The sequence below is a fragment of the Acidimicrobiales bacterium genome, from assembly GCA_035630295.1.
Classification (GTDB): Bacteria; Actinomycetota; Acidimicrobiia; order Acidimicrobiales; family Iamiaceae; genus Iamia.
On the sequence record DASQKY010000044.1, the window covers coordinates 1 to 57341 of the forward strand.

Here is a 57341-nt window from a genome sequence, read left to right on the forward strand (position 1 = left end):
GCGGCCACCGCGAACACGCCGTAGCCGAAGACCAGGACGCGGCCCCAGCCCGAGGACAGGCTCCCCGTGTGGTCAGGCACCGGCGCCAGCCCAGATCGCGTCGAGCCGGAGCTCGAGGCCGATCACCGTGAACACGGCGACCGCCAGCACCGCCGTGCCGGCGCGAGAGCGTTCGGCGAGCGACCAGAAGGCGCCCACGGGCAGCGCGAGCGCGATCCCGACCAGATAGCTCACGAACAGCACCCCGGAGACCTCTCGTGAGGTCTGGGCGAGGGCCACCGAGCCGACCACCAGCTGGACCACCAGGAGCAGCTCGACCACGGCGAGGACCACGAACATCGGGTCCCCGGCCACCTCGTCCTTGGCCAGCAGCACCAAGGTGCCGACCAGTGCGATGCCGGCGGCGGCGTACACCAGCACCTCCAGCCAGACGTTCACGCCCCGAACCCTAGACTCACGCCGTGCCCGAGCCCGCCACCGACTGCGCTGTCGAAGTCGACGGCCTGGTCATGCGGTACGGCGAGAAGCTGGCCGTCGACGACCTCAGCCTCACCGTGGAGCGGCACACGATCACCGCGGTGCTCGGCCCCAACGGGGCGGGCAAGACGACCACGCTGCGCATGCTGGCCACCCTGTCGGTCCCCGACGGGGGCACGGCCCGGCTCCTGGGCCACGACGTGGTGGCCGAGCCCGACGCGGTGCGCAGCCGGGTCAGCCTCACCGGCCAGTTCGCCTCCCTCGACGAGGACCTGACCGGCCGGGAGAACATGGTGCTCCTCGGCCTGCTGCTGGGCCTGGGGCGGCGCCGGGCCCGGGCCCGGGCCGTCGAGCTGGTCGACGCCTTCGGCCTGACCGAGGCGGCCGACCGCCAGGTCAAGACGTACTCGGGGGGCATGCGCCGCCGGCTCGACATCGCCGCCAGCCTGGTCGTCACCCCCGACGTGCTGTTCCTGGACGAGCCCACCACCGGCCTCGACCCCCGCAGCCGCAACCAGGTGTGGGACATCATCCGGGCCCTGGTCACGGCGGGCACCACCGTCCTGCTCACCACCCAGTACCTCGACGAGGCCGACCAGCTGGCCGACCGCATCGCCGTCATCGACCGGGGCCGGGTCATCGCCGAGGGCACGCCCGGCCAGCTCAAGGCATCGGTGGGCGGCGGCTCGCTCCACCTCCGGGTGGCCGACCCCGACGAGCGCTTCGCCGCCGTCCGCATCCTCAGCGAGGCCCTGGGCACCGAGGTGGCCATCGAGGCCGACCCGGCCGCCGTCTCGGCCCGCCTGGAGGACGCCGAGCGGGTGGCCCACGGCCTGGTCGAGCTGTCCCGGGCCGGCATCTCGGTGAGCGAGATGAGCCTGGGCCAGCCCAGCCTGGACGAGGTCTTCCTGGCCCTCACCGACCACCCCGCGACCACCCCTGACGACACCGAGGAGGCGGCATGACCGCGACCACCACCCCCCCGTCCCCCACCGCCACGGCGCCGGCCGAGGCCCCCGTGGCCGCGGCGTCGGTGCTGGCCGTGCTGGCCAGCGGCGACCGGCCGGCCCGCCCCGGGCCCCTGTCGTCCTCGCTCACCCACGGGTGGCGGGCCCTGCTCAAGATCAAGCACGTCCCCGAGCAGCTCTTCGACGTGACCATGTTCCCGGTGATGATGCTGCTGCTGTTCACCTACCTCTTCGGCGGGGCCCTGGGCGGCTCCACCCAGGAGTACGTGCAGACCTTCGTGCCCGGGATCCTGGTGTCCACCGTGGTGATGATCACCATGTACACCGGCGTGGGCCTGAACAACGACATGCAGAAGGGCGTGTCGGACCGCTTCCGGTCCCTGCCGTCGTGGCGCCCGGCGGCCATCGTGGGCGCCCTGCTGGGCGACGCCGTCCGCTACACCATCGCCTCGGTGGTCATCCTGGGCCTGGGCGTGGCCATCGGCTTCCGGCCCGAGGGCGGGGTGCCGGGCCTGGTCGCCGGGGTGGCCGTGCTGCTGGTGTTCGCCTTCAGCCTGTCGTGGGTGTGGACCCTGCTGGGCCTGGTGCTGGAGACCGAGAAGGCGGTCATGGGCACCAGTATGATGATCCTGTTCCCGCTGACCTTCGCCAGCAACATCTACGTCGACCCGGAGACCATGCCGTCCTGGCTCCAGGGCGTGGTCGAGGTCAACCCCATCAGCCGGGTGGTGGACGCCGTCCGCAGCCTCATGGCCGGCTCGTTCGAGGCCAGCCAGCTGGGCTGGGTGACGGTGGCCGCGGTGGCCTTCGTGGCCGTCTTCGCCCCCCTGACCATGCGCCGCTACCGCCTCCAGGACTGATCCCGCCCCCACCCCGGCCCCTGCACCCCGCCCGCCTTGCGGGAGGGGTACAGGTGTTCGATACTCGAGGTCATGACGTTCGGGTCCGGGGCTGCTGCGGTGCGGGAGGGGCGGCTGGCCACGCTGGGGGAGCGGGCCCGGCCCCTCACCCTGGCCGAGCAGCGGGTGCTGCCGGTGCTGTCGGCCCTGGCCCCCCTGCTGCCCGGCGGGGCCCTGGCCCGGGGCACCTCGGTGGCGGTGGCCGGGCCCGGGGCCACGTCGCTGGCCCTGGGTTTGGCCGCCGCGGCCTCGGCCGCCGGATCGTGGACGGCGGTGGTGGGGGTCGGTGACCTGGGCGTGGCGGCGGCGGCCGAGGCCGGGCTGGCCCTGGAGCGCACGGTGCTGGTGGCCACCCCGCCGCCCGAGCGGTGGGGCACGGTGGTGGCGGCGGTGGCCGAGACGGTCGAGCTGGTGCTGGCGCGCCCGCCGGCCCGGGTGCGGGTGGCCGACACCAGGCGCCTGGCCGCCCACCTCCGCACCCGGGGCGGGGTCCTCGTCCGCCTGCCCGGCCCGGGGACCTGGCCCGAGGCGCCCGACGTCACCCTCCGGGCCCTGGCCCCCGACTGGAAGGGCGCAGTGGCCGCCGAGCGCCTCGACGGGGCCGGCCGCCTGCGGGCCCGCCGCCTGGTGGTGGAGGCCAGCGGTCGACGCCGGGCGGCCCGGCCCACGCGGGTGGAGCTGTGGCTGCCGGGGGCCGACGGCGCCCCCGCCCCCGTCGTGCCCGTCCCAGTGGGATCCGCCCCCACGGTGCCGGCCCCGGCTTCAGCCCCGGCTCCGGCGCCCGCTCCCGCCGTCGCCCGGGGCCCGGCTCCGGCCGGCTGGGCCGAGGCGGGGTAGGGGCGTGGCCCGCGACCTCGACCGTGGCCGGCCCGACCGCGACCGGCCCGACCGGGTGTTGGTGGCCCGGGTGCCCGACTGGTCGGTGCTGGCCGCCGGGTACGACCGGTCCGAGCCGGTGCTGGTGGTCCGGGCCAACCGGGTGCTGGCGGCCTCCCCGGCGGCCCGGTCGGTGGGCGTGACCGTGGGCCTGCGCCGGCGCGAGGCCCAGCGCCGGTGCCCGGAGGCGGTGGTGGTGGCGACCGACCCCGACCGCGACGCCCGGGCCTTCGAGCCGCTGGTGGGGGCCCTGGCCGCTCTCACCCCCGCCGTCGAGGTCACCCGGCCCGGGACGGTGGCCCTGGCCACCCGGGGCCCGTCCCGCTACCACGGGGGCGACGAGGCCCTGGGGGAGCAGGTGGTCGAGCTGCTGGCCCCCCTGCTGCCCCGCCCGGCCCCGGTGCGGGTAGGGGTGGCCGACGGCACCTTCGCCGCCACCCTGGCCAGCCGGCCCGGCCCGCCCGAGCGGGCCCTCGGCCCGGGCGACGTCGTCGACCGGCCCGACGACCCGGGTCCGGGCCAGAGCCCCGTCCGGGTGGTGGCCCCGGGGGCCTCCCTGCCCCTGCTGGCCCACTGGCCGGTGACCGAGGCCGCCGCCCACCTGGACACGCCCGAGGCCGATGCCGCGGCCGACGTGCTGGGCCGCCTGGGGCTGCGCACCCTGGGGGCTCTGGCCGGGGTGCCGGCCGGCGACGTGCTGGCCCGGTTCGGGCCCGACGGCGCCCTGCTGCACCGCCTGGCCCGGGGCCTCGACCCCCGGCCCCTGGCGGCCCGGCGCCCGGCCCCGGAGCGGGCGGTGGGCACCGAGCTCGACCCGCCGGTCGAGCGGGTCGACACGCTGGCTTTCCGGGCCGTGGGCCTGGCCTCGGACCTGCACCAGCGGTTGGCCGCCGACGGGTTGGTGTGCCTGCGCCTGGGCATCGAGGTCGAGACCGAGCACGGCGAGGTGCGCCGCCGGTCGTGGCGCCACGAGGGGGGCCTGTCGGCGGCCGCGGTGGCCGACCGGGCCCGCTGGCAGCTCGACGGCTGGCTCAACGGCCCGTCGGTCGACCGGCCCACCGCCGGGATCACCCGCCTGCTGCTGGACCCCGAGGAGGTCACCGCGGCCCGGGGTCGCCAGCTGGGCTTCTGGGGGGGCGAGACCCGCCTGGACGAGGGGGCGGCCCGGGCCCTGGCCCGGGTGGCGGCCCTGCTCGGGGCCGACGCCGTGGCCGTGCCCACCCTGGGCGGGGGCCGGGGCCCGGGCGATCGGGTGGAGGCGGTGCCGGCCGGCCTGGTCGACCTGGTCGGCGACCGGCCCCCGGCCGGGCCCGGGGCCGAGGGCCCGTGGCCGGGCCGGCTGCCGCCCCCGTCACCGGCCCTGGTGTTCGCCGAGCCGCCGGAGGTCGACCTGCGGGCCGCCGACGGCGCCCCGGTGGGGGTCGACGGCCGGGGCCAGGTCAGCGCCCCCCCCGCCCACCTGGGCCGGGAGCCGGTGGTGGGTTGGGCCGGGCCGTGGCCGGCGGAGGAGCGCTGGTGGGACCCGGACCGGGCCCGCCGCCGGGCCCGGGTCCAGGTGGTGCTGGCCGACGGCACCGCCCACCTGCTGGCCCTGGAGCACGGCCGGTGGCACCGCGAGGGCACCTACGACTGACGGACGGGTCAGTCCCCGTTGGCCAGGGCCTCGTAGGGGCGACAGGCCTGGCCTCGCAGGCTGGGGCACTCCGGGTCGCCGGCGGGGACCTCGATGCCCTCGACCATGGACAGCACCAGCGACGAGGCCCGCTCGCCGCCCAGGCCCACTTGGCGCTCGTCGCCCTCCTCGCCGATGGTGGCGAACTTCCAGGTGCCCCGGTCGCGGCCGGGCGAGGAGACGACCACCCGCAGGCGGGTGCCGGCCCGGAAGGCCTGGGCGAAGGACGGGATGCCGACCTGGGCCTGCACCCACTCCCCGGGCTCCAACGGCTGGCGGCTCTCCGCGTCCCAGGCGTGGTGGACCTCCAGGTCGTCGCCGATCTCACCCTCCAGGGCCCGGTGCGACAGGCGGAGCTGGCCCGACTGCACCAGGAACTCGGTGCCGTCGGCCTGGACCGCGGTGATGGTCACCTGGACGTCGGCGTCGGTCGAGTCGGCCTGGACCCACAGGTCGGCGTAGCCGGTCCCGGCCAGCACCGTGTCGTCCTCGAAGGGCTCGGTGACGTAGCTGAGGGACGTGCCCTCGCCGGGCTGCTCCCAGTCGAAGTCCCAGGTGGGGGCGAGCAGGTCGTAGCCGCCCTCCACCTCCTCGCCCTCCTCGGGGTCCTCGGCCTCCTCGTTGAAGAAGGTGAGCTGGCCGGCCTCGGGGTCGTTGGTGAAGGTGTCGGCCCCCTCCTGGCCCGGGGCCTCGTCGACCAGGGTGCCGTCGGGGCCGAGGTACCAGGTGACCGGGGTGACGGCCGGCGGCGGCCACTCCTCGAAGGTGGCCTCGAAGCGGGCCGCCGGGGAGCCGGGCACGTCGCCCCCGGCCCCGTTCTCGAACAGCACCCGCACCTTGGGCTCGGCCTCGTAGGCGGCCAGGACGCCCTCCAGGTCGTCGTCGGCGAACTCGGGGAACCGGTCCTCCTCGAAGGTGAGGCCGGGGACGCCGAAGATGTCCTCGAACAGGACGGCACCCCCGGCCCGCAGGCCGTCGTCCAGGCGCGGGACCTGCTGGTGGACGTACAGCTCCAGGAACTCGTACCACCGGTAGAGGACCAGGGGGGTGTAGCCGTCGGGGTGGCGCCCGTTGAACAGGTTGAAGCGCTCCTGCTCGGTGCCGGTGAAGTTGTCGAGCATGTCGGCGAACAGCGGGCCGGTCTGCTCGTCCTGCCAGGCCCCGGTGAGGTACACGGGGACCTCGATGTCGCTCACCAGCTGGTAGAGGTCGCGGCTGTCCGCGTCGGGGGGGCGGTTCTCCAGGGCCCGGGTGAACTCGCCGAAGTCGGGGTTCTGGTCCCGGATGGCCAGGTTGGCCTCGCAGGCCTCGTCGCCCTCCTCCTCGACCCGCTTGGTCACCCAGTCGGTGCCCCCGCCCTCGGACTGGCGGTTGCGCTCGGCCAGCCACTGCTCGGTGAAGCCGTTGTTGTTGATGCCCCCGGGCCAGGACATCTGCCAGGCGTCGCCGATGACCGACAGGGGGGTGATGGCGGCCAGGCTCGGGGGCCGGGTGGCGGCCACGTAGAGCTGGGTGATGCCGGAGTAGGACAGGCCGACCATGCCCACCTTGTTGTGCAGCACCCAGGGCTGGCGGGCGATGGTCTCGACCATGTCGTAGCCGTCGGCCTGCTGGGCCGGGTTGAACACGTCGAACACGCCGCCCGAGCACCCGGTGCCCCGCATGTTGACGCCGACGGTGGCGTACCCGAGCAGGCGGGCGATCATCGACCCCGGCTCCTCGGCGTCGGGGTTGGACGGGCCGTAGCCCGAGTACTCGACGACGGTGGGGTAGGGGCCGTCCTCGATGGGGCCGGGGAGGCGGACGTTGACGCTGAGCTCCACCCCGTCGCGGGTGGTGACGTAGCCGAAGCCCTCGCCGACCTCCTGGTCGTAGGCGCTCTCCTCGGGGTGGTCGTCGCGGGCCAGGACCGTGACCTCGTCGGTGACGGCCACCGGCTCCGCGCTCTCGTCCCGCACCGTGTAGGCGCCGGGGCGGAGCTGCTGCCCCGCGGCGCTGGGCAGGGTGCCGCCCTCGCCGGTCTGGAAGGTGAGGTACTCGTCGGGCACGTAGGCGAAGTGGGCCTGGCCGGCCTCGTCGGTGGTGAGGGTGAGCAGCTTCTCGTCCTCGGTGTTGACCAGGGTCAGGTCGTGGCCGGGCTCGGCCCCGGTGACGGTGAGGGTCTCCACGCCGGGGGTGGCCTCGAAAGCGGCCGCCGTGGTCTCCTCCGACGGGTCGATCTTGGGCCGGGTGGAGCCCGGCTTGGCGTCGTCGCCGTCCCCGCCGTCGTCGCTGCTGCACGCTCCGGCCAGGAGGGCCAGCACGGCCAGGAGGGCGAGGGCGGATCGACCGGCCCGTCGGGGACGGCCCGCCGGTCGGGCGCGCGGGGCGGAGCTGGCCATGTGTCCCCCTGGACGTGTCACGGGCCGCCGGGTGCGGCCGGGACACCGTACCGGAGGGGCCTCTCCGGCCCGAGGACGACCACCGCCGCGGGTTCAGGTGGTGGTCGCGGCCCGCCCCGGGCTCGAGCGGCTCCGCCTGCCCCGCCGTGCGACCCCCTCCGCCTGTTCGCCTGTTCCCCCGTTCGGCCTGGGGGGACGTGGGAGACTCCGGCCGTGTCCGGTCCGGGGGGCGACGACGTCGCGGTGCGGCGGGCCACCGAGCGGTGGCTGCTGCGTCGGGGCCTGCCCCACCTGATCGAGGGTTACCGGGCCCGCGAGGACGTGTTCACCCGCAGCGTCGGGGTCCTGACCCTGATCGCCCTGGTCGAGGTGGTCAACGCCGTGCGCCTGGAGTGGCGGTGGTGGCAGAACGCCCTGGCCCTGGTGGGTGGGGCGACGTTGCTGGTGGGGTCGTTCGTGGTCGTGAACCTGGTGCGGGAGCGGGCGCCCCTCCAGCGCCCCGACACCGTGGGGCCGGTCGAGCTGGGCCTGTTCGTGGTGCTGCCGGCGCTGGTGTCGCTGGCCTTCGGTGAGCCGGGGTCGGCCGCCCTCACCGCGGCGGCCAACCTGGGCCTGCTGGTGCTGGTGTACGTGGTGACCAGCTACGGCCTGGTGCCCATGACCCGGTGGGCGCTGGGCCGGGCCGTGGGGGCGGTGGGCAGCGTGGCCGCCCTGGTGGGCCGGGCCCTGCCCCTGCTCCTGGCCCTCACCATCCTGGTCTTCGTCAACACCGAGGCGTGGCAGGTGGCCGCCGCCCTGCCCGGGTCGCTGTTCGCCCTCACCGGGGCCATGTTCGTGGTCGTGGGGCTCCTGTTCCTGCTCACCCGGCTGCCCGGTGAGGTGGCCCGCCTGGACGACGAGCTGGGGGCCGGGGGGCTGGTCGCGGCGTGCGCCGGCACGCCGGTGGAGGACTGCGTCGACCGGGTGCCGTCGGAGGCCCGGTCGCCGGGCACGGCCGGCTTCACCCTCCGGCAGCGGGTCAACGTCTACCTGGTGCTGCTGTTCGCCCAGGCCGTCCAGGTGGTGCTGGTGTCGCTGGCCGTCTTCGCCTTCTTCACCGCCTTCGGGGTCGTGGCCATCCGGCCCGAGGTGATCGACGCCTGGCTGGGCGACATCCCCAACGACGTCGTGGCGCAGGCCACCCTGTTCGGCCACCGGGTGGAGGTCACCGCGGCCCTGCTGCACGTGGCCGGGTTCGTGGCCTTCGTGGCCGGCTTCTCCTTCACCGTGTCGATGGTGACCGACTCGGCCTACCGCCAGGACTTCTTCGACGAGGTCGTGGGCCAGGTCCGCCAGGCCCTCGCCGTCCGCACCGTCTACCTGGTGGTCGTGTCGGCACCGACGGCCGACGCTCCGGCCCCCACCGACCAACGCCCCGCCGGCAAGACCGCCGCCGTGGAGAAGCCGCCCGTCGGTGGCGAGCGTCCCGGGCGGTGAGCGCACTGCCATAGGGGAGTGGCCTGTCGGTGGTTCGGGCGGTGGGGCGTTGTCGTGAAGGGACGCCCGTCGGCGGCGGGTGTGGTCCTGGGCGGTGAGTGTTGCCGTGAGAGCGGCCGTTGGTGGGCGCGTGGCTCGGCGATGAGCGCGCCGCTGTGGTTGACCTCCCTGCTGAGCTGACTGGCCGCCTCGCCTCCGGGCCTGCCGGGGCCAATCGCGGCTTGCCGTCGGGATCCCGCTGACGGCGGGCTGTCGTACCCTGGGCGTACACTTGTTCCCATGATCGAAGTGGTCGCAGGGGCATCTGAGCGGGCGGGTTCGTGTGGTCCGTCGGTGGCGGGTGACGCGGTCGAGCGGTTGGAGCGTGAGGTGGCGCGGGTGGCGGGGGTGCGCAACGCCGCGGATGCGCAGCTCGTTGCGTTGGTGGCGGAGGCGTTGGGGGGTGGTCTGTGGCAGGGCGATGGTGTGCACACGCCGGTGCAGTGGTTGATGTGGCGGGCGGGGTTGGAGCGGTCGACGGCGCAGCGGATCGTGGGGCTGGCCCGACGTGCGGCGGAGCTGCCGGTGACCATGGGTGCGTTCTCGGAGGGCCGGTTGTCGTTGGATCAGGCGGCGAAGGTGGCGCGGTTCACGCCGGCGCCGTTCGAGGCGTCGGTGTGCGAGCTGGCCGAGAGCGCGACGGTGGCGCAGATCACCAGGGCGACGTGTCGGTATGACTTCGATGCGGCGGTGGCGGGTGTGGTGCCGGTGACGGCGGCCGAGCCGATCCCCGAGGCGCCGGACCCTGCGTCGGAGGACGAGGTGGAGCGGTCGGTCACCTTCGGTACCGATGAGGCCGCGTGGTGGGCTCGTGTGCGGTTGCCGGTGGAGCAGAGCCTGGTGGTCCAGGCCGCGCTGGGCACCGCCCGCGAGCGCCTGCACCGTGAGGACGTCGAGGCCCGGGTGTCGTGGGCCGATGCGTTGGTGGGCATGGCCAACACGACCTTGGCCTGTGACGCGGCGGGGGCGGAGCGGGCGGCTCGGACCCACGTGCTGATCCACCTGGAGACCGGGATGGCCCTCGGGTCAGTACCGGAGGATGGGGGTGGAGCGGTCCCCACTTCGATCCCCGGTTCGGTCACGGGGTCGGCCGCCGGCTCGTGTCGGCCCCGATGTGCGCCGGGTGATTGGGCGTCGGGTCCGGCTGCGGGCCCGGCACCGGGGTCCGGGGCGAGGGCTGTCGGGTCCCGGGACGGCCCGGCACCGGCGGGCGGGGCGGCGGCGCCTGGTCCTCGCGAGGCCGAGACGGAGGCCGAGACGGAGGCCGGAACCGAGAGCGGGTCGCTGGCCGGGTTGGTCATGGCGCGGTCTGGGCCGCCGGGCTCTGGGGTCGGAGCTGTTGGTGGTTGGGTGGCGAGTGTGCATGGGGGGCCGGTGGTGCCGGCGGGGGTGCGGCGGTTCGTGACCTGTGATGCGGATGTGCAGGTGGTGCGCCTGGTCGACGGGCGGCCGGTGGAGGTGGGGCGGGTGCATCGGACGCCGTCGGTGCGGCTGCGGCGGTTGGTGGAGCACCGCGATCAGGGGTGTCGGGTGCCGGGGTGTGATCGGAGGTTGTGGTTGCACGTGCATCACATCAAGCACTGGGAGGACGGCGGTCCGACCAGCAGCGCCAACTTGTGTTGCTTGTGCCCGTTCCATCACCGCTTGCATCACAAGGGTCGCCTGGGCATCGGTGGTGATGCTGATGGTGAGCTGACCTTCACCGATCACCAGGGGCGACGGCTGGCTCCTGCCGGGCGGCCCCGGCCGCCGGGTCCCGGGGACGCGCCTCGGGTGTCGCCGTACCGGGGGCCGACCGGCGAACGCCTCGATCCCCGCGCCGTCCACTTCGCCCCCACCCGCACCGGCCCCACCGCCGCCTGACGGCGGGGCCTCAGTCCTGGTCGGCGGAGTCGAGGCGGGTCAGCCCGCCGACCGTGGCCCGGAGCTGGCGGAGCTCGAGGCGGTGCCGCTCGCTGAGCGAGGCCAGCACGGTCTCCCCGGCGGGGGTGAGCGTGCAGAGCGTGCGGCGGCGGTCGGCCGGGTCGGTGCTGCGTCGGAGCAGGCCGGCCGCCTCGGTGCGAGCCAGCAGCTCGGTGGCCGAGTGCAACTGGAGCTGCAACGCCTCGGCCACCGACGAGACCGAGGCCGGTCCCGGCCCGGGGTGGCCCCGCACGGCGAGGAGGGCCTGGTGCTGTTGGGGCGTGAGCCCCGCCTTGCGCGCCGCGTCCTTGGAGAAGCGCAGGAACCGGCGCAGCTCGGCCCGGAAGGAGGCCAGCGCCTGGTAGTCTTCGTCGCACAGCGGTGGCGCGTCCGGACGCGCCGGGGGCTGCGGGCTCACGGGGCCCCCAGAGGGCCGGGGGCGATGTCCGGGGCCGGTTCGGGTCCGAGCTGGGCATCGGCGTCACCCCGGTCCGCGGTCTCGTCCCGGCGGCGCTGCGACTCGATGAGCCGGATGGGGCCGGTGAGGGCCAGGGCCACCAGGGCGGCGATGAGGGCGGTGGGGAGCAGCCGCACGCCGGCCATCTCGGTGACCACCAGCGTCGAGCCGAGCGGCGTCTTGGTCACCGCGGCGTTGCAGCCGACCATCATCGTGGTCACCAGCACCCACTTGTTGGTGCCGGGCAGCTGGACGTGGGCGGCGGCCCCCAGCGTGGCCCCCACGAAGAACAGCGGGATGATGAAGCCGCCCCGCCACTCGCCGGCCACGGCCACCACCGCCCCGGCCAGCTTGACCCCGGCCGCCACCAGCAGCGTGCCCGCCGCCACCTTGGCCACGAGCAGGTCGTGGAGCGCGGCCTCGCCGTTGGTCAGGGCGTGGCGGTCGACCAGCGCCAGCAGGCCCAGCCCCAGACCGCCGAGCACGGGCCGGGCCGCGGTCGGCAGCCGCGTCGTGACCCAGCGCAGGGCCCGGACCCCGGCGGTGAAGGCGTACGCGACCACGGCCGAGGCCACGCCGGCGGCCACGCTCCAGCCCAGGTCGGCCAGTGTGATCGAGTCGATGCCGGGCAGGTCGAAGATGGGTTCGAGGCCGCTCCCGGTGGCCACCACGTAGACGGCGTAGCCGGCGATGGAGCCCACGAAGGCGGGCATGAGGGCATCGGCGTACTCGAGGCCCCGGCGGTGGGGGATCTCCAGGGCGAACACCGCGGCCCCGATCGGGGAGCCGAACAGGGCGGTGAAGCCGGCCGCCATGCCCGTGATGGTCAGGACGCGCAGGTGGCGGCGGTCGAGTCCCCAACGGGTGGCCAGCCAGCCCCCCACCGCCCCGGTGGCCTGCACCAGGGGGGCCTCGGGGCCGAGGGTCCCGCCCGAGCCGACGCACAGCAACGAGATGGGCAGCAGCGACCGGAGCGACCGGACCTCCCGCGTGCCCCCCATGACGTGGATGTCATCCACCAGCAGCTCCACGTTGCGGGTGGGGCCGAGGACCCGGACGATCAGGGCCACCGTCGCGCCCACGGCGGCGAGCACCACGATGTGCGGGACCGGGGACCAGGCCTCGGGGCCGAGCAGGTGCTCGATGACCATCAGCGCCGCCAGGTAGGCGGCCCCGATCACCCCGCCGACCACGCCGGCGGCCGCCACCTTCCAGGCGAAGGGCGACGGCAGCTGGGCCCGGGCGGCCGGAGGGAGGGTGGGAGCCCACATCGGGGATGGATCGTAGGACGATCCTTCTGGTCGGACGCAACGACGCCGCCGAACCCCCCGGTCCGCTGCGTCCCTTCCGGCTGGAGCCGGCGGTCAGCCGGCGGTGGCGGTGCGGGTGGCGGTGGTGAAGTCGAGCTCGATGCTGGCGCCGCCGGCCTCGGCCCGGTAGCGCTGGCTGTCCCACGCCGAGGTGGCCCACGGGCTGTCCCACCGGGCCTGGTCGTCGGGGTGGAGGTCGACCTCGTCCCCGTCGACGGTCAGCGTGTCCAGCGAGGCGTCGTCGGCCTTGGGGGCCCAGCCGAAGGTGATCTCCCCCTGGGAGGGCGATCCGTAGCGCACCAGGAACCCGTCGGCCGGGGTGCGGGGGCACTGGGCGGGCACGGCCCCGTCCGGGGCCGGGGGGCACGGCGTGTCGCCGGCCATGGGCGTCACCTCGAAGGGGGCCGAGGTGACGGTTTCGACGAAGGCGGCGAACGGGTCCTCGGCGCCGGCGTGGTCGGCGGCCCGGCCCACCTCGGTGATCCACACGTTGTCGGGGCCGCCCTCGGCCACCAGGTCGAACCGCTCGGTCAGGCCCCGGGTGAACTCCTCGGGCCCGTACTCCCGCCAGCGGGTGGGGCGCCACGAGCGCAGGGCGACGTAGCCGTCGCCCTTGCGGCCGATGACCCAGCCGTCCCGCTCGACCACCTCGTCGAAGTGCTCGGTGGGGAACCAGGCGTGGGTCAGGTCCCCGTAGCGGAAGGAGTAGCCGCCGCTGCCCGGCCCGGCGGCGGCCTCGTACTGGGGGGCGTAGATGCTCATCGACACGGTGCCCACCTGGGCCGACCGGGGGGTGGCCCCGTCGCCGGTCCAGTAGCCCTCCCGGTCGTTGGGGTCGTCGACCAGGGGCACCTCCTCGCGGGGGTGGGTGGTGAACACCAGCGTGTCGGGGTCGATGGTGGCCTGCCAGATGTGGCTCTGCTCGGTGCGCTGCCCGGCCCGCCAGTCCACCGCGGTGGAGAGCATGACCTCGGGGCTGCGCCAGGTGTAGGTGTCGACCTCCGATAGCAGGCCCGGGTTGATGGGGATGGCCAGGGAGCGGGCCAGCTCGCGGATCTCGTCGTCGGAGGCGGTGGCCACGATGGGCTCCAGGGCCGCGGCCTGGCGGAAGTTGGTGCTCTCCCACAGGTCGAGCTCCTGCACCAACCGGGCCGAGGTGGGGGCCACCTGCCACGGGAACTGGGCCCCGATGCCCCACCACACCATCAGCCCGTCCTCGCCCTCGTAGCTGAGGCCCTCGGGGGCGGGGGCGTCGGCGTCGACGGGGGCGTTGGGGTCGATGGGCAGGCTCTGGTGCTGGCGGATGATCGCCTCCTCCTCGGAGGCGGCGATGCGGCGGGCCACCTCGGGCGGGCGGTACCGGGTGGCGGTGGCCAGGAGGGTGGCGGCATCGGCGTGCTCGTAGGGCACGGGCGTGAGGTCGAAGACCATCTTGGCCACGCTGAAGGTGTCCTCGTCGCGGCCGTTGAGCTTGTCCTTCTGGTAGCTGCGGCCCTTGGTCGCGCCGAACACGCCCTTCTGGAGGTGGGAGGCCATCTCCACGAACAGCACGTCCAGGGTCATGGTGGCCAGGCGGGCGATCTCCGGGTCCTCGGCGTGGTCGGCCAGCAGCAGCAGGCCCATCATGTCCTCGGTCCAGTACACGTTGGACAGCCACTCGCTGAACCCGAACCGGGCCCGCAGCTCGACCCAGCGGCGGATGCGGGGCTCGGCGTGCTCCATGTGCTGGCGGCCGCTCTTGCCGTCGTTGGTGAAGGTGGCGTCGGGGAAGGTCTGCCCGGCGATGTACTCGTCGGCCAGGAAGATGATCTGGTGGTTCTCGGTCCAGTAGAACTGGTCGTCGATCACGCCCTCGGGGGTGGGCTCGGTCCACCAGTACTTGAAGGCCAGGACCCGCTCCTCGACCGCGGCCCGCAGATCGGGGTCCAGGTCGTCGCCGGCCCGCAGCAGCAGGGTGATGAGGCGGTTGACGTCGAAGTCGCTGGTGTCCTCGAAGGTGCGCAGCTTGGCGAAGATGGGCTCGAACGTCTCGGGCGTGGCCTCGGCCAGGTCCGGTTCCTCCCCGGCCCGGCGGGCGGCCTCGGCGTGGGCCAGCACCGACAGCGCGTCGGCCGGGTCGAGGCCCTCGGCGGTGGCGAAGGCCAGGTAGTCGTCCTGGCGGGCCGTCCACTCCTCGGCGGGAACGGTCCCGGCCAGCAGGGTCGGATCGTCGGCCACGGTGGCTCCTGAGCTCGGGGTCGGGCTGGCGCCGTCGTCGTCGTCGCCCCCGCTGCAGGCGGGAGCGATGACGGCCAGGGCGAGCAGGATGGCGATCGTTCGGCGCACGGGTGCACCCCCTTTTCGGCCGCGCACCCTACCCGGGGGGCCGAGCCCACTGTTGCCCGGCTCACCGCGCCGGCCAGACTCGGGGCCGATGGCCGCACCTCCCACCGACGCCTCCGATCCCCCCGTCCCGGCCCCGCCCGCTCCGGGGCCCGACGACGGTCGCACCCGGGTGGCCGTGGTCGGCCTAGGCATCGGCCGGATGCACGTGCTGGCCTTCGCCGAGGTGCGGGACCGGTTCCGGGTGGTGGCCGTGTGCGACGTCGACGCCGAGCGGGCCACCGAGGTGGCGGGCTGGCTCCGCGACGTGCGGGCCGAGACCGACCTGGCCGCGGTGCTGGCCGCCGCCGACGTCGACGTGGTGGCCCTGTGCACCCCGCCGGCCCAGCACCGGGCCCAGATCGAGGCCTGCCTGCGGGCCGGCAAGGACGTCATCTGCGAGAAGCCGCTGGTCGGCTCGGTGCGGGAGGTGGACGAGGTGGCGGCCCTGGTCGCCGAGACCGGCCGCACCGTCATGCCCATCCTCCAGTACCGCTTCGGCCGTGGGCTCCAGCGCCTCCGCCACCTGGTGGACACGGGCGTGGCCGGCCGGCCCTACGTGGCCAACATCGACGTGGCCTGGCTCAGGGGTGCCGACTACTACGCCACGCCGTGGCGGGGCCGGTGGGAGACCGAGCTGGGCGGCGTGCTCCTGACCCACGCCGAGCACGCCCTGGACATGGCCCTCTTCGTCCTGGGCCCGCCGGTGGGGGTGTGGGCCCGCACCGCCACCCTGGTCAACGACATCGAGGTCGAGGACTGCGCGGCGGTGACCCTCCGCTTCGCATCGGGCGCCCTGGCCACCCTGTCGGCCACGCTGGGCTCGGCGGTGGAGATCTCCCGCCACCGCTTCACCTTCGAGCACCTGTCGGCCGAGTCGGGCACCGCGCCCTACACCAACGGCGAGGAGCCGTGGGCCATCACCGCCGCCGACCCCGAGCTCCAGGCCACCGTGGACGCCGCCGCCGAGCAGTTCGCGGGCCGGGGCGAGGACTACATCGGCCAGTTCCAGCGCTACGCCGAGGCCCGGGCCGCCGGCGCCCCCCCGCCGGTCACCCTGGCCGATGCCCGCACCCTCCTGGAGGTCGTGACCGCCATGTACGTCTCGTCCCGCACCGGCCGCGAGGTGGCCCTGCCCCTCGCCCCCGACGACCCCGCCCTCGACGGGTGGCGGCCGTGACCGCCCCCGGCGACCCGCCCCCCACGCCGGTGGCCCAGGGCGAGGGCACCACCACCGTGGCCGGGCGCTGGACCTACCACTGGGGGGCCCGGCGCCGCCCCTTCGTCCACCCCGTCACCACCCCGGCCGGCCACGTCCTGACCCGCGAGGCCCCCGACGACCACCCCTGGCACCACGCCCTGTGGTTCGCCATCAAGTACGTCGACGGCGACAACTTCTGGGAGGAGATGGAGCCCTACGGGGTGCTGCGCCACGACGACCGGCCCGAGGTGGTGGAAGCGGCCGGCGGCGTCGTCGCCCTCCGAGGGTCGCTGACCTGGACCCGGCCCGACCGCGAGACGGTGGCCCTGACCGAGGAGCGCACCCTCACCCACGTGCCCCTAGGCCCCGACGCCTACGCCATCGACCTCGACACCACGCTGGTGCCCGGGGCCCCGTGCCGGCTCGACCGCACGCCGTTCACCACCTGGGGCGGCTACGGCGGCCTCACCGTCCGGGGGGCGGGGGACTGGACCGACACCACGCTGCTGCTGGCCGACGGCTCCACCCACGACCGGGTGCTGGGCCAGGCCTCGGCCTGGTGCGACCTGACCGGCACGCCGCCCGGCGGGGCCGAGGGGGACCGGGCCGGCATCGCCCTCCTCGACCACCCCGGCAACCGGCGCCACCCCACGCCGTTCTACGGCAGCACCCGGGCCGACACCTACGGCGACGACGGCTGGTCCAACTTCCTCAACGCCGCCTTCCTGTGGCACGAGCCCCTGGACCTGGCCGCCGGTGAGGAGCTGCGGGTCCGCCACCGGGTCATCGTCCACGACGGGGTGTGGGAGCGCGACCGCCTGGCCGCGGCCTGGGCCGACCTCCAGTAGGAGGGCCGGGTCGCGGCCCCGGCGGGGGAGGGGCGCCCGGCCCGTCGTGACCAGAACCTCACCGGCCGCGCACGTCCGTCCCGCCTCCGCTCGGTACGGTCCCTCAAAGAGCGGCCGCGACCGGCCGACGGGAGGACGGGGCCGGTGGCCCCTCCCGGGAGGTGAGCCCCATGGACCAGATCGACGACGCCCTCGGCCAGATCCGCCTGGTGCTCGACCGCCCCCGGCTGCGGGGCCGCCTCCACCTGCTGGCCGCGGTGGTGTCGGTGGCCGGGTTGGTGTGGCTGGTCCGCTCGGCAGCCAGCCCCGAGGCCACGGTGGCGGCCTGGGTCTACGGCGTGACCTCGGTGCTGCTCTACCTGACCAGCGGCACCTACCACGTCTTCGCCCGCACGGCCCGGGCCCGCCGGATCATGCAGCGGGCCGACCACTCGATGATCTACCTGCTCATCGCCGGCAGCGCCACGCCGGTGGCCCTCCTGCTCCTCGACGGGTGGTGGCGGGCCGCCCTGCTGGGGCTCATGTGGGCCGGGGCCGTCACCGGCGTCGTGGTGAAGCTGGTGGCCTTCGACCGCCTGAAGAAGCTGGGCGGCACCCTCTACATCGTCCTGGGCTGGGCCGGGGTGCTGGCCTTCCCGGCCCTGTGGAGCCGGCCCCTCAGCCTGGCGCTGTTCGCCGGGGGCGGCATCCTCTACACGGTGGGCGCCGCCCTGTTCGCCGCCGGCCGGCCCCGCCTCTCGTCCCGCTGGTTCGGCTACCACGAGGTGTGGCACACCTTCGGGGTGGCGGCCGGTGCCCTGCTCTTCGCCAGCAACCTGGGCCTCATCCGGGCTGGCTGACCGGCCCGTCGGGCCGATGCCGCCCGGCGCCGCCCCGGGTCGGATGGGGGAGGACCGGGCCCCACCCGGTAGGGTCGTCGGATCACGGCACCTCCGGGTGCCACTGTCCCGGTGCGCAGCACGACGGCGATCCCGCCCTCTCGACCGGTCGACAGCTCCACCCTTGGTTCGCTGCGGCCCCGCACCCCCTCCCGGTGCGATCGATCCCAGGAGCCTCCGTGCCCCCCACCTTCGCCGAGCTCGGCGTGCCTGCCGAGCTGACCCACGCCCTCGAACGCCGCGGCATCACCGAGCCGTTCCCCATCCAGGCTGCCACCCTGCCCGACTCCCTGGCCGGGCGGGACGTGTGTGGCAAGGCCCCGACCGGCTCGGGCAAGACCCTGGCCTTCGGCCTGCCCCTGGCCGCCCGAGTCAGCAACGCCGCCCCCAAGCGCCCCAAGGCGCTGGTGCTGGTGCCCACCCGGGAGCTGGCCGCCCAGGTCCGTGACGAGCTGGCCCACCTGCTCGCCCCGGTCCGCCGCACCGTCCACGCCTTCTACGGCGGCGTCGGCTTCGGCCCCCAGCTGGCCGCCCTCCGCAAGGGGGTCGACGTCGTGGTGGCCTGCCCGGGCCGGCTGGCCGACCTGGTGAACCGGGGCGACGTCCGCCTCGACCGGGTCACCTTCGTGGTCGTCGACGAGGCCGACCGCATGGCCGACATGGGCTTCCTGCCCGAGGTGAAGCGCCTGCTGGACCAGGTCCACCCCGAACGCCAGACCCTCCTGTTCTCGGCCACCCTCGACGGCGACATCGACACCCTGGTCCGCCGCTACCAGCGCGACCCGGCCCGCCACGGGGTCGAGAAGGACGAGGACGCCCCGGTCAACCGGCACGTGCTGTGGCGGGCCGAGCGCGACACCCGGGTGGCGGTCACGGCCGAGGTGGTGGCGGCCCACTGGCCGGCCATCGTCTTCAGCCGGACCAAGCACGGCGCCGACCGCCTGGTCCGCCAGCTCGGCAAGCTGGGCGTGGCCGCCGAGGCCATCCACGGCAACCGCTCGCAGGGCCAGCGCGAGCGGGCCCTGCGGTCCTTCACCACCGGTCGGGCCCAGGCCCTGGTGGCCACCGACGTGGCCGCCCGGGGCATCCACGTCGACGGCGTGGCCTGCGTGGTGCACTTCGACGCCCCGCCGGACTCCAAGGACTTCGTCCACCGCTCCGGCCGCACCGGCCGGGCCGGCGCCGAGGGCCTGGTCGTCACCCTGGCCCCCGCGGCCGACGCCCGGGCGGTGACCAAGATGATGCGCCAGGCCGGCGTGGACGTCGAGCTGGTCGAGCCCGACGTGGCCACCCTGGGCGAGGCCGCGGTGGCGCAGCGGCGGGCTCCCGAGCCGGCCCCGGCCGAGCGGTCCCGAGGGTCCCGTGACGGCGACCCGTCGTCCGGGCGCTCCCGCAGCCCCCGCAACCGGGGTGGGCGCGATGACCGCCCCCGCAGCTCGGGGGAGGGGCAGGGCCGCGACGGCGACCGGGCCGCTCGCCCCGACGGCGGTGGCCCCCGGCGCCGGCCCCGCAGCGGGGGCCGAGGCGGTTCCGAGCAGCTCGGTCTGGACGGGGAGCGCCGGGGTGGCGGCGGTGGCCGGCCCTCCGGTGGCCGGCCCGGGCCCCGGCCGGCTGGGGCCCGCTCGGGTGGCGGAGGCTCCGGTCGCCCCGGCGGCTCCTCCGGCGGTCGCTCTGGCGGCGGTCGCTCGGGTGGCGGTCCGTCCGGGGGTGGCCGCTCCGGCGGCGGCTCCCGCTCCGGGCGCCGCTGACCCCGACGCGCCCCATGGTTCGCCCGCGGCGCGGGTGACGGTCGCACCCCCTCGCCCCGGTGACTGCAACAGAGCCGGGACCGAGCGCGACGCCGCGCCGACGAGCGGGCCGGTGGGGCGCGCCCGGCGCCGGCGGCCCGGGCCATCCGCCGACGGTCTGCGACCGACGGTGGCAGGGCGGCCCGGCCCGCACCACGGGGTGACATCGGCAGTCACCCCTCACGTCACCCCCGGTGCGGCCGATGGGCACGGCCATGCAGATCCGCGCCCTCTCACCTGCGCCGGTGGCCTTCCTGGCCGCCGTCGCGGTGGTGGGCACGGGCTGGGCCCTGCTGCTGCACGAGCCGGGGTCCGGCGCTCTGCGCGCCGGGTTGGGAGTGGTCGCGGTGGTGGCCGCCGGGATCGGCCTGGCCCACCGCCGTCCGACCCCCCGCCTGGCCTGGGGCCTCCACCTGGGGGCCCTGGCCGCCCTGGTGACGGGCGACGTCCTGAGCTGGTGGCAGCGGGAGGTGGGCGCCGAACCGTCCCCCGCCGTCCACGACACCCTGTTCGTGCTGGGCGTGGGGGCCCTGGGCCTGGCCCTGCTGGCCCGGACCCCGGAGCCCACCGCCGCCCGTGACCCCTTCGGCCCCCTCGACGCCGCCATCTTCAGCGTGGGCGCCGCCCTCCTGACCTGGACCTTCCTGGTCGACCCCCTGCTGGAGGGGCCCCCGCTGTCCCGGGTCGACCTGGCCTGGGCCTCCTCCCAGCCGGTCATGGCCACCGTGCTGCTGGTGCTCGGCCTCCGGCTCCTGTTCGGCACGGCCACCCGCTCCCCGACCGTGGTCCTGGCCCTGGCCGGGGCGGTGGTGCTCCTGGGGGTGGAGAGCGCCCGCCAGATGGTCGAGGTGGACGGCGGCTCGCCCGACGCGGTGGCCGTCCAGCTCGGCTTCGTCGCCGCCTACGCCCTCCTCGGCGCGGCCGCCCTCGACCCCAGCGCCCGCGACCGGTTGGCCCCGCCCTCGCCGGCGGCCCAGCTCCACCGCTGGCGGATCGTCGTCCTGGTCGTCACCGCCCTGGTGCCCCCGGTCATCCTCCTGGCCCAGGTGCTCGGGGCCGCCAACCCCCAACGCGACGACGTGGTGGCGGCCACCGCGGCCACCGTGGCCGTCTTCGCCCTGGCCCTGGGCCGGCTGTCGCTGCTGGTCGGCTCGGTCCAGACCCGCACCGTGCAGGAGGGCGAGGACCGCTTCGAGGCCCTGGTCGAGTACTCGACCGACGTCATCAGCGTGGTCGACAGCGAGGGCATGATCCAGTACGTCAGCCCGGCCTTCCGCACCGCCCTGGGGCGCGACCCGGAGGGCCACGTGGGCACCGCCCTGCGGCGCATCGCCCACCCCGACGAGGTGGCCACCCTCACCACCCACCTGTTCCAGGCCGCCTCCCGGCCGCGGCACAGCACGTCCCGGTTCGAGACCCGCCTCATCGCCGCCGACGGCACCATCCGCGAGTTCGAGGTGGTGGCGGCCAACCTGGTGGGCGACGACGTGGTCGACGGGCTGGCCCTCACCATGCGGGACATCACCGACCGCAAGACCTTGGCCGCCGAGCTGAGCCACCAGGCCTTCCACGACAGCCTCACCGGCCTGGCCAACCGGGCCCTGTTCGCCGACCGGGTCGACCACGCCCTCCACCGCCGCCGGCGCGAGCCCCAGTGCTCGGTGGCCGTGCTGTTCGTGGACCTCGACGACTTCAAGGCCGTCAACGACGGCCTGGGCCACGGCGCCGGCGACGCCCTCCTGCGGGCCGTGGGCCAGCGCATCGTGCGCTGCCTCCGGGCCGGCGACACCGCGGCCCGGCTGGGCGGCGACGAGTTCGCCGTCCTGCTGGAGGACGACACCATCGACGGCCAGTCGACCACCATCGCCAACCGCATCCTGGACGCCCTGCGGGTGCCGGTGCCGGTGGGTGACATGGAGCTGGGCGTGGTGGCCAGCATCGGCGTGGCCGTGGCCATGGGCGACGCCAGCACCGTGGGCCTGTTGCGCGACGCCGACATCGCCATGTACGAGGCCAAGCGGGCCGGCAAGGGCCGGGTCTGCGTGTTCGACCCGGCCATGCGGGACTCGGCCTCGGACCGCCTGGCCCTCCAGACCGACCTGTCGGTGGCCCTGGAGAACGACCAGCTCCGGGTGGTGTACCAGCCCATCGTGGACCTGGTCACCGGCCTGGTGGGTGGGGCCGAGGCCCTGGTCCGGTGGCGGCACCCCGACCGGGGCGAGATCCCCCCCGACTCCTTCATCCCGGTGGCCGAGCAGACCGGCCTGGTCGTGCCCATCGGCGAGTGGGTCCTGCACCAGGCCTGCCGCCAGGCCGCGGTCAGCGGGTCGACGGTGGGGGTCAACGTGTCCGGGGTGCAGTTCGCGGCGCCCGGCTTCCTGGACAGCGTGTCGGTGGCCCTGGCCCAGTCGGGCCTGCCCCCCCGCGGCCTCACCGTGGAGATCACCGAGACCGCCCTCATGGCCGACACCGAGGCCACCGCCCACCTGCTCGACCAGCTCCGGGCCCTGGGGGTGCGCATCGCCATCGACGACTTCGGCACCGGCTACTGCTCCCTGGCCTACCTCCAGCGCTTCGCCGTCGACGTGGTCAAGATCGACCGGGCCTTCGTGGCCGAGCTGGACGGGGCGTCCAAGGGCGACCGGCTGGCCAAGACCATCCTCCAGATGGCCGAGTCGCTGGACGTCACCACGGTGGTGGCCGAGGGCATCGAGACCGAGGAGCAGCTGGTCCGCCTCCAGGAGATGGGGTGCCGCAAGGGCCAGGGGTTCCTGCTGTCGCGGCCCCTGGAGCTGGAGGAGTACCAGCTCCTCCTGCGCGACCACCTCCCCGAGGTGGGCGAGGGCGCCGCCGTCGCCGCCTCCTGACCGGCTGCCCCCGGGCCCGCTCCCGGCTGGCTCCCAGGTGGCTCCCAGGTTCGGCGGCCAGGATGGGGCCATGGCCGGAGAGCGACTCCTCCTCGCGGACGACGACGACAACCTGCGCTCCATGCTGGAGGCCGCCCTCCGGCACCACGGCTACCAGGTCACCGCGGTGGCCTCGGGCCGCGAGGCCCTGGCCGCGGCGGCCGCCGCCCCGCCCGACCTGGTGGTGCTGGACGTGATGATGCCCGACCTCGACGGCTTCGAGGTGTGCCGCCGCCTGCGGGCCGACGGCAGCCGGGTGCCGGTGGTGTTCCTCACCGCCCGGGACGCCACCGAGGACAAGGTGCGGGGCCTGACCCTGGGCGGCGACGACTACGTGGTCAAGCCGTTCAGCCTGGACGAGCTGGTGGCCCGCACCGACGCCGTGCTGCGCCGCACCGGGGCCCAGCGCACCGCCACGGTGCTGCGCTGCGCCGACCTGGCCCTCGACGACGACGCCCACCGCGTCACCCGGGCCGGGGCCGACGTGGCCCTCTCGCCCACCGAGTACAACCTGCTCCGCTTCCTGCTGGCCAACCAGGGCCGGGTGCTGTCCAAGGCCCAGATCCTGGACCACGTGTGGAGCTACGACTTCGGTGGCGACGGCGGCATCGTCGAGACCTACGTCGGCTACCTGCGCAAGAAGCTCGACGGCGAGCCCCGGCTCATCCACACCATCCGGGGCGTGGGCTACGTGCTGCGCCAGCAGGCCTGAGGGTGGTGGCGCCCCGATGAGCCTCCGGCTCCGGCTGGGCCTGGGCCTGGGGCTGGTGGCCGTGGTCCTGGTGGTGGTGGCCGTGGTCGTGGCCCGGACCACCCAGGCCGACCTGGTGGCCCGGGTCGACGAGCAGATCCGCCTGTCGGCCCGGGCCGCGGTCGAGTTCCGGCCCGGCCGGCCCGGTGGCCCCGCCGGGGGCGGGGGGGTCGAGGACCCGTCGGACCGGCCCGGGCCCTCCACCATCTGGGTCGGCGTCAGCGACGGCACCCGGGTCGTCACCCTGGCCTCCCCCCGCACCGCCGGCTCCGAGGCCGCGACGCCCCGCATCGACCGTGCCACCCTGGCCGCCCTGGAGGCCCGCCCCGGCCGCATCCGTACCGTGCCCGGCGACGGGGGGGTGGAGCGCTTCCGGGTGGTGGCCCGGGTCCGGCCCGGTGGCACCACCCTGGTCGGCGCCCCCCTCGACGACGTCGACGCCGCCGTCCGTCGCCTGGTGGCGGTGGAGGTGGGGGCCACCACCCTGGTGCTGGCCGTGCTGGCGCTGGTGGCCTTCTGGGTGCTGCGCCTCGGGGTCCGGCCCCTGAAGCGGATGACGGCCACGGCCACCGACATCGCTGCCGGCGACCTCTCCCACCGGGTGCCCGAGGCCGACCCCCGGACCGAGGCCGGCGAGCTGGGCGTGGCCCTCAACCGCATGCTGGGACGCATCGAGGAGGCCTTCGCCGAGCGCACCGCCTCCGAGGAGCGGCTGCGCCGGTTCGTGGCCGACGCCTCCCACGAGCTGCGCACCCCCATCACCACCATCCGGGGCTACGCCGAGCTCCACCGCCACGGCGGGCTGGAGGACCCCGAGGCCCGGCGGGCGGCCATGGAACGCACCGAGCAGGAGGCGGTCCGCATGGGCGCCCTGGTCGACGACCTGCTGCTGCTGGCCCGCCTGGACCAGGGCCGCCCGCTGGAGCGGGCCCCGGTCGACCTGGGGGCGGTGGCGGCCGACACCGTGGCCGACGCCACCGTGGCCCACCCCGGCCACACCGTGGCCCTGGACAGAGCCCCGGGCCCCCTGGTGGTGGCGGGCGACGACCACCGCCTCCGCCAGGTGGTGGCCAACCTGGTCGGCAACGCCACCCACCACACCCCCGACGGCACCACCGTGACCGTGCGCCTGGCCGCCGAGCCGGCTCGCCCGGGCCTCGCCGCCGGGCCCGGGGCCGTGGTGCTGGAGGTGGCCGACGACGGCCCGGGCATGGCCCCCGAGGTGGCGGCTCGGGCCTTCGAGCGCTTCGCCCGGGGCGACGTCTCCCGCTCGCGCCGCTCCGGGGGCAGCGGCCTGGGCCTGTCCATCGTGGCCGCCATCGTCGCCGCCCACGGCGGCACGGTGGCCCTCCGCTCCGCCCCGGGGCAGGGCACCACCGTGGCCGTCCGCCTCCCGGGCGCCGCCTGACGGGTCAGGCCGGGCCCTCGTCCTCGCTCCTCGAAGGGTGACGGCAGCCTATCGTACAAGTGTTCGTCCGGACAGGAGGGATCAGGCGGCGCGGATGCGGGCCTCCAGGGCGGGGAGGGGGAGGGCGGCCAGCTCGGCCACCAGGGGGTCGTCGCCGGCTGCCCCTCGGAGGCCGCCGCCGGGGCCGGACAGCAGGTAGCGGCCCTGGGCGTTGACGACCACGAAGGCGTCGACGGCGGGATCGCCCCCGGCCACCAGGAACCACAGCCCGTCGTCGCCCACCGCCGAGGGGGCCGCCCCGTCCACCACCAGGGGGGCGCCGTCGGGCAGCCAGCCCTCCTCCTCGACCAGCACCGTGGTGCCCGCCTCGATGCCGGTGCCCCGCACCACCTCGGCCACCTCCAGGGTCACCAGGCGGGACTCGACCGCCGTCCCCGAGGCCGGGTCGCCGAAGAGCCGCCCCCGCTCGGTGGCCACCACCTCGGCCCGCACCACCACGTCGGTGGCCGCCACCAGCTCGGCCAGGGTGGCGTGCCGGGGGGCGTCCGAGGCCACCGCCACCGGCGCCGGCTCGGCCCGGGCGCGGGGCCCGGCGGGGCGGTCGCTGTCGTCCTCGCCGGCCAGCAGGACACCGGCCAGCGCCGCGGCCAGGGCCACCACGGCCAGCGGGACCCCGGCCCGGGACCACCGCCTCGACCGGCCCGGGGCTGCGCCGGCCACGGCGCTCAGGAGTCGCCGTCGGCGTCGCTGAAGCGGATGGTGATGCCGAGCTGGCTGGCCACCTCGGTGGCCAGCAGCACCTTCAGGGCGGCCACGGCCTCGGCCGCGGTGGCGAGGGCCTCCCGGGCCGCGAAGGAGTCGGCCACCGAGTCGGGCAGGGCGCCCATGGCCGCGGCCGCGGCCCGGGCCCTGTCCCGGAGGCGGTCGCCGGTGCCGGGGGAGCGCTCGCCCACCAGCTCGGCCAGGCCCCTGTCCTTCCGGGCCGAGCCCTGGACGACGGTGGCCACGGCCCCCACCACGGCCCGGTGCTGGTCCATGCGGGTGGCGCCGGGGCCGTCCCGCCGGGTGGTGGGGACGTCGTCGAGGGTCTCGGCCGCCACCAGGTCCCGCAGGCCGGAGTCGTCCACGGCGGTGAGGCCGGCGATCAGTTGGTTGACCAGCGCGTCGATGCTCGTGAGCGGGCCGCCGTCGAGCCCGGCCACGAACCGGTCGCGGTAGCCGCCGGTCCAGTCGTCCAGGACGGCCGTGGTGGCCCGGGCGGCCAGCCGGCTGGCCGAGGTGGCCATGGTGCAGCGGCGGGCCCCCGCTGCGGTGAGCAGCTCGTCGGCACCGTCGCCGAAGAGCAGCAGCTCGATGGCGTAGATGCCCCGGAAGGCCGACCCGGTGGTGGCCAGCCCCTCGACGTCGACCGGGTCGGTGCCCTCCAGCAGGTCCTCCACCGACGAGGCCCGGGCCGCGAAGCCGACGTCGGCCATGAGGCGGCGATCCATGGCCGGGCCCACCGCGGTGGCCCGGGTGGCCTGCCACTCGCGGGCCGTCTCGCGCCAGGCGGCCCGGGCCTCGGCCAGGGGGTCGGCCCCGGGGCGGGCGCACAGCCCGGCCAGGGTCACGCCCAGCGCCTCGAGCCGGTCCACCAGTAGCCGGTAGCCGGGCACGACGATCTCGTCGGCCGCGCTGGCCAGGGCAGCCCGCTGCTCCTCCTCGGTCACCGACGACGACCCTGGGCCGGGCTCGGTCGACGAGCCGGAGCCGTCGCCCCCGCAGGCCGGGGCCAGCAGGGCCAGGGCCACGAGGGCGGTGAGCAGGCGGAGGGGGCGGGTCACGGGGGCGGCTCCGGTCACAGGGAGGCGAGGAAGGCCAGGACGGCCCGGCGGTCGGCGGCGGGCAGGGCGGCGAAGCGGACGCGGGCGGCCCGGGCCTCGCCGCCGTGCCACAGGATGGCCTCCTCGACCGATCGGGCCCGCCCGTCGTGCAGGAGGCGGGTGTGGCCGTTCACGGTCTCCAGCAGGCCCAGGCCCCACAGCGGGGGGGTGCGCCACTCGGTGCCGGAGGCGTCGCCCTCGGGGCGGCCGTCGGCCAGGCCGGGTCCCATGTCGTGGAGCAGGAGATCGGTCCAGGGCCGGATGACCTGGCGGTCGAGGGCCTCGATGTCGGCCGGGCCCGTCTCCAGGGTGGCGGTGTGGCAGGCCGCGCAGCCGGCGTCGGTGAACACGTCCTCGCCCCGGTCGGTGGGGCGGGCGCCCACGTCCCGCCGGGCCGGGACGGCCAGGGTCCGGGTGTAGAAGGTGACCCGGCCCAGGCGCTCGCCCTCGATCTCGGGGTCGCCGCCGTGGGGGCCGGCCCGGCAGGCCGCCTGGGCCGCGGTGCAGGGCTGCTCGGGCCGCAGGGGCGAGGTGATGCCGATGTCGGCCCGGAAGGCCGAGGCCCCCTGGTCGGCCACCGTCGGCTCCGCCGCCTTCCAGCCGAAGCGGCCCAGCACCGGCTGGCCGGTCTCCCGGTCGACCACCATGGGGGCCCGGCCCGAGATGCCGTCGCCGTCGGCGTCGTGGGGGTCGGCCGCCGCCACCACGGCGCCGGCCGGCACCCCCTCCAGCAGGCCCATGCCGAACATGGCCGGGGCCACCCGGGGCGAGATCACCACGTCATCGCCCAGGGGCCGCCCGTCAGCGTCGAGCACCTCGTAGTGCGGCTCCCGCAGGGTGTAGGGGGTGCCGTCGGCGTAGGTGCCGGGGCGCTCGGTGGTGGTGATGACGATGCTGCCCTCGGCGGGCACGCCGTCGACCGAGCGGTCCTGGAGCTGCTCCCCGTAGGTGGGGTGGGGGTCCACGCTGCCGTCGGCGGCGGGGACGCCCAGGCGCACCAGCAGGCCCCGTTCGGGGTCGTCGGGCCCGTCGGGGGGCTGGGCCCGCCCGTCGCGGAAGTGGCACGACGAGCAGGACTGGGCGTTGAAGAGGGGCCCCAGCCCGTCGCGGGCCGTGGTCGAGGCGGGGGCGGTGACCCAGTTGTCGTTGAAGAAGTTGTTGCCCACCGCGAAGAAGCGGCGCTGCTCGGGGTCGAGGCCGGGCACCGGCTGGGCGTAGGCCCCGGCGCCCGCCACAGCGACGGTGGCGTCGCCGCCCTGGGCCGCCCGCTCGGCGGCGGGGGCCCGCCGGGCCGCGGTCGTGGGCGATGGGCCGGCCGCTTCGCCACCGGCGCCCCCCGAGCAGGCCAGGGCGGCCAGGGCCGCGGCCAGCGCCGCCGCCCCGAGGAGGGGGCGCGAGAGGCGCCGCCCCCGTCCGGGGGGGAGCGTCGGGGGCGGGGCGCCGGTCAGGGTCGGGACCTCAGATGTCGAGGCTGATCTCGTAGCCCAGCCGGGCGGCCAGGTCGGCGATCACGTCGCCCTGGGCCTGGAGGTCCTCGCCCAGGGTGCGCACCGCCTCGCGGCCGCTGTCGTCGGTGAGGAGCTGGTCGAAGGGGGGCTCGAGGGCCTCGGCGGCGGCCACCGTCTCGTCCAGCGAGGTCCGCAGGGCGGTGTCGAGCTCGGGGGCCACCTCGGCCACCACCTCGGAGAGCGACGTGCCCTCCACCCCGGGCCAGTCCGCGGTGTAGGCGACGAGGATGCCCCGGGCGTTGCCCACGACGTCGGCCGTGGTGTTGTCGGAGAAGCAGGAGTGCTCGTCCTCCTGGTCCTGCGTGTCGTAGGCCACCAGGATGCGCTCGCCGCCCAGCTCGCCGGCCGACAGGGCGCCCATGCCCCGGAGGATGTTGGTGACGGCCTGGTCGGGGTCGGCCAGGAAGTCCTCCCGGTAGGCGCCGCCCTCGGGGTCCCACTCGTCGCGCACCGAGGTGAGGTCGGCCACCAGCAGCTCGGCCAGGGCGCTCAGGTAGGCGCCCCGCCGCTCGGCCACCGGCGAGTCGGTGTAGTCGGTGACGGGCCGAGCGCCGGGCCCGTCGTCGCTCAGGTCCTGGCCCCACAGCAGGAACTCGATGGCGTGCCAGCCGGTGGAGATGTTGGTCTCCCCGCCCGCCTCGTTGGCCTCGACGATGCCCTCCGCGGTGATCTCCGGGGTGCCCTCGGCGTCGTTGATGATCCCGGCGTCGGGGTCGTCCTCGACGTAGTCCACGTAGGCCTCGTCCATGGGCCAGGCGTTGATCTGGCCCTCGGGCCCGTCCTCGGGGTCGTCGATGGGGCCGTCGTAGAAGCGGAACACCTCGGTGGGGCCGTAGACGTCGCGGGCGTCCAGCCAGGCCTGCTTGGCCGCGTCCAGGCCGGCCTCGTCGGGGGCGGCCACGAAGGTGTCCACCGCCTCCTGCAGCTCGGTGGCGGCGGTGACGGTGTCGTCGTACGCGGTGAACACCAGGTCGGCGTAGGTGGTGGCCGCGGCGGTGGCCCGCTCGGGATCGAGGGGGGTGGCCGCCTCGTCGCCCGCGCTGCTGCCGGAGCCCCCGGCGGCCGTGGTCGTGGTGGCCTCGTCGCCCTCGGCGGCGGGGTCGTCGTCGGAGCAGGCCACCCCCAGGAGGGAGAGGGCCAGGCCGGCGGCGAGGAGGCGGGCGACGGAGGTCTTCATGGGCGGTCCTACCTGAGGGGAGGGCGACAGGGACGGCGTGGACCCGACGTGGGTTAGGGCACCCTAACCTTTCGCGGATGCCGGCCCGCCAGTCCGCCCCCCGCCTCCTGGCGGCCCGGGCCGCCGAGCCCGTGGACGGGTCGTCGCTGGCCGCGGTGCGGGTGGTGGTGGGGGCCGTGGGCGTGCTCAGCGCGGCCCGGGTGGTGGCCTACGGCTGGATCGACCGCCTCTACGCCGGCCCGGCCCACCGCTTCACCTACCTGGGCCTGGGGTGGGTGCCCCAGCCCGGGCCGACGGCGATGGCCGCCCTGGTGGCCGTGCTGGCCGGGGCGTCGCTGGCCATGGCCCTGGGCTGGCGCACCCGGGTGGCGGCGGCCGTGCTCCTGGGAGCCTTCGCCTGGGTCGAGCTCATCGACGCCACCACCTACCTGAACCACTACTGGTTCCTGACCCTGGTGCTGGCCCTGGGCACCGTCGTCCCCTGGGGGGCGGCGGGCAGCCTCGACACCCGGCGGCGGGGCGGGCCCCGGCCGGTGGCCCGCGGGTGGGTGTGGCTGCTGCGGTTCCAGGTCGGCGTGGTCTACGCCTCGGCCGGGGTGGCCAAGCTCCAGGGCGACTGGCTGCTGCGGGCCGAGCCGCTGCGGCTGTGGCTGCCGGCCCGGTCCGGGCTGGCGGTGGTCGGCCCGGCGCTGGAGCACGTGGCCACGGCGCACGTGCTGTCGGTGGCCGGGGCCGCCTTCGACTGCGCCGTGGTACCCCTGCTCCTGGCCCGGCGCACCCGCCCATGGGCCTGGGGCGCCCTCGTGGCCTTCCACGTCAGCACCTGGGCGCTGTTCCCCATCGGCGTGTTCCCGTGGCTCATGGTCGGGGCCGCCACCGTCTTCTTCGCCCCCGACTGGCCCCGGGCCCTGGCCTCCCGGGCCCGAGCTCGGTGGGCCGGCCGGTCCCGGGCCGGCCCCGGGCCGGCAGTGGGGCCCGCGACGGTGGCCGCGGCCGGCGGTGGGGGCGGTGGCGGCGCGGTGGTGGCCCGGCCCGCGGCCAGCCGGGCCGCCCTGGCCCTGGCCACCCTGTGGGTGGTGGTGCAGCTGGCGCTGCCGGTCCGGCACCTGGCCTACGGCGGCGACCACCGGTGGTCGGCGCAGGGCTACCGCTTCGCCTGGAACGTGCTGCTGACCGAGAAGGCCGGCTCCGTCACCTTCCTGCTCCACGAGCCGGCCACCGGGCGCCGGTGGGCCACCGACGGCAGCGGCCTCTACACCCGGTCCCAGCGCCAGGTCATGGCCACCGAGCCCGACCTCATCCACCAGGCCGCCCGGGCCCTGGCCGCCCAGCAGGAGGCCCGGGGCCGCCACGTCGAGGTCCGGGTCGACGCCTGGCTCTCGCTCAACGGGCACCCGCCGGCCCGCCTGATCGACCCGGCGGTCGACCTGGCGGCCCGGCCCCGGGACCTGTGGGACGACCCGTGGATCCTGCCCCGCCCCGCCGATCCTCCGGCCGGGGCGGCCCGGTAGGTTGCCCCGGATGGCTCCCCCTCGGCGCTACGCGGTGGTGGGGGTGGGCGGGGTGGGAGGGCTGTACGCGGCCCGGCTCCACGCCGCCGGGTGCGAGGTCCACCTGGTGGCCCGGGGCGACGCCGATGCCCTGGAGGCCGACGGCCTGCACCTCTCCTCCCCGCTGGGCGACGTGGCCGCCCGCCTGCCGGTCCACCGCGGCCCGGCCACCGTCCCCGAGGTGGACGTCGTGGTGCTGGCGGCCAAGACCACCTCGCCGTCGGCCCGGGCCACCGCGGCCGAGGTGGCCCGGGACCGGCCCGGGGCCAGCGTGCTGGTCCTGCAGAACGGGCTGGGGGTCGAGGCCCGGGTGGCGGGCCTGGCCCCGGGGGCCACCGTGCTGGGCGGCATGGCCTTCGTGTGCTCGCAGCGGGTGGGCCCCGGGCGCATCGAGCACCTGGACTTCGGGCGGGTGACGGTGGGGGAGCACCGGGACGACCTGGCCCCGGCCGGGATCACCCCGGCGGTGGAGGCGGTGGTGGCCGACCTGGAGGCGGCCGGGGTGGGGGGCGTGGCCGCCCCCGACCTGGTCCAGGGGCGCTGGGAGAAGCTGGTGTGGAACGTCCCGTTCAACGGCCTGGCCGTCGTCCTGCGGGCCCGCACCGACGAGCTGGTGGCCGACCCGGCGGCCGTGGTCCTGGTCCGGACGCTGATGGAGGAGGTGCGGGCCGGCGCCGCGGCCCAGGGGCGGGCCATCGCCCCCGGCTTCGTGGACCGGATGGTGCGGGCCACCGCGGCCATGACCCCGTACGCCCCCAGCATGCGCCTGGACTTCGACGCCGGGCGGGACATGGAGGTCGACGCCATCTACGGCGCCCCCCTGGCCGCGGCCCGGGCCGCCGGCGTCGACCTCCCGGCCACCGCGGTGCTGGCCGCCCAGCTCCGGTTCCTGGGCGCTCAGGCCGGGGCCGGCGGCGGGGAGGGCGGGACCGGCCCCAGGGCGACGAAGCCGTCCCACAGCAGGTCGACCAGGTAGGTCACGAGCTGGTCGCGGGGCAGGGTGCGGGTGCGCACCCACCAGTCGCCGGCCAGGTGGACCATGCCCACGACGCCGAAGGCCCAGGGCTCGGCCGCCCCGGAGTCGGCGTTGCGGGACCGGAGCTGCTCGCCCAGGACCACGGCGATGGCCCGGGCCACGTCGGCCGACAGGCCGGTGATGGTGGCCCCCGGCGCGGTGCTCGACTGCTCGGTGACGAAGCGGTACACCTCGGGGTCCTCGTCGATGAGGGCGACGTAGGCGGCGATGGCGGTGCGCAGCATCTCCTTGGGGTTGTCGCCGGCCTCCTCCAGGGCCCGGGTGACCTCGTGGAGGACCTGGGTGGCCATGTTCTCGCCCAGGGCCCGGAGCAGGCCGTCCCGGTCACCGAACAGGCGGTACACGATGGGCTTGGTGACGCCGGCCTCGCGGGCGATGGCCTCCATCGACACCTTCGCCCCCTCGCGCCGGATGGCGGCCACGGCGGCGTCGAGGAAGGCCTGGCGCCGTTCCTGCGGGGACCGCCGGGCGACACGGCGGCGGACCGGTCCCGGAGACATGCCGTGCAGTCTGGCGGGTGCGGGCCCATCACGGGCGCACCGGCGCCGCCCCTCGCTCGCCGGCCCGCCCCCGAGGCCAACGGACGGCACACTTGACGGCTGTCGTGCCAGTAGTCTCCCCACCCGTGCGGACGAGGATCAACCTCGACGCCGACCCCGCGAGCGTCGGCCGGGCCCGACTGTTCTGTGCCACCACCCTGGAGGGTTGGGGGGCCGACACCGAGCTGGTCGCCACCTGCTCCCTGCTGGTCAGCGAGCTGGCCAGCAACGCCGTGCTCCACGCCCGCACGCCCTTCACGGTGGCCCTCGAGCACCGGGAGCGCCTGCGGGTCGAGGTGCTCGACGGCGACCCCCGCCCGCCCCACCCCTGCGACTACCGCGTCGACGCCCTGTCGGGCCGCGGCCTGCACCTGGTCGAGGCGCTGGCCCGGGCCTCGGGCACCACCACGTCGGCCGGGGGGAAGTCGGTGTGGTTCGAGCTCGACTGGCACGCCCAGATGGTGCCGTGACCCCGGCGGCCGGCGGCGCCCGCCGCCGGGTCGAGATGCGGGCCGCCCCGGCCGCCGCCGTCCTGGACCTGCTGGCCGCCCTGGACGGGCTGCAGCGCGAGATCCAGCTGGCCGACCTGGGGGCCGGCCCCGCCGCCCGCCCCACGGTGGAGGCGAGCGTGGTCGAGGGCTTCGTGGGGGGCCGGGCCGGCATCGAGGCCCAGCGCACCTCCATCCACGACCAGGCCCGCCAGGCCCGGGAGGCGGGCCGTCACCTGGTGGACCTGGTGGCCGAGTACGGCGCCGCCGACGTCCGGCGGGTGCGCCACGCCACCGCGGCCATCGCCCAGGCCGACGACGCGGCCCGGAGCGGGTTGTTGCTGGCCCCGCCCATGACCCCGGAGCAGCGCCACCTGTGGGAGTGGATGGACCGGCAGATCCGGCTCCAGGTGGACGGCGGCCCGGCCACCGCCTACGCCCCGCCCCCCTGACCGGACCCGACCCCCTGGCTAGCCTCCGCCGATGCCCCGCGGCAACGTCCTCCACATCACGGTCGACCAGTGGCGCGGTGACTGCCTCTCGGCCGCCGGGCACCCGCTGGTCCGCACCCCCACCCTCGACGCGCTGGCCGCCCGGGGGGTGCGCTTCGCCAAGCACTGGGCCAACGTCGCCCCCTGCGGGCCGTCCCGGGCCACCCTGCACACCGGCATGTACGCCATGAACCACCGCTCGGTGCTCAACGGCACGCCGCTCGACACCAGGTTCACCAACGTGGCCCTGGAGGCCCGGCGGGCCGGTTACCGACCCGCCCTGTTCGGCTACACCGACACCACCGTCGACCCCCGGGCGGTGGAGGCCGACGATCCCCGCCTCCGCTCCTACGAGGGCGTCCTGCCCGGCTTCGACGTGGTGCTCAACGACCCCTCCGAGGGGGCCGGGCCCCTGGAGTGGGCCCGGTGGCTGGCCGGCAAGGGGGTGGACGTCCCGTCGGAGCCCCGCGACCTGTACCTCCCGGACCTCGGCCACCCCGGCGCCGGCACCCACAGCGAGTGGTGGGCCCCGACCCGCTTCGGGCCCGAGCACACCGAGACCGCCTTCGTGGTCGAGCGCCTGGTCGAGTGGCTGGAGCGGCGCGACGACGAGCCCTGGTTCGTGCACGCCAGCTTCATCCGCCCCCACCCGCCGTACCGCAACCCCGTCGGCTACCACGACCTCTACTCCGCCGACGACGTGCCCGGCTTCCGGGGCCACCGCAGTCGGGCCGAGGAGGCGGCCAGCCACCCGCTGGCCGCGGTGGCCACCAGCCTGCCCGGCGTGGCCGCGCCGGCCGAGGAGGCCGACCGGCGCCAGCTCCGGGCCACGTACTACGGGATGATGGCCGAGGTCGACGACCAGCTGGGCCGGCTCTTCGCCTGGCTGGACCAGGCCGGCCTGACCGACGACACCCTGGTGCTGCTCACCTCCGACCACGGCGACCAGAACGGCGACCACTGGCTGGTCGAGAAGCTGGGCTACTGGGACGAGAGCTACCACGTGCCCCTGATCGTCTGCGACCCCCGGGCCGAGGCCGACGCCACCCGGGGTTCGGTGGTCGCCGCCCCCACCGAGCACGTGGACGTGCTGCCCACCCTGTGCACGTGGATGGGGGTGGAGCCGCCGCTCCAGTGCGACGGGCGGTCGCTCCAGCCCTTCCTCCACGACACCCCTCCCCCCACCGGCCCCGAGGGGTGGCGCGACACCGTCCACTGGGAGTGGGACTTCCGCAACCCGTGGCTCCACCTGGCCGAGGGGCTGCTGGGCATCCCCATGGAGCAGTGCTGCCTGGCCGTGAGCCGGGGGGCGGGGTGGAAGTACGTGCAGTTCGCGGCCGATCCCGAGGTCCTGCCCCCGCTGCTGTTCGCCCTCGATGACGACCCCGACCAGGTCGAGGACCGGGTCGGCGACCCGGGCAGCTCGGCGGTGGTGGCCGACCGGCTGGCCGAGATGATGCGCTGGCGCCTGCGCCACGCCGATCGCACCCTCACCGGCCACATGGTCACCCCCGAGGGCCTGGCCGTGCACCGGGACCCGCACCGGTGACCGAGCTCCGCCTGCTGTTCCTCAACGCCTTCCTGCTCCGCCCCCTGCGGGTCGGGGTGGGCCCGTTGCGCTGGGAGCCGGGAGCGGCCCCGGCGGCGGCCGACCGGGCCACCGAGCTGGGGCGGACCGTGGTCGGCGCCTACGACGTGGTGGCCCTGGCCGAGGCCTTCGCGGTCGAGGACCGCCGGCGGGTGCTGGAGGGCTGGCCCGCCGACGCCCCCCGGCCGGCCGTGGCCGTGGGGCCCGAGGGCGGGTGGGGTCGGGCCGGGGGCCGGACCGCCACCTCCAGCGGGCTGGCCACCCTGGTCGACGGGCCGGCGGTGACGCGGGTCGAGCGGCACCGCTACACCGCGGCCGGCCACCGCCTGGCCGACGCCGACCCGTGGGCGGCCAAGGGCGTGCTGCTGGTGGAGGTGGACGTGGGCCTGCCGGGCCGGGTCGAGGTGTACAGCACCCACCTGTGCGCCGGGGGCGGCCTGTTCCCGGTGGCCGGTGACCGGGTGGCCGGCACCGACGCCGTGCGCCGGGCCCAGGCCGAGGAGCTGGTGGCCTTCGTGGACGCCACCCACCAACCGGCCAACCTGGCCCTGGTGGTGGGGGACGTGAACGTGCCGGCCGGGGGCCGGACCGACCGGGACCTGGCCGCCACCTTGGCCCCGGCCGGCCTGGAGGACCTGTGGCTCGGCCTGGGCTCGGGCCCGGGCCCGACCTCCGGCCTGGAGCGGGTGGGGGGCGAGCTGGGCCGCCTGGACCCCGCCGATCCCCGCTTCGCCCCCGACGACGATCCCGCCCCGGAGGCGCCGACCCCGGAGGGCCCGGCCTCGCCGGTCGACCCGGCCGAACGCATCGACCGGGTGTTCCTGCAGCGCCCCCGGCCCGAGCACGGCCTGGCGGTGCGCCACGCCGTCCTGCGCCGTCGGCCCTTCCCCCGGCGGGCCGACGCCCCCGACCGCCACCGCCTGCCCTTCCTGTCCGACCACCTCGGCCTCCACCTGGAGCTCACCCTGGCCCCGGCCCCCGACCGGGAGGGGTGAGCGGGAGGGGGAGCGCTGGCGGTCAGGCCCCGTCGGGGCCGGAGAGGAGGGCGATGTCGTCCTCCAGGCCGGCCAGCACCTGGTCGATGGTGGCCCGGCGGAGGGCGGCCTTGGTGTGGGCCACCGCCCCCCGGCGCAGCCCCGACCGCTCCTGGGCCACGGCCAGGGCCTCGGTGACCACGTCGGCCGACGGCACCAGGCGGTCCAGGAAGCCGGCCTCGGCCGCCCCGGCCGGGTCGTAGACCTGGCCCAGGACGGCCCGGGCCAGGTGCGGCGGGGCCAGGCGGTCGCGGGCCAGCTCCACCGCGAACACGGGCAGGGTGAGGCCGATGGCCACCTCGTTCAGGCCGACCTTGGCCGGCACGTCGGCCGGCCCGATGCGCTCGTCGCAGGACAGGAGGGTCACCGCCCCGCCGGCCAGGGCGTGGCCGGTGCAGGCCGCCACGGTGGGCAGCGACGTGCCGTAGAGGCGCATCCAGAACCGGGCCCCGGCCAGCACCAGGCCCTGCATGGCCTGCGGGCTCTCGGTCATGACCTTGAGGTCGAAGCCGGCCGAGAAGGTCCGGGCCCCGCCCACCAGCACCAGGGCGGTGGCCTCGTCCTCGGCCCGGTCCAGGGCGCCGTGGAGGGCCTCCAGGGTCGGGTGGCCGATGGCGTTGGCCTTGCCGTCGTCCAGGGTGACCACGGCGACGGCACCGTCGAGGCGGTACTGCACGGGCGGGGAGGTCTCGTCGGCCATGGCCGCGGACCGTAGCCCCTGGCCGGTCAGCTCCTGGCCCGCTGGCGGAGGGCGCGCTCACCCGCGTCGTGGCCCGCCACCCCGGCCACCCGCCCGTCGGGCCACAGCACCAGCACCCGGTCGACGGCGGCCGCCTCGCTGCGCTGCAGGGTGGCCAGCACCGGGTCGTCGACCAGGGCGGTGGGCACCCGGTCGAGGGGCCAGGCCACGTCCACGGCCCGCACCGCCGGCCAGTCGTGCGGGTCGACGGCCATCACCAGCTCGGCGGTGAGGAGGCCGGTGATGCGCCCGTCGGAGGCCTGGACCGGGAAGGCGGTGTGGGGCGCCCAGCCCGGGGCCCGGGCCACGACGTCGCTGAGCGTGGTCCACTCGGGCACCACCGGCGGGTCGGGCTGCATGACGGCGCCGATGCGGGCCTCGCGCAGGGCCCCCAGGGCCGGGGCGGCCCGCAGGCGGCTGCGGGCGTTGCCGGCCATGAACGCCCCGATCAACAGGAGCCACAGCCCGCGGTCGTCGGCCTCGGCCAGCAGCAGCCACCCGCCCCCGACCAGCAGCACCACGCCCATGACGAAGCCGATGGTGGCGGTGACGGTCTGGGCCCGGGTCCGGTCCCCGGTCACCATCCACACCAGGGCCCCCAGCACCGCCCCGCCGTCGAGCGGGTCGCCGGGCAGCAGGTTGACCGCGGCCAGCAGCAGGTTGACGAAGGCCAGCCAGGCCAGCATCTCGCCCACCACGGCCATGGGGCCCAGGCCGCCGTCGACGGCCAGGCCCAGCAGCAGGAACACCGCGGCGCAGGCCACGTTGGCCAGCGGGCCCACCCCGCTGACCCGCAGCTCGGCCCCCGGGGTGCCGGCCTCGGTGGCGAACTGGGTGTGCCCGCCGAAGAGGGTGAGGGTGATGCCCCGGACGTCCATGCCCTCGCGCCGGCCCACCAGGGCGTGGCCCATCTCGTGGGCCAGGAGCGAGAGGAAGAACAGGGCGGCGCCCACAACGGCCACGGCCCAGTAGGTGGACGGGGGCTCGCCGGGCACCGCCGCCGGCAGGGGGCCCTGGCGGAGGGTCAGGGCGTAGAGGACGGCGACGAAGGGGACCACCCAGCTCATCCCGATGCGGACGCCGGCCAGGCGGCCGAGGGGGATGGCCCGTTCCATGGGGCGAGCGTACCGAGGGGCTAGGCCGGCGCGGGCTCGGTCACGAAGTCGATGAGCTGCTCCACCGCGCCGATCAGGGCCGGTTCCAGGTCGGTCCAGTCGCCCACCGCGGCCAGGACCCGGCGCCAGAAGGCCCGGGGCTCCTCCCGCGAGCCCAGGGCGGCGATGACGCCCTCCTTCCACGGCGTGCCCGGCGGCACGGCGGGCCAGGCGGCGATGCCCAGGGCCGCGGGCCGGACCGCCTGCCACACGTCGACGAAGGGGTGGCCGGTGACCAGCACGTCGGGGTGGCCGACGGCGGCGGCCAGGCGGGTCTCCTTCGACCCGTCGACCAGGTGGTCGAGCAGGATGCCCAGGCGCCGGCCGGGGCGGGGACCGAAGGCGCGGGCCACGGCGGCCAGGTCGTCGGCCCCGTGCAGGACCTCGACCACCACCCCCTCGCCCCGCAGGTCGTCGCCCCACACCTTCTCCACCAGCTCGGCGTCGTGGAGGCCCTCGACCAGGATGCGGCTGGCCCGGGCCACCCGGGCCGGCGCCGCCGGGGCGGCCACCGACCCCGACGCCGTGCGGGCGGCGGCGGCCGGGGCCGGCCGGGGCCGGGGCGCCACCAGGGTCACGGCCCGGCCCCCGACGGTGAAGGCTCCGGGCACGGGGCGCAGCAGGTGCTGGCGGCCGGCGGGGTCGCGGGCGTACAGCTGGTCGGCCCGGGCCGACACCACCGTCCACGGGGCCCGCTCGCCCCGGGGGGTGATGGCCAGGCCGGGCGTGGCCTCCACCGCCGGGTACGTCACCCGGGGCCGGCGGGGCCCGTCGAGGTCGATCGGCTCGGACAGGATCCCGTCGCGCCGCGGCATGGGGCGAGGGTACGGGGGGCGCTGGGCCCGGCGGGGGACACCGGGCCGTACCCTCGGCGCCGTGATCCTCCTCGACGCCGCCGGGCTGACCGTGACCCGCCCCGAGCGGCCGCTGTTCACCGACGTGGGCGTCACCCTGGCCAGCGGCGACCGCCTGGCCGTGGTCGGGCTCAACGGGTGCGGCAAGAGCACGCTGCTCCGGGTCCTGGCCGGCGCGGTCGAGCCGGCGGCCGGCACCGTGCGGCGGGGCCGGGGCAGCCGGGTGGTGGCCGTCACCCAGGACCGCACCCTCCCGCCGGGGACGGTGCGGGCCGCGGTGGGGGCCGAGGGCGAGGGGGCGTGGGCCGCCGAGGCGGTGGCCGACCGGCTGGGCCTGTCCGACCTGCTCGACCGGGACGTGGCCACGCTGTCGGGCGGGCAGTCCACCCGGGTGGCCCTGGCCCGGGCCCTGGCCGAGGTGGGCCCGGCCGGCGAGGGCGACGACGCCGTGGTCCTGATCCTGGACGAGCCCACCAACCACCTCGACATCGACGCCATCGCCTGGCTGGAGGAGCGGCTGGCCGCCCACCGGGGCGGGTTGCTGCTGGTCACCCACGACCGTCACGTGCTCGACCGGGTCACCACCCGCATCCTGGAGCTGGACCGGGGCCGGGGCCACGCCCACGAGGGGGGCTACGCCTCGTACCTGGAGGCCCGGGCCCTCCGGGCCGAGCAGGCCGCGGTGGCCGACAGCCGGCGCCGCAACCTGGCCCGTCGGGAGCTGGCCTGGCTGCGCCGGGGCGCTCCGGCCCGCACCACCAAGGCCCGGGCCCGGGTGGACCGGGCCACCTCGCTGGTCGAGGCCCGGCCCGAGGCCGCGGCCCGTCCCTCCGACGAGCTGCCCCTGCACCACGGCACCCCCCGCCTGGGCGACCAGGTGGTCGAGCTGCACGGCGTCGGCCACCGCTGGGACGAGGACGGGCCTTGGCTGTTCCGGGGGGTGGACCTGGCCCTCGACCCGCGGGAACGACTTGGGCTGGTGGGGCCCAACGGGGCCGGCAAGTCGACCCTGGTCGACGTCATCGCCGGCCGCATCACACCGGCCGAGGGCCGCGTGGTGCGGGGCACCACGGCCGAGGTGGCGGTGTACGACCAGGCCGGCCTGGCCCTCGACCCCGGCCTGCGGGTGGCCGCCGCGGTGGCCGGTGCCCACCGCGACCCGGACTGGACCGATGCCCGGTTGCTGGAGGCGTTCTGGTTCGACGCCGATGCCCAGGGGGCGCCCGTGGGCCTGCTCTCGGGCGGCGAGCGCCGGCGGCTCCAGCTCCTGCTCACGCTGCGGGCCCGGCCCAACGTCCTGCTGCTGGACGAGCCCACCAACGACCTGGACCTCGACACCCTGCGGGTGCTGGAGGACTTCCTGGACGACTGGCCCGGGGCCCTGGTGGTGGTCAGCCACGACCGGGCCCTGCTGGAGCGCACCGTCACCGACGTGCTGGTCATCGACGAGGGCGTGGACGGACGCCGCCTCCCCGGGGGCTACCCGGCCTGGGAGGAGCAGCGGCGCACCGCCCGGGCCCGGGGCCGGGCCGGCGCCGCTGCTCCCCGCCCGGCGTCCCCCCGCCCGGCGGCGCCCGCCCCGGCCGCCCCGACCGCGCCCGCCCCGGCCGCTCCGCCGACGGCGTCGCGGCGGCCCCGGGGCCACCTGCACAAGCTCATGAAGGAGGCCGAGGGGCGGGTGCGGCGCCTGGAGCGCCGGCGCGAGGAGCTGACCGCGGCGCTGGCCGAGGGCGCCGCCGACCACCGGCGCATGGCCGACATGGGGGCCGAGCTGTCCGCCGTGGCCGACGAGCTGGCCGGGGCCGAGGACGAGTGGTTGGCCCTGGCCGAGGAGGCCGACCGCTAGACCGACCGGTCAGCCCCCGGCGGTGGTGGCGGTGGTGGTCGTCGCCGTGGTGCCCGGCGGGGCGGTGGTGGCGGTGGTGGTGTCGGGCCCGGCGGTGGTCGGTGCGGTGGTGCCGGTGTCGCCGGGGGCGGTGGTCGGCGCCGTGCTCTCGGCTGCTGGTGCGGTGCTGGCGGGGGCCGTCTGGCCGCCGAGGCAGGTGTTGAGGTCCTGGGCCACCTCGGCCAGGGCCTCCTGGTCCTTGGTGCTCATCTCGTCCTGGGCCAGGTCGCCGCCGGCCTCCAGGTCGGCGCCCAGGAAGTCCCGCAGCCCGGCGTCGGAGATGTCGGAGGCCACCAGCACCTCGGCCACGCAGTCGGCCGAGGTGGGGGGGAAGCCGCCGTCGTTGCGGAGCTTGATCGACAGGGCGGACTCGGTGGGCCGCCCGGTGGACTCGTCCCCGCCGCCGTCGCCGCACGCCGCGGTGGCCAGGAGGGCGACGGCCGCCAGGGCCAGGACCAGGGCGCGGATCCGCATGGGCGTAGGTTGGTCGGCTCGGACCCCATCCGCAAGGCAGGTCGACGGCCGGTCGCCCCGGCCGGGTGGGCCGCTGCCGCCGCCAGGAGCCCCCGTGACCGACACCGCCGCCACCGTCGACACCGCCCGGAGCCAGGCCTACCGGGACGACCGGGCCCACGTGTTCCACTCGTGGTCGGCCCAGAAGGCGCTCGACCCGCTGGTCGTCACCGGGGCCGAGGGGAGCTGGTTCTGGGACGAGGACGGCCGCCGCTACCTCGATCTGTCGTCCCAGATGGTCAACGTCAACATCGGCCACCAGCACCCCCGGGTGGTGGAGGCCATCAAGGCCCAGGCCGACGTGCTGTGCATGGTGGCCCCCGGCCACGCCCACCCGGTGCGGGGCGAGCTGGCCCGCCTGTTGGCCGAGCGGGCCCCCGGGGACCTGGACGTGGTCTTCTTCACCAACGGGGGGGCCGAGGCCACCGAGAACGCCGTCCGCATGGCCCGCCTCCACACCGGGCGCCACAAGGTGCTGGCCGCCTACCGCAGCTACCACGGGGCCACGGCCGGGGCCATCGCCCTCACCGGCGAGCCCCGGCGCTGGCCCAGCGAGCCGGGCCCGGCCGGCGTGGTCCACTTCTGGGGGCCCTACCTGTACCGCTCCGCCTTCCACGCCACCACCGAGGCCGAGGAGTGCGAGCGGGCCCTGGCCCACCTGCGGGACACCGTCGCCGTCGAGGGCCCCGGCGCGGTGGCGGCGGTGATCCTGGAGTCGGTGGTGGGCACCAACGGGGTCCTGGTGCCGCCCGACGGCTACCTGGCCGGGGTGCGGGAGATCTGCGACGAGCACGGCATCGTCATGGTCTGCGACGAGGTGATGGCCGGCTTCGGGCGCTGCGGCGAGTGGTTCGCGGTCGACCGGTGGGGCGTGGTGCCCGACCTGATCTGCTTCGCCAAGGGCGTGAACTCGGGCTACGTGCCCCTGGGCGGGGTGCTGATGTCCCGGGCCATCGCCGACACCTTCGCCGAGCGGCCCTACCCGGGGGGCCTCACCTACTCGGGCCACCCCCTGGCCTGCGCGGCGGCCGTGGCCTCCATCGGCGCCTTCGAGGACGAGGGCCTCCTGGCCCGGGCCCGGATGCTGGGCACCGACGTCCTGGGGCCGGGGTTGGCGGCGCTGGCCGAGCGCCACCCCTCCGTGGGCGAGGTGCGGGGCGTGGGCGCCTTCTGGGCCCTGGAGCTGGTGCGCGACCGGGCCACCAGGGAGCCGCTGGTGCCGTTCAACGCCTCGGGCGCCGCCGCCGCCCCCCTGCGCCAGGTGGTGGCGGCGTGCGTGGAGCGGGGCGTGGTGCCGTTCGCGGCCGGCAACCGCCTCCACGTCGTCCCGCCCCTGACCACCCCGGTGGCGGACCTGGAGGCCGGCCTGGACCTGCTGGACGAGGCCCTGGCCGTGGCCGACGCGCACGTCACCGGCTGAGGGCGCGACGCACGAGGGGTGGCGCCTAGCGTGGGCCGGCCCCGCTGCGCCCGCCCCCCGGACGCTGCAGCCCGGGCTCCCACCCCCTCCCCCTGGAGCGCCTCGTGCCCCTCGAGCCCAACGTCGACATCCGCCCCGCCACCGGCAAGCTGGGGGTCCTGCTGCCCGGCATGGGCGCCGTCGGCACCACGTTCATCGCCGGGTGCCTGGCCATCCGCAAGGGCCTGGCCCGGCCCATCGGCTCCCTGACCCAGATGGGCACCATCCGCATCGGGCCCCGCCCCGACGACAACGTGCCCCTGATCAACGACTACGTGCCCCTGGCCCAGCTCGACGACCTGGTCTTCGGGGGCTGGGACGTCTTCGAGGACGACGCCTACGTGGCCGCCAGCCGGGCCGGCGTGCTGGATGCCCACATGCTGGAGGAGCTGGGCGAGGAGCTGCGGGCCATCCGGCCCATGCCCGCGGTGTTCGAGCAGGCCTACGTCCGCAACCTCCACGGCGACCACGTGAAGGCCGCCGCCTCCAAGTGGGACCTGGCCCAGCAGCTGGCCGACGACATCAACCGGTTCAGCGAGGAGAACGGCTGCGACCGCCTGGTGGCCGTGTGGTGCGGCTCCACCGAGGTCTACCGGGAGCCCACCGCCGTCCACCAGAGCCTGGAGGCCTTCGAGCAGGGCCTGCGGGACTCCGACCCCGACATCGCCCCCAGCCAGATCTACGCCTACGCCTTGTTGAAGCTGGGCATCCCGGTGGCCAACGGCGCCCCCAACCTGAACCTGGACACCCCGGCCCTGCTGGAGCTGGCCAAGGCCAAGCAGGTGCCGGTCACCGGCAAGGACTTCAAGACCGGCCAGACCCTGATGAAGACCATCCTGGCCCCCGGCTTCAAGGCCCGGATGCTGGGCGTGGAGGGGTGGTACTCCACCAACATCCTGGGCAACCGGGACGGCGAGATCCTGGACGACCCCGAGTCGTTCAAGGCCAAGGAGGTGTCCAAGCTGGGGGTGCTCGACACCATCTTCGAGCCCGAGCGCAACCCCGAGCTCTACGGCGACATCCACCACGTGGTGCGGATCAACTACTACCCGCCCCGGGGCGACAACAAGGAGGGCTGGGACAACATCGACATCTTCGGGTGGCTGGGCTACAAGATGCAGATCAAGGTCGACTTCCTGTGCCGGGACTCGATCCTGGCCGCCCCCCTGGTGCTCGACCTGGCCCTGTTCCTGGACCTGGCCCAGCGGGCCGGCCTCTCCGGCGTGCAGGAGTGGCTGAGCTTCTACTGGAAGAGCCCCCAGCCGGCGCAGCCCGGGCTGTACCCCGAGCACGACATCTTCATCCAGCTCATGAAGCTGAAGAACACCCTCCGGCACCTCCGGGGCGACGACCCCATCACCCACCTGGGCGCCGAGTACTACGACTGAGGACGGACCACGCTGGGGGCGGCGCCGGCCGCCGGGTCGACCGCGGCGCCGGCCATGGCCGCCTCGGCGGCCAGGGTGATGAAGCGCCCGCAGAAGGCGAACACGCCGGCCCCGTCGGCCGGCACGATCGACCCGTTGACCAGCCGGGCCGCGTCGGTGCAGAGCAGGGCCACGGTCTCGGCCACGTCCTCGGGGGTCATGGCCTTGCGCAGCGGGTGGGTGCGGGCCTCGATGTCGGACAGGGCCTGGTGGAAGGGCCCCAGCATGAGCTTCAGGCTGTCGCCGTCGATCCAGCCCGGGTTGACGCCGACCACGGTCACGCCCCGCTCGCCCAGCTCGCAGCCCAGGTAGGCCACCATCGACTCCATGGCTGCCTTGGCCGCGGCCAGGATGCCGTGGGCCGGGATCCAGGTCACGGTGTCGACCCCGGACACGGCCACCACCCGGCCGTGGCCGCTGGCCTCCAGGAGGGGCACCGCCCGCTGGACCAGGCGCAGGAAGCCGGTGACCGAGATGGCGAAGGTGCGCTCCAGGTGGCGGGGCTCGGCCTCCAGCAGGGGCCGGAACGACGTGGCCGCGGCGTTGGCCACCAGGACGTCGAGCCGGCCCGGCCCCCGCTCCGGGTCGGCCACCGCGTCGAACAGGGCATCCACGTCGTCGACGTCGCCCACGTCGCAGCGCTGCACCCAGGCCCGCCGGCCGGCCGCCTCCACGTCGGCGGCCACCGCCCGGGCCTCGTCCTCCTGGCGCCGGTAGGTGACCACCACGTCGCAGCCGGCCCGGGCCAGGCGGCGGGCGGTGGCTGCCCCGAGGCCCCGCGACGAGCCGGTGACCAGCGCCGTCCGGCCGGCCAGGGACAGCGTGTCGGTGGGCTCGGGGGCGGCGGTGGCGACCATGCCGGCAACCTAGGCCGGGCTCAGTCCACCGGGATGGCCGGCCGGGCGGCCGGGCTGGCGGTGGGGATGGGCCTCTCGGCCCGGAGGAGCCACAGCACGGCCAGGGCCGCCACCGCCGCGGTGGCCGAGCCCACCCGGAGGGTCACGGCCATGGCCTGCACGAAGCTGTCCTGGGCGGCGCCGGCCAGGTCGGCCCCCCGGGGCCCGCCGACGCTCCGGCTGACCTGGAGGGCCTGGCCCACGCCCCGGCGGAAGAGCTCGCCGGCCTCGCCGGGCAGGCGCTCGGCCAGCCCGCCCAGCCCGGCCCGGTAGCGGGTGGCCAGGATGCTGCCCAGCACGGCGATGCCGGCCGCCCCGCCCACCTCGCGGGCGGTGTCGTTGACGGCCGAGCCCATCCCGGCCCGGTTCCGGGGCACGGCGGCCATGATCATGGCCGTGGTGGGGGCCATGGCCAGGCCCGAGCCGGTGCCGATGATCGCCAGGGCGCCCCCGGTGAGCACGTAGGGCGTGTCGTGGGAGGCCAGCGACAGGAGGAAGAAGCCGGCGGCGTGGAGCAGCAGGCCCGAGGCCACCGTGGCCCGGGCCCCCAGGCGGGTGACGATGCGGGCGCTGCGGGGGGCCCAGAACAGCATGGCCAGGGCGTTGGGGATGATGCCCAGGCCGGCCAGCAGCGGGCTGTAGCCCCGCACGTACTGCAGGTACTGGGTGGTGACGAAGAACATCCCGAACATCGAGAAGAAGGCCATGGTGATGACCAGGGTCCCGGTGGCGAAGCGCCGCACCCGGAACAGGCCCACGTCCACCATCGGCGACCGCGACGTGGCCTCCCAGCGCACGAACCCGCCCAGCAGGGCCAGGGCGGCCACGAACCCGGCCACCACCAGCGGGTCGGACCAGCCCCGCTCGGGGGCCTCGATCACCGCGAAGAGCAGGGCGCCGAAGCCCAGCATGGACAGCGCCGAGCCCACCGGGTCCAGGGGGGAGCGGTGGGCGTCCCGGGAGGTGGGCACCAGGATGCCCCCGGCCACCAGGGCCACGGCGCCGATGAGGACGTTGATGAGGAAGACCGACCCCCACCAGAAGTGGGTCAGGACGAACCCGCCGACCAGGGGGCCGATGGCCCCGCCGGCCCCGGCGAAGCCGGCCCAGATGCCGATGGCCCGGGCCCGCTCGTGGGGCGGGAACACGTTGGTGAGGATGGACAGGGTGGTCGGCATGATCAGCGCCGCCCCGATGCCGGCCACGGCCCGGGCCCCGATCAACGGCCCGGTGCCGCCCGAGAAGCTAGCGGCCAGCGAGGCCAGCACGAAGATGGCCAGCCCGGCCTGCAGGGCCCCCTTGCGGCCGAAGCGGTCGCCCAGGGCGCCGGCCGGGAGCAGGAGCCCGGCGAAGACCAGGGCGTAGATGTCCACGATCCACTGCAACCCGGTCTGGGAGGCGTTGAGCGTGTCCGGGCGGGCCAGGGTGGGGAGGGCCACGTTGGTCGACGAGACGGCGGCCACGATCAGCACCAGGTTGACGCACAGGACACCCAGCACCAGCCAGCGGCGGGGGTCGGCCTCGTCGTCGCCGGGGGGGTGGGCGGGCGGCGGGGGCGGCATCCCGGGTGCCAACCCCGGCCTGGCGGCCGGTTGTTCCCCGGCCCGGCCGGCCGCGGCGTTCGGCGCCCCCGTCGGTAGCCTGACCGGACCATGGATGCCACCGACACCGCCGCCGCTCCCGCCCCGGACGCCGAGGTGCCGGCCGCCGCGCCCACGGCCGCCGACACGCCGGAGGCCGACCTGGTCCTGCGGCTCACCGACACCGCCCTGGCCACGGTGGCCAGCCTCCGCGACGCCGAGGACGACGCCGAGGCCCTGGCCCTGCGGGTCGAGGTCACCGGCGTGCGGGGCACCGAGTTCAGCTACGACCTGGCCTTCGAGGCGGCCGCCGGGGCCGCCCCCGACGACGCCGTCACCGTCCAGGCCGGCGTCACGGTGTGGATCCCGGCCGGCAGCGTCGACCGGTTGAAGGGGGCCACCCTCGACGTGCCGTCGCGGGAGGGCCAGGGCGGCCTCGTGCTGCGCAACCCCAACCGGCCCGACCCGCTGGGCATGGACGGCAGCATCGAGCTGGTCGGCACCGTCGAGGAGCGGGTGACCCAGCTCCTGGACCAGCACATCAACCCGGCCCTGGCCTCCCACGGCGGGTTCGCCAGCCTGGTCGAGGTGGAGGGCTCGGCCGCCCACATCACCATGGGCGGCGGCTGCCAGGGCTGCGCGGTGAGCGCCATGACCCTGCGGGACGGCATCCAGTCGGCCATCCTCGAACGGGTCCCGGAGATCACCGAGGTGATCGACACCACCGACCACGACGCCGGCGAGAACCCCTTCTTCACCGACAACCCCTACGAGTAGGGCAGCGGGCCGGCCCCGGGGTCAGCCCCCGGCGATCAGGGCGACGCCGCCCAGCACGGCCACCACGCCGACCGCCTGGGTCCGGGCCAGGTGCTCGCCGTGGACCCGCCAGGCCAGCAGGGCGGTGACCGCCGGGTAGAGCGAGGCCAGCACCGCGCTGATGGCCACCGATGCACCGCTGACCGCCACCGCGTAGGCGGTGTGGGCTCCCATGTCGGTCACGGCGATGGTGGCCAGGGTGCCCCGGTCGGCCCGAGTGGGTCGGGTGGCCCCCCGGAAGGCGGTGGCCAGCAGCAGGGCGCAGGCCGCGGCGTTGGTGGCCCGCGTGGCCAGCAGGGTCATGGCCACGCTGGCCTCACTGCCCTCGGCCACCACGGCCAGCACGCCCCCGAAGGAGGCGGCGGCCACGACGGCCAGGGCCAGGGGCCGCCAGGGCGAGGGCGCGGCGCGAGCGAGGGGCGCCGGCTCGACGAGCAGCTCGGCGGGTGCGGAGGGGGCCGGCCCCGGGCCGCCCCCCGGGTCGTCGTCGGTCGGCTCCACCGCGGCGCGGGCCCGCTCGGGCCCGGAGGCCAGGACCACACCGGCGATGGCCACCACGATGCCGGCCATCTGGGCCGGGCGGGGCGACTCGCCCTGGGCCAGGCCGACGGCCACGGGGACCACGGCCCCCAGGGCGGCCACCGGGGCCACGATCCCCATGGTGCCGGCGGCCAGGGCGGCGTAGAACGAGGCCAGACCCACGCAGCTGAACAGGCCGGCGGCCACGCCCCAGCCGATGGCCCCGGTGCGCCCGGTCTCCCCGGTCACCAAGACCACGGCCACCAGGGGCAGGACGGCGAGGCCCTGGCTGACCCGCATGACGGCCAGGGGGTGGGCCCGGCGACTGGCCGTGCCGCCCAGGAAGTCGCTGACACCCCAGAACAGGCTGGCCAGGCTGGCGACGAGGGCACCCATGGAGCCGCTCACCCTGGCACACCGGGAGGCCGGCGCCGGCGCGCCCGGCCCGCGGGCCGGTCAGCGGTCGGGGTCGCTCAGGGGTGCAGGGAGCGACGGACCTCGGCGGCCACGCCGGCGGCATCGAGGCCCAGGCCGGCCAGGATGGCGGGGGCCTTGCCCTGGGCCAGGAACTCGGTGGGGACGCCCATGACCCGCACCGCGGGCCGCTCGGCCGCCGGCCGGTCGAGGGCGGCCTCGGCCACCTGGTCGGCCAGGGCGGCGCCGATGCCGCCGTCGCGGTAGCCGTCCTCGACCGAGATCACCAGCGGGTGGGCGGCGGCGTCGGCCACCAGCGTCGGGTCCAGGGGGTGGATGACGCGGGGGTCCCACACCGTGCAGGAGATGCCCTCGGCCTCCAGGGCGGCGGCCGCCTCGGTGCAGGGGGCCAGCATGTTGCCCACGCCGACCAGGCAGGCGTCGGGGCCGGTGCGGACCTTGCGGGCCCGGAGCCCGGAGCCGACCTCGGCCTCGGGGACGTGGGGGGCCGGTGTCTTGGGCCACCGGAGGGAGACGGGGCCCGAGGTGATCTCCAGGGCGTCGTGGAGCATCTGCTGGAGCTCCTGGTACGACGAGGGGGCGAACATGGTCATGCCCGGCACCTTGGACAGGAGCACCATGTCCAGCACGCCGTGGTGGGACGGCCCGTCGTCGCCGGTGATGCCGGCCCGGTCCAGGCAGAACACCACGGGCTGGCCGTGCAGGCCCACGTCCAGGTTGGCCTGGTCGAAGGCCCGGGTCAGGAAGGTGGAGTAGAGGGCCACCACCGGGCGCAGCCCGCCCATGGCCATGCCCGCGGCCGAGGTGACGGCGTGCTGCTCGGCGATGCCGACGTCGATCATGCGCCCGGGGTAGGCCTCGTCGAAGGGGAGCAGGCCGGTGGAGTCGGGCATGGCCGCGGTGATGGCCACCAGCTCGGGCCGGTTCTCGGCCTCCTTGATCAGCGCCTCGGTGAAGGCCGCGGTGTACGACCCGGGCTTGGGGGCGCCGATGTCGTGCATGCGCTTGATGGGGTCGTTCTCGGCCGGGGCGTGGCCCTTGCCCTTGTCGGTGAGGACGTGGACGACGATGGGCTCGTCCAGCTCGGCGGCGTGGCGCAGGGCCGTCTCCAGCCCGGCGATGTCGTGGCCGTCGATGGGCCCGGTGTACTTCACGCCCAGCGACTCGAAGAACACGGGCGGCTCGAGCATCTCCCGCATGCCGGCCAGGGCCCCGGCCATGCCCCAGGCCAGGTGGTCGCCCAGGTAGGGGACCTTGCGCACCGTCTCCTCCACCCGGGCCCGCTGGCGCACGTAGCGGGGGTCGACCCGCAGGCGCGACACGGTCTCGGTGAGGCGGCTGACGGTGGGGGCGTAGGAGCGGCCGTTGTCGTTGAGGACGATGATGGCCTTCTTGCCCGAGTGGCCCAGGTTGTTGAGGGCCTCGTACGCCATGCCCCCGGTCATGGAGCCGTCGCCGATGACGGCCACCACCCGGCGGCCCTCGCCCACCTCGGACTCCTGGGCCACGGCCAGGCCGTGGGCGTAGCTGATGATGGTGGAGGCGTGGCTGTTCTCGACCCAGTCGTGCTCGGACTCGGCCCGGCACGGGTAGCCGGAGAGGCCCCCGGCCTGGCGCAGATCGTCGAAGCCCTTGCGCCGCCCGGTGACCAGCTTGTGCACGTAGGCCTGGTGGCCGGTGTCCCACAGGAGGATGTCGCGGGGGGAGTCGAACACCCGGTGGAGGGCCAGGGTGAGCTCGACGGCGCCCAGGTTGGACCCCAGGTGGCCGTGCCCGATGCGCTCGACGGTGTCGACGATGAAGTCCCGGATCTCGACCGAGAGCTCCTCCAGCTGCGCGTGGGAGAGCCGCCGCAGGTCGGCGGGGCAGTGGATCCGATCGAGGAGCATCGGCCCCCAACCTACCGCCGGCGCCCCGCCCCCGTCGTGGCAGAGCCCCCACGACGGGTGGCCCTCCCCGGGCGCCGGTCCCGGTGGGGCATGCTCGGCCCGTGCACGAGGGATCGGAGGGGTTGGAGGCCCGGGTGCGGGCCCAGCAGCAGGGCTGCGCCATCGGGGGCTCGGCCCTCTACACCGGCCTGCTCGACGTGGTGGCCGACGACGTGCGAGCCGGCGGGTCGTGCCGGGCCGCCCTGGCCGACCACGCCGCCGAGCCCGTCGCTCATGCCCTGATCCTCCGCTTCCTGGCGGCCGTGCACGAGGTGGCCCTCGACGGCTCGGCCCCGGACCTGGCCGCCTACTACCCCTCGTGCGGGGGGCGCCCCGGGCCAGGTGTGGGGGCCGCCTTCATGGCCACCGTCGCCGCCCACCTGGATCGGGTCCGGGCCCGGACCGCCGCTCCCCTCCAGACCAACGAGGTGGGACGCTCGGCCGCCCTGCTGGGGGGCTACCTGGCCGTGGCCCGGGCCGGCCTGCCCCTCCGGGTCCTGGAGGTGGGGGCCAGCGCCGGCCTGAACCTGCGCTTCGACCACTTCCGCTACGAGTCCGGCGATGGTTGCCTCGGGACGTTCGGCCCCGCCGGATCGTCGGTCCGCTTCGTGGCCCCGTGGGCGGGCCGGACCCCGGCGCTGGACGTCCCGGTCGAGGTGGTCGAGCGCCGGGGCTGCGACCTCCACCCCCTGGACCCGGCCGACCCGGCCGCCCGGCTGCGGCTGCGGGCCTGCCTGTGGCCGGACCAGGAGGAGCGCCGCCACCGCCTCGACGCCGCCCTGGCCGTGGCCGCCGCGGTGCCGGCCCCGGTGGACCGGGCCGATGCCGCGGCGTGGGTGGCGGACCGGCTGGCCGGGCCGGCCCCGGGGGTGGCCACCGTGGTGGTGCACTCGATCGTGGCCCAGTACCTCAGCCCGGAGGGCCGGCGGGGGCTGGAGGAGGTCCTGGCCGCGGCCGGGGCCCGGGCCACCCCGGAGGCCCCGGTGGCCTGGCTGCGCATGGAGCCGGCCGACGACCAGGAGGCCGAGGTCCGCCTCACCCGCTGGCCGGGACCCGACGGCGACCCGCCCCCCACCCAGGTGCTGGCCCGCAGCGCCTTCCACGGGCCCCCGGTCCGCTGGCTGGCCGGTTAGGCGGTCGACGCGGCCTCGCGGGCCAGGAAGCGGCGCTCGTTCCAGTCGGTGATCACCTTGGCCAGGCCCAGGCCCACGCCGAAGGCCACCAGGCCCCCGGCCGCGTCCAGCCAGTAGTGGTTGCCGGTGATCAGGATGCAGAACACGGTGGCCACCGGGTACAGCACGGCCAGGGCTCGCAGCCAGCGGCGCCGGGTCAGGCCCCACAGCACGCAGGCGCTCCAGGTCGACCAGCCGGTGTGCATGCTGGGCATGGCCGCGTACTGGTTCGAGACCTCGGCCATGGCCCCCGAGCCGAACGACCACAGCCCGCCGTGGACGGCCAGGGTGTCGGTCACCTCGTAGCCGTGGCAGCCCTTCACCTGCTGCTCGTAGCAGGCGCCGAACTTGGAGGTGTCGTCCAGCAGGCGGGGCGGCATCAGCGAGTAGGTGGCGAAGCCGACCAGGGCCAGGGCGGTCATGAGGGCCAGCGTGTTGCGCCACAGCGAGTAGCGGTCGGGCTGGCGCCGGTACACCCAGACCAGGGCGACGGCGGTGACGATGAAGTGGGCCGTGCCGTAGTAGATGTTCCAGAACCGGATGAGGCCCATGGCCGGCAGGTCGAGGTACCAGCGCTGGAGGGCGGGCTCGAACCACAGCCCGATGGCCTCCTGCACCCGGATGACGGCCTTGGCGTGGTCGAAGGCGATGGCGGCCGAGCCCTCGCCGTTGGACCCGAACAGGTTGCGGATCTGCGAGTAGCCGACGTAGTAGAAGAGCAGGACGTACAGGGCCTCGCGCCACCACCGCAGGCGGCGGCCGCCGGCGGTGGCGGCCTCGGGGCGGGGGGGCGGCTCGTCGCCCCCGGGCACCGGCTCGGCCAGGGCGCCCGTGGTCGGCTCGCTCATGCCGCCGGCACCGAGGTCGGCGGGTCGAGCGGGTCGGGCTCGGGGGGCAGGCGGCGGCGCCCGCCCACCGCGAAGGCGGGGGCGCCCAGCAGGCTCACGATCAGGTTCAGCAGGTAGAGCAGGATGCCGAGGGCCACGGCCTGGGCGGTGGCCACCCCGAGGGGGGTGAGGAACAGGGCGAAGAGCCCCTCGCGCACCCCCAGGCCCGAGATGCTGATGGGCATGACCTGGGCGATGGCCACGGCCGGGAAGAAGGCCAGCAGGGCGGTGGGCCCGGCGTCGGGGATGCCCAGGGCCCGGGCCGCCATCACCGCCGCGGCCACCAGCACCAGCTGGTAGGCGAAGCCGACGGCGACCACGCTGGCGGCGTGGCGGGGGTTGGCCCGCAACCGGTTGAGCCCCAGGCTGACAGCGGCCAGGAACCGCTTCCAGCCCTTGGTGGCGTCGACTTCGCCCCAGCGCTTGGCCGCCACGGCCAGGAGCAGCAGCACCAGGCCGACGAGGGTGCCGCAGGCCAGGCTGAAGGCCACCTGGGTGGCCCGGCCCAGGTCCCGCAGGGGTGGGTTGACCAGCAGGCCCACGAAGGTGATGAGGGGGAGCACCAGCCAGCCGGTCAGGCGCTCCAGCACCACCGAGGCGAAGCTGTCGGGCATGTGCCCGTTGTCGCGGGCCAGGCGCGACACCCGCAGCACGTCGCCGCCGATGGTGGTGGGCAGCACGTTGGCCACGAACTGGCCGGCCAGGTAGTGCGACAGCAGGCGGCGGAGCCGGGCCGGCTGGCCGATGGCCACCAGCACCGTCTGCCAGCGCAGGGCGGAGAGCACGATGCTCACCAGCGTGAGGACCATGGCGCCGGCCAGCCACAGGGCGGTGGAGGTCGTCCACTCCGGGAGGACCCGGGCCCCCCGGGTCTCGATCTTGGTCAGGAGGAAGCCGAGCATGGCCGCGCTGACGACGATCCGCGCCGCCAGGGTCAGGCGCCGTCGGGTGGTGGGAGCGAGCGGCACGTCCTGACCCCCTTTCGCGGACGGGCGGGGTCGCGGGGGCCGGGACGCCGGCCGCCGTCGCCCGGCAGGGTGCGCCCCAACGGTAGCCGGGCCCACCTCCGGGACCCCGGCCCCGGGGTCCCCGTTTGTAGAGTGCCGTCCACGGTCGGGCACGCCGAGAGGGGCGCCGGTGAAGATCCGAGACATCACGACCTCCCGCTTGCGCCACAGCGCCCTGGAGGCGGGGTCCGGCGGGGTGCCGCTGCTGCTCCTGCACGGCTTCGGCGGGGCCAAGGAGGACTTCGCCGACGTGGTCGACGGCTTCGCCGACCGGGGCTGGCACGTCGTGGTGCCCGACCACCGGGGCCACGGGGCCAGCGACCAGCCCACGGAGGAGGTCGCGTACTCGTTGGGCGAGATGGCGGCCGACGCCTTCGCCCTGGCCGACGCGCTGGGCTGGGAGCGCTTCGCCCTCCTGGGCCACTCCATGGGGGGGATGGTGGCCCAGCTCATGGCCCTCGACGTCCCGGGCCGGCTGGCCTCGCTGGTCCTCATGGACACCGGGCACGGCCCGGTCGAGGGGCTCGACCCCGGCATCGTGGAGCTGGCCGTGGCCGTGGTCCGGGCCGAGGGGGTGGACCGGCTGGCCGAGCTGTCAGCCGAGCTGGACACCCGGCGCCGGCCCCCGGCCGAGGAGCGGGTCCGGGCCGAGCGGCCGGGCTACGTCGAGTTCAACGACCGCAAGCTGAAGGCGTGCTCGGCGGCCATGTACGCCGCGGTGGCCCTCCAGCTCCCGGCCGTGCCCGACCGCCTCGAGGCCCTGGCCGGCCTGGACCTGCGGACCCTGGTGGTGGTGGGGGAGCAGGACCGGGGCTTCCTGGGCGCCTCGGAGCGGCTGGCGGCCACCATCCCCGGGGCCACCTACGAGGTCATCGTGGACGCCGCCCACAGCCCCCAGTTCGAGAACCCGGACCGCTGGTGGCGCGTCGTCTCCCGCTTCCTGGAGGCCGGCCTGCCGTCGTCGGCCACCGCCTAGCTGACCTAGCGGTCGGGGGCGGTGGCCAGCCAGGCCGGGAGCTCGGCCAGGGAGGCCAGGACGGGGAACTCGGCCCCGTGGCCGGCGGCTCGCTCGTGGGCCCAGGTGATCTCGTAGGGCACCTGCACGGCGTGGCCGCCCAGGGCCAGCACGGGCAGGACGTCGGAGCGCACCGTGTTGCCGACCATGCAGAAGTGCTCGGGGGCGACGCCCAGCCGGTCGAGCACGGCGGCGTAGGTGGCCTCGTCCTTCTCGGAGACGATCTCGACGCGCTCGAAGCGCTCGGCGAGGCCCGAGCGGGCGATCTTCTGCTCCTGGTGGATCAGGTCGCCCTTGGTGACCAGCACCAGCCGGTAGCGGCCGGCCAGCTCGTCGACGGCCTGGGCCACGCCGTCGAGCAGCTCGACCGGGTGGGCCAGCATGCGCTTGCCCAGGGCCAGCAGTTCGGCGACGGCCAACCCGCTGACCCGGTTGCCGCTGACCTCCAGGGCCGTCTCCACCATGGACAGGGTGAAGCCCTTGATGCCGTAGCCGAAGAGCTCCAGGTTGCGGCGCTCGGTGGCGTCGTGGCGGGCCCGCACGTCCTCGCCCTCCGGGGTCCAGGGGGCCAGGATCTGGACGAACGTCTCCGCCGCCTCGGCGAAGTACGTCTCGTTGTGCCACAACGTGTCGTCGGCGTCGAGGCCGACCACCTCGATCCCGGGTGGTGCGGGGGCGGGGGTCGGCGGGGGCGGCGGGTTCAGCCCGAGGCCTTCCCGAGGAAGCGCTCGCGCTCGACCACCACGCGGGTGACCCGGCCGGCCGCCACCAGGCCGCAGCGGTCGTTCACGGCCACGGTGAAGGTGAGGCGACGCCCTTCGATCTTCTCCAGGGTGGCATCGGCGGTGACCGCGCCCCCGATGCCGGTGGGGGCCAGGTGGTCGATCTGGACCCGCTGGCCCACCGACGTCTGGTCGGCCGAGAGCACCGCCCCCAGGGCGGCCAGCGAGGCCTGCTCGCACAGGGCCACCACCCGGGGCGTGGCCAGCACGGGCACGTCGCCCGAGCCCAGCGCCGCCGCGGTGTCCGCCTCGGCCACGTCGAGGTGCACCCGCCCGGTCAGGCCGGGCCGGATGGAGGCGGTGAGCCCACGGGGAAGAGACACGGAGGCGTACGCTACGCCCCCCCGCCGGCCAGCCTCCAACCCCCCCCACCGGTGTCGGGGCCGGGACCGCCCGGGGCGTCGGTACGCTGGCCCGACTCGACGCCGGGGAGCCCCCGGCGCCCGCCGACCCGGGAGAGATGGCCGTGATCGAAGAGGACGTCCTGTCCCGCGTGCTGGGCGCCGCCCTCCAGGGGGGTGGCGAGTTCGCCGAGGTGTTCGCCGAGGACAAGCGCTCGACCTCCGCCGTCCTCGACGACGGGCGCATCGAGGAGCTGGCCTCGGGCCGGGACCGGGGTGCGGGGGTGCGGGTCATCAGCGGCGAGACCACCGGCTACGCCCACACCTCCGACCTGTCCGAGGCCGGCCTGCGGGCCGCGGCCGAGGCGGCCGGCGCTGCCGCCCGCCGGGGCGGGGGCGGCAGCAACGTCGTGGCCCTCGACCGGCAGGCCGTCCGCCACCCCAGCACGGTGGCCATCCAGCCCGAGGACGTGGCCAAGGCCACCAAGGTCGAGCTGCTGCGCCGGGCCGACGAGGCGGCCCGGGGCGCGGACGGCGCCGTCCGCCAGGTGAGCGCCCGCTACGGCGACAGCCGGCGGCGCATCCTGGTGGCCAACAGCGAGGGCCTGCTGACCGGCGACGACCAGGTCCGGACCCTGTTCTCGGTGGGCGTGGTGGCCGCCGGCGACACCGGCATGCAGACCGGCCGCCAGAGCGTGGGCCACACCGTGGGCTTCGAGCTGTTCGACCGCTACGAGGTGGAGGACATGGCCCGCAAGGCCGCGTCCCGGGCCGTCACCAAGCTGGGGGCGCGGCCGGCCCCCAGCGGCGAGATGCCGGTGGTCATCGGGGCCGGTGGGGGTGGCGTCCTGTTCCACGAGGCCTGCGGCCACGGCCTGGAGGCCGACCTGGTGGCCAAGGGGGCCTCGGTGTATCGCGACCGGGTGGGCCAGCAGGTGGCCTCCCCGCTGGTGACCCTGATCGACGACGGCACCGTGGCCGATGAGTGGGGCTGCTTCGGCATCGACGACGAGGGCAGCCCGGCCCAGCGCAACGTGCTCATCCAGGACGGCGTCCTCACCGACTACATGTGGGACGTCACCCGGGGGCGCAAGGAGGGCCGGCCCCGCTCCGGCAACGGGCGGCGCCAGAGCTACCAGCACCTGCCCATGGTGCGGATGACCAACACGTTCCTGGCCAACGGCACCGAGGACCCGGCCGACATCATCGCCGGCACCGACCACGGCGTGTACGTGGCCCAGCTGGGCGGCGGCTCGGTCAACACCGCCACCGGCGACTTCGTCTTCGGCATGTGGGAGGCGTACCTGATCGAGGACGGCGTGGTCACCGAGCCGCTGCGGGAGGGCAACCTCATCGGCAACGGCCCCCAGGTGCTCACCGACATCGAGGCCCTGGGCGACGACTTCGCCATGGGCTCGCCGGGCACGTGCGGCAAGGACGGCCAGGGCGTCCCGGTGGGCGACGGTGTGCCGACCCTGCGGGTGCGCAGCCTGACCATCGGCGGCACCGCGGCATGACCGGCTCCCGGGACCTGACCGACATCGCCGACCGGGTCGTCGGCTGGGCCGCCGACGGCGAGGCGGTCGAGGCGGTGGTGGGCCGCAGCCGCCACACCGAGGTGCGGGCGTACGAGGGCGACGTCGAGTCGCTGTCCTCGGCGGAGTCCATGGGCGTCGGCATCCGGGTCGTCCTGGGCGACCGGCAGGGCTTCGCCTATGCCGCCACCTTCGACGACGACGTGCTGGCCGAGACCTTGGCCGAGGCCCGCGACAACGCCAGCTTCGCCTCCCCGGACCCGCACGTGGGCCTGGCCGAGCCCGACGGGGTGGCGGTGCCCACCCTCGACCTGTTCCGGCCCTCGTTGCTGCAGGTGCCCACCGAGGACAAGGTGGCCATGGCCCTGGAGCTGGAGGCCCTGGTGCGGGCGGGCGACCCCCGCATCTCCGGTGTGGAGTCGGCCGAGTTCGTCGACGCCATGGGCGAGGCCTGCGTGGCCTCCACCACCGGCATTCGCTCCGAGTCGGCCTCCACCGCCTGTTACGTGGCCGTGTCGTGCCTGGCC

49 protein-coding genes (1 of these 49 running past the window's edge) are annotated in these 57341 nt (G+C 75.9%); 27 read left to right on the plus strand and 22 right to left on the minus strand.

Annotation, left to right across the window (positions count from 1 at the left end):
- Nucleotides 1-72: 72 nt before the first annotated feature.
- Complete coding sequence (locus VEW93_12730; GenBank protein HYI62657.1) at nt 73-438, minus strand: hypothetical protein; 366 nt, start codon at nt 436-438, stop codon at nt 73-75.
- A 23-nt stretch (nt 439-461) separates the two neighbouring features.
- Between VEW93_12730 and VEW93_12735 the strand changes: the two genes are divergently transcribed.
- From VEW93_12735 to VEW93_12750, 4 genes are all read left to right on the plus strand, one after another.
- The gene (locus tag VEW93_12735; GenBank protein HYI62658.1) at nt 462-1442 is read left to right on the plus strand and encodes an ATP-binding cassette domain-containing protein; all 981 of its coding nucleotides are present in this window, start codon (nt 462-464) and stop codon (nt 1440-1442) included.
- Nucleotides 1439-2305, plus strand: a complete 867-nt coding sequence (locus tag VEW93_12740) for an ABC transporter permease (protein HYI62659.1) — start codon at nt 1439-1441, stop codon at nt 2303-2305. Before VEW93_12735 ends, VEW93_12740 begins: the two co-directional genes overlap by 4 nt.
- A 72-nt stretch (nt 2306-2377) precedes the next feature.
- On the plus strand, nt 2378-3181 hold the full coding sequence (locus VEW93_12745; GenBank protein ID HYI62660.1) for a hypothetical protein: 804 nt from the start codon (nt 2378-2380) through the stop codon (nt 3179-3181).
- Nucleotides 3182-3185: 4 nt separating this feature from the next.
- Nucleotides 3186-4853, plus strand: a complete 1668-nt coding sequence (locus VEW93_12750) for a DNA polymerase Y family protein (GenBank protein ID HYI62661.1) — start codon at nt 3186-3188, stop codon at nt 4851-4853.
- Between the two features lie 8 nt (nt 4854-4861).
- Here VEW93_12750 and VEW93_12755 read toward each other — a convergent pair whose 3' ends face one another.
- Nucleotides 4862-7195: a CocE/NonD family hydrolase gene (locus tag VEW93_12755; protein ID HYI62662.1), complete on the minus strand. Its 2334-nt coding sequence runs from the start codon at nt 7193-7195 to the stop codon at nt 4862-4864.
- A gap of 291 nt (nt 7196-7486) precedes the next feature.
- Between VEW93_12755 and VEW93_12760 the strand changes: the two genes are divergently transcribed.
- Nucleotides 7487-8749: a hypothetical protein gene (locus VEW93_12760; protein HYI62663.1), complete on the plus strand. Its 1263-nt coding sequence runs from the start codon at nt 7487-7489 to the stop codon at nt 8747-8749.
- Between the two features lie 279 nt (nt 8750-9028).
- Complete coding sequence (locus tag VEW93_12765) at nt 9029-10651, plus strand: DUF222 domain-containing protein (GenBank protein ID HYI62664.1); 1623 nt, start codon at nt 9029-9031, stop codon at nt 10649-10651.
- Nucleotides 10652-10661: 10 nt separating this feature from the next.
- Here the strand turns inward: VEW93_12765 and VEW93_12770 are convergent, their stop codons facing one another.
- From VEW93_12770 to VEW93_12780, 3 genes are all read right to left on the minus strand, one after another.
- Complete coding sequence (locus VEW93_12770) at nt 10662-11108, minus strand: MarR family transcriptional regulator (GenBank protein HYI62665.1); 447 nt, start codon at nt 11106-11108, stop codon at nt 10662-10664.
- The gene (locus VEW93_12775; protein ID HYI62666.1) at nt 11105-12418 is read right to left on the minus strand and encodes a chloride channel protein; all 1314 of its coding nucleotides are present in this window, start codon (nt 12416-12418) and stop codon (nt 11105-11107) included. The genes VEW93_12770 and VEW93_12775 overlap by 4 nt, the downstream gene beginning before the upstream one ends.
- A 93-nt stretch (nt 12419-12511) precedes the next feature.
- On the minus strand, nt 12512-14782 hold the full coding sequence (locus VEW93_12780) for a hypothetical protein (GenBank protein ID HYI62667.1): 2271 nt from the start codon (nt 14780-14782) through the stop codon (nt 12512-12514).
- 88 nt (nt 14783-14870) lie between these two features.
- Between VEW93_12780 and VEW93_12785 the strand changes: the two genes are divergently transcribed.
- From VEW93_12785 to VEW93_12815, 7 genes are all read left to right on the plus strand, one after another.
- Entirely contained in the window at nt 14871-15998 is a 1128-nt protein-coding gene (locus VEW93_12785; GenBank protein HYI62668.1) for a Gfo/Idh/MocA family oxidoreductase, read from the plus strand.
- The gene (locus VEW93_12790) at nt 15995-16867 is read left to right on the plus strand and encodes a PmoA family protein (protein ID HYI62669.1); all 873 of its coding nucleotides are present in this window, start codon (nt 15995-15997) and stop codon (nt 16865-16867) included. The genes VEW93_12785 and VEW93_12790 overlap by 4 nt, the downstream gene beginning before the upstream one ends.
- A 170-nt stretch (nt 16868-17037) precedes the next feature.
- The gene (locus tag VEW93_12795) at nt 17038-17706 is read left to right on the plus strand and encodes a hemolysin III family protein (GenBank protein HYI62670.1); all 669 of its coding nucleotides are present in this window, start codon (nt 17038-17040) and stop codon (nt 17704-17706) included.
- 218 nt (nt 17707-17924) lie between these two features.
- Nucleotides 17925-19493: a DEAD/DEAH box helicase gene (locus VEW93_12800; protein HYI62671.1), complete on the plus strand. Its 1569-nt coding sequence runs from the start codon at nt 17925-17927 to the stop codon at nt 19491-19493.
- A 254-nt stretch (nt 19494-19747) separates the two neighbouring features.
- Nucleotides 19748-22399 (plus strand): EAL domain-containing protein, encoded by a 2652-nt coding sequence (locus VEW93_12805; protein HYI62672.1) that lies wholly within the window; start codon nt 19748-19750, stop codon nt 22397-22399.
- A 70-nt stretch (nt 22400-22469) separates the two neighbouring features.
- Nucleotides 22470-23150: a response regulator transcription factor gene (locus VEW93_12810; GenBank protein ID HYI62673.1), complete on the plus strand. Its 681-nt coding sequence runs from the start codon at nt 22470-22472 to the stop codon at nt 23148-23150.
- Between the two features lie 16 nt (nt 23151-23166).
- A complete protein-coding gene (locus tag VEW93_12815) occupies nt 23167-24597 on the plus strand; it encodes a HAMP domain-containing sensor histidine kinase (GenBank protein ID HYI62674.1) in 1431 nt (476 codons plus the stop codon).
- A gap of 81 nt (nt 24598-24678) precedes the next feature.
- On the opposite strand, the gene VEW93_12820 is transcribed toward VEW93_12815, so the two are convergent.
- The 4 genes from VEW93_12820 to VEW93_12835 are packed head-to-tail and all read right to left on the minus strand — an operon-like array spanning nt 24679 to nt 29144.
- Nucleotides 24679-25317: a hypothetical protein gene (locus tag VEW93_12820; protein ID HYI62675.1), complete on the minus strand. Its 639-nt coding sequence runs from the start codon at nt 25315-25317 to the stop codon at nt 24679-24681.
- 5 nt (nt 25318-25322) lie between these two features.
- The gene (locus VEW93_12825) at nt 25323-26420 is read right to left on the minus strand and encodes an imelysin family protein (GenBank protein ID HYI62676.1); all 1098 of its coding nucleotides are present in this window, start codon (nt 26418-26420) and stop codon (nt 25323-25325) included.
- Between the two features lie 14 nt (nt 26421-26434).
- Entirely contained in the window at nt 26435-27907 is a 1473-nt protein-coding gene (locus tag VEW93_12830) for a di-heme oxidoredictase family protein (GenBank protein ID HYI62677.1), read from the minus strand.
- 10 nt (nt 27908-27917) lie between these two features.
- Nucleotides 27918-29144, minus strand: a complete 1227-nt coding sequence (locus VEW93_12835; GenBank protein ID HYI62678.1) for an imelysin family protein — start codon at nt 29142-29144, stop codon at nt 27918-27920.
- Between the two features lie 77 nt (nt 29145-29221).
- Here VEW93_12835 and VEW93_12840 point away from each other — a divergent pair, with 77 nt between their 5' ends.
- The gene (locus tag VEW93_12840) at nt 29222-30655 is read left to right on the plus strand and encodes an HTTM domain-containing protein (protein HYI62679.1); all 1434 of its coding nucleotides are present in this window, start codon (nt 29222-29224) and stop codon (nt 30653-30655) included.
- A gap of 10 nt (nt 30656-30665) precedes the next feature.
- Complete coding sequence (locus VEW93_12845) at nt 30666-31670, plus strand: 2-dehydropantoate 2-reductase (GenBank protein HYI62680.1); 1005 nt, start codon at nt 30666-30668, stop codon at nt 31668-31670.
- Here the strand turns inward: VEW93_12845 and VEW93_12850 are convergent.
- Complete coding sequence (locus VEW93_12850; protein HYI62681.1) at nt 31592-32230, minus strand: TetR family transcriptional regulator; 639 nt, start codon at nt 32228-32230, stop codon at nt 31592-31594. The genes VEW93_12845 and VEW93_12850 overlap by 79 nt on opposite strands.
- 125 nt (nt 32231-32355) lie before the next feature.
- Here VEW93_12850 and VEW93_12855 point away from each other — a divergent pair, with 125 nt between their 5' ends.
- From VEW93_12855 to VEW93_12870, 4 genes are read left to right on the plus strand one after another with little or no spacing between them, the layout of a single operon-like run.
- Nucleotides 32356-32739: an ATP-binding protein gene (locus VEW93_12855; protein HYI62682.1), complete on the plus strand. Its 384-nt coding sequence runs from the start codon at nt 32356-32358 to the stop codon at nt 32737-32739.
- Nucleotides 32736-33209, plus strand: a complete 474-nt coding sequence (locus tag VEW93_12860) for a hypothetical protein (protein ID HYI62683.1) — start codon at nt 32736-32738, stop codon at nt 33207-33209. Before VEW93_12855 ends, VEW93_12860 begins: the two co-directional genes overlap by 4 nt.
- Nucleotides 33210-33240: 31 nt before the next feature.
- Entirely contained in the window at nt 33241-34797 is a 1557-nt protein-coding gene (locus VEW93_12865; GenBank protein HYI62684.1) for an alkaline phosphatase family protein, read from the plus strand.
- The gene (locus VEW93_12870; GenBank protein HYI62685.1) at nt 34794-35831 is read left to right on the plus strand and encodes an endonuclease/exonuclease/phosphatase family protein; all 1038 of its coding nucleotides are present in this window, start codon (nt 34794-34796) and stop codon (nt 35829-35831) included. Before VEW93_12865 ends, VEW93_12870 begins: the two co-directional genes overlap by 4 nt.
- A gap of 22 nt (nt 35832-35853) precedes the next feature.
- Here VEW93_12870 and VEW93_12875 read toward each other — a convergent pair whose 3' ends face one another.
- The 3 genes from VEW93_12875 to VEW93_12885 are packed head-to-tail and all read right to left on the minus strand — an operon-like array spanning nt 35854 to nt 38578.
- Nucleotides 35854-36570, minus strand: coding sequence for a crotonase/enoyl-CoA hydratase family protein (locus VEW93_12875; GenBank protein HYI62686.1), 717 nt, complete (start codon nt 36568-36570; stop codon nt 35854-35856).
- Nucleotides 36571-36596: 26 nt separating this feature from the next.
- Nucleotides 36597-37724, minus strand: coding sequence for a site-2 protease family protein (locus tag VEW93_12880; protein HYI62687.1), 1128 nt, complete (start codon nt 37722-37724; stop codon nt 36597-36599).
- A 20-nt stretch (nt 37725-37744) separates the two neighbouring features.
- A complete protein-coding gene (locus VEW93_12885) occupies nt 37745-38578 on the minus strand; it encodes a DUF3097 family protein (GenBank protein ID HYI62688.1) in 834 nt (277 codons plus the stop codon).
- Nucleotides 38579-38639: 61 nt separating this feature from the next.
- Between VEW93_12885 and VEW93_12890 the strand changes: the two genes are divergently transcribed.
- Nucleotides 38640-40463, plus strand: a complete 1824-nt coding sequence (locus VEW93_12890; GenBank protein HYI62689.1) for an ABC-F family ATP-binding cassette domain-containing protein — start codon at nt 38640-38642, stop codon at nt 40461-40463.
- Between the two features lie 9 nt (nt 40464-40472).
- Here VEW93_12890 and VEW93_12895 read toward each other — a convergent pair whose 3' ends face one another.
- Nucleotides 40473-40976 carry a hypothetical protein gene (locus VEW93_12895; GenBank protein ID HYI62690.1) on the minus strand — a complete coding sequence of 168 codons (504 nt, stop codon included), beginning with the start codon at nt 40974-40976 and terminating at the stop codon, nt 40473-40475.
- Nucleotides 40977-41070: 94 nt separating this feature from the next.
- Between VEW93_12895 and VEW93_12900 the strand changes: the two genes are divergently transcribed.
- Nucleotides 41071-42435, plus strand: a complete 1365-nt coding sequence (locus tag VEW93_12900) for an aspartate aminotransferase family protein (GenBank protein HYI62691.1) — start codon at nt 41071-41073, stop codon at nt 42433-42435.
- A 104-nt stretch (nt 42436-42539) separates the two neighbouring features.
- A complete protein-coding gene (locus VEW93_12905) occupies nt 42540-43862 on the plus strand; it encodes an inositol-3-phosphate synthase (protein ID HYI62692.1) in 1323 nt (440 codons plus the stop codon).
- Here VEW93_12905 and VEW93_12910 read toward each other — a convergent pair.
- Nucleotides 43853-44758, minus strand: coding sequence for an SDR family oxidoreductase (locus VEW93_12910; protein HYI62693.1), 906 nt, complete (start codon nt 44756-44758; stop codon nt 43853-43855). The genes VEW93_12905 and VEW93_12910 overlap by 10 nt on opposite strands.
- A gap of 20 nt (nt 44759-44778) precedes the next feature.
- Nucleotides 44779-46359, minus strand: coding sequence for a DHA2 family efflux MFS transporter permease subunit (locus VEW93_12915; GenBank protein HYI62694.1), 1581 nt, complete (start codon nt 46357-46359; stop codon nt 44779-44781).
- Between the two features lie 90 nt (nt 46360-46449).
- Here VEW93_12915 and VEW93_12920 point away from each other — a divergent pair, with 90 nt between their 5' ends.
- Nucleotides 46450-47154, plus strand: a complete 705-nt coding sequence (locus VEW93_12920; protein ID HYI62695.1) for a NifU family protein — start codon at nt 46450-46452, stop codon at nt 47152-47154.
- A gap of 21 nt (nt 47155-47175) precedes the next feature.
- Here VEW93_12920 and VEW93_12925 read toward each other — a convergent pair whose 3' ends face one another.
- The gene (locus VEW93_12925) at nt 47176-48108 is read right to left on the minus strand and encodes an EamA family transporter (protein HYI62696.1); all 933 of its coding nucleotides are present in this window, start codon (nt 48106-48108) and stop codon (nt 47176-47178) included.
- A 77-nt stretch (nt 48109-48185) separates the two neighbouring features.
- Nucleotides 48186-50036 (minus strand): 1-deoxy-D-xylulose-5-phosphate synthase, encoded by a 1851-nt coding sequence (gene dxs, locus VEW93_12930; GenBank protein HYI62697.1) that lies wholly within the window; start codon nt 50034-50036, stop codon nt 48186-48188.
- A 101-nt stretch (nt 50037-50137) separates the two neighbouring features.
- Here dxs and VEW93_12935 point away from each other — a divergent pair, with 101 nt between their 5' ends.
- Nucleotides 50138-51208 (plus strand): DUF2332 domain-containing protein, encoded by a 1071-nt coding sequence (locus VEW93_12935; GenBank protein ID HYI62698.1) that lies wholly within the window; start codon nt 50138-50140, stop codon nt 51206-51208.
- Here the strand turns inward: VEW93_12935 and VEW93_12940 are convergent.
- Together VEW93_12940 and VEW93_12945 are read right to left on the minus strand one after the other, a co-directional pair.
- Nucleotides 51205-52095: a phosphatase PAP2 family protein gene (locus VEW93_12940; protein ID HYI62699.1), complete on the minus strand. Its 891-nt coding sequence runs from the start codon at nt 52093-52095 to the stop codon at nt 51205-51207. The two genes, VEW93_12935 and VEW93_12940, sit on opposite strands and share 4 nt — an antisense overlap.
- Nucleotides 52092-53102 carry a lysylphosphatidylglycerol synthase transmembrane domain-containing protein gene (locus VEW93_12945; protein HYI62700.1) on the minus strand — a complete coding sequence of 337 codons (1011 nt, stop codon included), beginning with the start codon at nt 53100-53102 and terminating at the stop codon, nt 52092-52094. Before VEW93_12945 ends, VEW93_12940 begins: the two co-directional genes overlap by 4 nt.
- A 169-nt stretch (nt 53103-53271) precedes the next feature.
- Here VEW93_12945 and VEW93_12950 point away from each other — a divergent pair, with 169 nt between their 5' ends.
- Entirely contained in the window at nt 53272-54117 is an 846-nt protein-coding gene (locus VEW93_12950) for an alpha/beta hydrolase (protein ID HYI62701.1), read from the plus strand.
- A gap of 5 nt (nt 54118-54122) precedes the next feature.
- On the opposite strand, the gene VEW93_12955 is transcribed toward VEW93_12950, so the two are convergent.
- Together VEW93_12955 and VEW93_12960 are read right to left on the minus strand one after the other, a co-directional pair.
- Entirely contained in the window at nt 54123-54809 is a 687-nt protein-coding gene (locus tag VEW93_12955; protein HYI62702.1) for an HAD family hydrolase, read from the minus strand.
- 47 nt (nt 54810-54856) lie between these two features.
- Nucleotides 54857-55261, minus strand: a complete 405-nt coding sequence (locus VEW93_12960; GenBank protein ID HYI62703.1) for a hotdog domain-containing protein — start codon at nt 55259-55261, stop codon at nt 54857-54859.
- Between the two features lie 137 nt (nt 55262-55398).
- On the opposite strand from VEW93_12960, the gene VEW93_12965 reads away from it, so the two are divergent.
- Both VEW93_12965 and VEW93_12970 read left to right on the plus strand, forming a co-directional pair.
- Nucleotides 55399-56796, plus strand: a complete 1398-nt coding sequence (locus tag VEW93_12965) for a TldD/PmbA family protein (GenBank protein ID HYI62704.1) — start codon at nt 55399-55401, stop codon at nt 56794-56796.
- A protein-coding gene (locus VEW93_12970; protein ID HYI62705.1) for a TldD/PmbA family protein crosses the window boundary here: on the plus strand, nt 56793-57341 show its start. Its footprint extends 804 nt past the window's final position; the window shows 549 of its 1353 coding nt (coding positions 1-549); it begins with the start codon at nt 56793-56795; its stop codon lies off the right edge, out of view. Before VEW93_12965 ends, VEW93_12970 begins: the two co-directional genes overlap by 4 nt.

Bases quoted from the DNA above. Each gene is read 5' to 3' on its own strand.
- VEW93_12835 (HYI62678.1), bottom strand. From the start codon at position 29,144: ATGAAGACCTCCGTCGCCCGCCTCCTCGCCGCCGGCCTGGCCCTCTCC.
- VEW93_12805 (HYI62672.1), top strand. From the start codon at position 19,748: ATGCAGATCCGCGCCCTCTCACCTGCGCCGGTGGCCTTCCTGGCCGCC.
- VEW93_12885 (HYI62688.1), bottom strand. From the start codon at position 38,578: ATGCCGCGGCGCGACGGGATCCTGTCCGAGCCGATCGACCTCGACGGG.
- VEW93_12745 (HYI62660.1), top strand. From the start codon at position 2,378: ATGACGTTCGGGTCCGGGGCTGCTGCGGTGCGGGAGGGGCGGCTGGCC.
- VEW93_12875 (HYI62686.1), bottom strand. From the start codon at position 36,570: ATGGCCGACGAGACCTCCCCGCCCGTGCAGTACCGCCTCGACGGTGCC.
- VEW93_12815 (HYI62674.1), top strand. From the start codon at position 23,167: ATGAGCCTCCGGCTCCGGCTGGGCCTGGGCCTGGGGCTGGTGGCCGTG.
- VEW93_12850 (HYI62681.1), bottom strand. From the start codon at position 32,230: ATGTCTCCGGGACCGGTCCGCCGCCGTGTCGCCCGGCGGTCCCCGCAG.
- VEW93_12895 (HYI62690.1), bottom strand. From the start codon at position 40,976: ATGCGGATCCGCGCCCTGGTCCTGGCCCTGGCGGCCGTCGCCCTCCTG.
- VEW93_12965 (HYI62704.1), top strand. From the start codon at position 55,399: ATGGCCGTGATCGAAGAGGACGTCCTGTCCCGCGTGCTGGGCGCCGCC.
- VEW93_12775 (HYI62666.1), bottom strand. From the start codon at position 12,418: ATGTGGGCTCCCACCCTCCCTCCGGCCGCCCGGGCCCAGCTGCCGTCG.
- VEW93_12880 (HYI62687.1), bottom strand. From the start codon at position 37,724: ATGGAACGGGCCATCCCCCTCGGCCGCCTGGCCGGCGTCCGCATCGGG.
- VEW93_12810 (HYI62673.1), top strand. From the start codon at position 22,470: ATGGCCGGAGAGCGACTCCTCCTCGCGGACGACGACGACAACCTGCGC.
- VEW93_12740 (HYI62659.1), top strand. From the start codon at position 1,439: ATGACCGCGACCACCACCCCCCCGTCCCCCACCGCCACGGCGCCGGCC.
- dxs (HYI62697.1), bottom strand. From the start codon at position 50,036: ATGCTCCTCGATCGGATCCACTGCCCCGCCGACCTGCGGCGGCTCTCC.
- VEW93_12915 (HYI62694.1), bottom strand. From the start codon at position 46,359: ATGCCGCCCCCGCCGCCCGCCCACCCCCCCGGCGACGACGAGGCCGAC.
- VEW93_12785 (HYI62668.1), top strand. From the start codon at position 14,871: ATGGCCGCACCTCCCACCGACGCCTCCGATCCCCCCGTCCCGGCCCCG.
- VEW93_12940 (HYI62699.1), bottom strand. From the start codon at position 52,095: ATGAGCGAGCCGACCACGGGCGCCCTGGCCGAGCCGGTGCCCGGGGGC.
- VEW93_12925 (HYI62696.1), bottom strand. From the start codon at position 48,108: ATGGGTGCCCTCGTCGCCAGCCTGGCCAGCCTGTTCTGGGGTGTCAGC.
- VEW93_12865 (HYI62684.1), top strand. From the start codon at position 33,241: ATGCCCCGCGGCAACGTCCTCCACATCACGGTCGACCAGTGGCGCGGT.
- VEW93_12845 (HYI62680.1), top strand. From the start codon at position 30,666: ATGGCTCCCCCTCGGCGCTACGCGGTGGTGGGGGTGGGCGGGGTGGGA.
- VEW93_12920 (HYI62695.1), top strand. From the start codon at position 46,450: ATGGATGCCACCGACACCGCCGCCGCTCCCGCCCCGGACGCCGAGGTG.
- VEW93_12795 (HYI62670.1), top strand. From the start codon at position 17,038: ATGGACCAGATCGACGACGCCCTCGGCCAGATCCGCCTGGTGCTCGAC.
- VEW93_12910 (HYI62693.1), bottom strand. From the start codon at position 44,758: ATGGTCGCCACCGCCGCCCCCGAGCCCACCGACACGCTGTCCCTGGCC.
- VEW93_12840 (HYI62679.1), top strand. From the start codon at position 29,222: ATGCCGGCCCGCCAGTCCGCCCCCCGCCTCCTGGCGGCCCGGGCCGCC.
- VEW93_12765 (HYI62664.1), top strand. From the start codon at position 9,029: ATGATCGAAGTGGTCGCAGGGGCATCTGAGCGGGCGGGTTCGTGTGGT.